This window comes from Paenibacillus chartarius (assembly GCF_042432825.1).
Lineage (GTDB): Bacteria > Bacillota > Bacilli > Paenibacillales > NBRC-103111 > Gordoniibacillus > Gordoniibacillus chartarius.
The window spans coordinates 1-57394 of record NZ_JBHLWN010000105.1 but is presented as its reverse complement, the minus strand read 5'-3'; the positions used below and the strand labels follow the sequence as shown (position 1 = coordinate 57394).

The following is a 57394-nucleotide window of genomic DNA, read 5'->3' as shown; positions in this document are numbered from 1 at the left end:
GCGCTTGTCGGCGATGTCAAATGGACGAACGATCGGGTCGACATTGGCATTCCGGCGGTCGGCGGCTTGATTCATGCGAAGATCGCTCAGGCGGAGTCGCTTCGCATCGCGTTCGAGCAGCATTTTTCCAATATGGAGCATTTGGAGTTCGGGGCGGTCAAGGCGACGGATTTGGTGAAAATATTGAGCAACTTGATCGACAATGCGTTTGACAGCACGAAGAAGCTGAAGGATCCCGGGGATAGGATGGTCAAAGTGACCGGTATCGTACTCGCCAACCAAGTTCAATTCAAGGTAATGAATACCGGCGAGCACATCGCTCCAGAGCTGCATCGGAAGCTGTTCGAAAGAGGTTATTCGACCAAAGAGAGAAACAAGCATGCCGGACTTGGCCTTCATATTGTCAAATCGTTGGTCGCCAGCTATAAGGGATCGATCCATATCGAGAATATCGACGGCGGCGTCGAGTTTACCGTGATGATACCCGTAGGACTGAGAGACCGAGGCGCGGCAGTCGGGTGAGGGGGAGGCAAAGACATGGAAGCGGACAAACTATCATGCATTATCGCAGAGGATCATGCCGAGCTGGCCAGTATGCTTGAACAGCTGGCAAAGAACGAGGAGCTGGAGGTCGTCGCCACCGTCAATTCCGGGCTATGCTTGGTCGAGTGCGTACGGGAGAACCGCCCCGATTTGCTGCTTGTCGATATTACGCTGGAACGTCTCGACGGATTATCGGCATGCCGCCAGCTATTGGACGAGGGCTTCAGCCCTCAGCTCATCATCGTGACCGGCTCGATTTCCTCGTATGATTTGCTGGCTGGCATTAAGCTTGGCACGATCGACTATTTGCATAAACCGGTCGACCCCGGGGATTTCAGCGCGGCTATTCGCAAAGCGAGACTGCGTATCCAGGAAGCGAAGCTGGCCAATATGGTGCGGAGAAACTCCGACCGGCTGATTCGCATAACGAAGAATTACCGGGATATCGAGCTGAAGGAGCAGGATGTGGTGTTCGTGGAGAAGACGGACAAGAGAGTGTTTGAAATTCACATGGCCGACGGTTCGATCCATGAATCCAGTACCAATCTGGACAAAATTAAAAGGCAATGCTCGGATGCGATTTTCTTCCCGCACAAGAGCTTCCTGGTCAATTTCCACTACATCCGCAGTGTGCTTCCGAATCTGGCCGTGGAAGGGAATTATGATATTTTACTCGCTCACCATCCGGATATCGTTCCGCTCACACGCCGGCATTATCGTGAATATGTAAAATTGAAATTACAGCTGCAAGCAGGGAAATAGCTTTCGAGGGCGAATAAGTGGAACTGAGCGGTTGGGAACCAAAATCAGGGAGGAATGGAATCGGATGAATACGGCGAGACAGCCTCGGCACGAACTTCTGTTGTTCAGTGAAGTGCCTTCCTTCAGCGGAACGTGGTCGATCTTGTATTCCGCTGACGCAAAGCGGACGATTTGTGTATATCAGCATATCCAGCTGATGGTTGAAGTAGAGACTGGGGATGCGTTTCACCAGTATCTGCTGCTTTCGGAGATAACGGATTGGATCCGGGAATATCCCGAATCCATGACTGCACAGCTGCTTCTCGAACTGTGCGGCGGCGACGCTAATCAAGCTCGACAAAAGTGATGATCGAAGAGGCTGCGTTCGGAAGCAGCTCGACGTTGGCCAATGTGAGTCTTAATTTATGCTTCACTTCTTGAACCGAACCGCCGATAATTTCCGCTTGAAGCTGAGGAACGTATCCGCGGAACAGATCGTCCCCGATTTGCGTAATCACGACGCATACGGCATTGTTCGATACTTTGTTGACCGCCCTAGTGCTCTTCATGAAATTCAGCTCCACCTGTATGTGTTGGTCAAGCATTACTCCCATAGTAACATCGCTATGGAAGCTTGAACAGGCTTCGTAACGAAGAGGCGGGAAGTTAGTCCGATCCGGCGGACGCTTCCCGCTTTTCCATGCGCTGGAACAGCCATTTGAGCATCGGCGGGACGGCAAAATAAATAAACAGCAGCCGAAAGGTTTGATAACTGGTCACAATCGATAAATCGGCACCGGTTTCATGGGCCATCAGGCCCATTTGATCCATGCCGCCGGGCGACAGGCTGAGAAACGACGTTATGGCCGCAGCGTTGTGAAGTCGGCTGTGCAGCCAGGTGAGTACGAGCGAGACGGCGATCAGCACCGAGCCTCCGGCAAGCGCAAGCGTGATCGTCCGCGCTTTGTGCGGCAGCTTGCCCGGCTGGAGCAGCAATCCGACATAGCAGCCGATGACAAGCTGAGAGAAGGCCAGCAGGGGCGACGGCAGCTCCGGGCCGTGGAAGCCGCACAGCGCCGCAGCTGCGGCGGCCAGCATCGGTCCGAGCATATGGGCGGTCGGCAGCTTGCACGCTTTGCCTAGAATGACGCCCAGCACACACACCGGCAGCAGGATCGGCAGGCCTGACAGAAGCGCCGGCCATTCGGCTGCTGCCGAACCGGCAGCAGCCGCTCCGCCGACATGCTCCCCGCCCAGCAGCGGACTGAACAGCAGCAGCGGAACGACGATGACGATCATCATCAGCCGGACCACTTGAAATAAAGTGACGATGGTGACGTCAATCCTCGGAAACTCCTCGGCCAGCGTGATCATTTGCGTGAGCCCGCCGGGAATGCTGCCGGTCATCAGCGTCGGGAAATTGATTCCAGTTAGCCTCGATATGATGACGGCCGTTCCTGCACACATCACGACCAACGTGACCGTCATCAGCAGCATGGAAGGGAGCTGGCGGCCGATTTCGACGAGAGCGTCGCGGGTGAGCGACAAGCCCATCGAATAGCCGGTGAGCACAAGACCGATATCGCGAACGTAGCGGGGCCATGCCAGCCGGAGCTTCGACGAGTTGTTCGCGATAAGCACGGCAATCATCGGTCCGAGGAGCCACGGTATCGGTATATGAAGAAGGTTGAATAGGGCGGCCCCGGCTAGGGCGATCAGCAGTGTAGTCAGGCTGGGGCGAATCATGAAAGGTCACATCCGTTCTTATTTGTTCGGCGCTTCGCAGAGAGCTTCCAAGGCCAAGCTGCGCAGGACGGCGTCGTCCATCGGCGGATTGCTGAGCCCCGCTCGTACGTCCCGGTAATACCGCTCCAGCGGCAGCGACCGGGAGAGCGCGCTGCCGCCGACGATCCGCATCGCCAGATCGACGACTTCAATCGCCGAATTCGTCGTCACGTATTTGGCGAGGCCGAGCTCCGTCTGCATGCCGCTGCGATGCTCCGGAGCGTCGTCCCAAGCGGCCGCAGCGGCGAACAACTGGGTGCGAGCCGTACGCAGCTTCGCTTCCATAAGCCCGATCTTGTGACGGATATGCTCCAGCTCGGCGATCGGTCCGGGCAGCGCTGCCGGACGGTACTCCTTGGCGAACTTCACCGCGAATTGCGCGGCGGCTTGGGCGATGCCGAGGTAGCAGGCCGGAATGTGCAGCAGCCAGCCGCCGGCGTCGAGCTGCTTCCGCTCCGGGTCCGACACAATCAGCGCGTTCTCGGGGACGGCAACCTGATCGAGCACGATATCGTGGCTTCCGGTCGCGCGCATGCCGATCGTGTCCCATGTTTCTTCGATTTGTATACCGGCGTTCTTCGGGATCAGAAATTCGCCGACCTGCTCCGTGCCTTGGATCGAGGCTTTTACAAGAAAGAAGTCGGCGGCCGGACTGAGCGTGCTGAACGTCTTGCGGCCGGTCAGGACCCATCCGTCCTCGGTGCGAACTGCTGTCGTACGGGGCATGCCGCCGCGGCTCGGACTGCCGGAGGCCGGCTCGGTGGCGAAGCTGTTCAGCAGGGCGCCCCTTTCCTGAACGGCCCGGCATAGCGCGTCGAACTGTTCAGGAGCCCAAGCCCGTGTCGTGCGAAGCTGCAGCAGCAGCCCCATGTGCCAGCCGATCGCCAGCGCCGTCGAGCCGTCGCCCCGTGCGAGCCGTTCCTGCACGAGCAGCAGCTCGTACAGCGTCAGCTCCTCGCCGCCGTATTCGCGGGGAAGCGGAAGCCTGACGAAGCCGGTTGAGCGAAGCTCGTCGTAGTTGTCGAAAGGAAACGTCCCGTTGCGGTCGTGCTCCGCCGCCCGCTGCGCGAAGGAAGCGGCAAGTCCGTCGGCCAGTCTGCACAGCTGCGCTTCCCGCTCCGTACGGGGATAGCCGGGAAAACGGATCGGTTCGTTCATTGTCGTTACCTCCCTCGATAAGCGCGTTGATGAAAGTCCGTTATGTAGGAGAACAGCGTTTCTCCGTCCAGCGGTACGCCTGCACCTTGCCGAAGCGGCAATACCATCGCCCGATACGGCTCCGGAACCCAAATATACGTGTGCACGTAGGACGTTAACTGAAACCCGCACCGCTGCCAGAAACGAATCCGTCCCCGATTATCCGGCGTATCCTCCGCTTCGACCTCGATCACGAGCATATCCAGCGGCTGTTCCTGCCCGACCTGCTGCTTTAACCGGCCGATAAGCTCCCGGCCGTAGCCTTCTTCCCGGCGCCGGGCAGCTACGGCCAAGTAATCGATCACGAGCGCACGCCTCTCATGCTTGCGGACGATGCCGGCAATGGCCATCGCGACCGGCTCCCCCTCCTCCGTCAGCACGTACAGGGAGCCGACGCCCCGCTCCAGCAGGCTGCGAATAACGCGCTCGGGCTTGCGCCCTTCCTTCGGAAACGCGTGGTCGTAGATCGGTTCCGCCTTGGCCCACCATGCCGCATCCCAGCCGTCGATTTGATGCAACTCCGCCATGCTCGGTCACCCCGTTCTTCAATATCCCCCTATTATACGCGAAAACTTCGGCTTTACGAAGCATCCGCTTCCTTCGCCAATGCGGCGGCGCTGCGGGAAACGAAATACGGAACCGAGCCGGCGCAAGCCAGCGCCGCCAGCAGCAGTGTGATAAACCACGGTCCGCTGAGGCTGGTTAGCGGCAGCACAAGTCCGAGCAGGATGATGCGGGTAACGTTGAGAAACATTTCGCGCCAGATGAAGATGCGGGCCTGCTCGATCGGCGTGTACTTCGTAATCATCGAGAATTGCTGCGTGTTCCACACCGTAGCGAAGTAAAACATGCCGACCGTCGTCAAGATGTTGGAGAGCACGAGAAACGGCGCATGCTGCAGCAGTGCGGCCAGGAAGCCGACGGAGACGGCGGCCATGCCGACCGCCAGCCATATTCCGGCGGACAGACGCGCTTTGCGGTACAAGATCATCGCTCCGATCGCCGATGTAGCGTACAGCACATTCAGCAGAGCGATAACGAGCTTATCTTGGGAAACGGAGAACGTAAAGATCAGTGCGAACAATCCTTGAAACTGCAGGAAAAAGCCTGCCGCAAGACAGGACGGCACCATCCAGCGCAGCGACGATGCGGCGTAAACCCGGCGCAGCGACAAGCCCCGAAAGAGCGGCTCGGGGGCGTCGGCGAGCGACACGCGGGGAATGAAGAACGACACCGCCATCAGTATCGTCACGAATACGAACATGAGCAGGAACGAGCCGGCGTAACCGATCCAACGGATGACGAGCGCGAACACGATCGGATTGACGATGGAGATCGCTTGCCCGTTAATGCTGGCGAGCGAAAAGTAGCTTTCAAAATCTTTGCCGCGGCCCAGCATGGATAACGTTATATTTTGCGCGATGGCATAGGAGCCCCACATTGCGCCGACCGGAACGGCGATGACGGCAATCCACAGCATGCGGTTGTCAAGCTCCAGTACGGAGAGAAGAGTGAATATCGCCGCACCGCAGAGGGCGATGCAGCGCAGCAGGATCCGGTTCGAATAGCGGGAGATCAAGCGGGCGCCGACGACGAAGCATACGGTCCACGAGACGAACATGACCAAATTGAACCAGGCGACGTCGAATATGCTCTTGTTCTTCTCCCACAAGTACAAATTTACGAATATGCCGATATAGTTGAAAATAATATTCGAGGAAGCGTTCATGATCAGCATTCGCTTCGTGTCTTTGGATACCATCTGCCGGGGACATCTCCTTTGCTTTGCGCGGTCTTGCGGTAAGGAAGAAAAACGCCCGCCGGCGCGAAGACCGGTGAGCGTCGAAATCAATCGAGGCGGCAGCGGCTTATACGCCGAAGCCGAAATATTCGTTTGCGTTATTGTAGCAAATATCTTGAACGATACCGCCGAGCAATTCCATGTCGTTCGGCGCTTCGCCCTGCTCCACCCACTCGCCGAGAATGTTGCACAGAATGCGGCGGAAGTACTCGTGGCGCGTGTACGACAGGAAGCTGCGGGAGTCGGTCAGCATGCCGACGAAACGGCTGAGCAGTCCGAAGTTGGCAAGCGTCTTCATCTGCGCGATCATGCCGTCTTTCGTATCGTTGAACCACCAGGCGGAGCCGTGCTGGATTTTGCCGGCGACGCCGCCGCCCTGGAAGCTGCCGATAATCGATGCGATCACATCGTTGTCGCGCGGATTCAGCGAGTAGAGGATCGTCTTCGCGAGCAGATCCTCGCCGGCCAGCGCGTCCAGCAGACGGACAAGCGGCTGCGCGATCAGGCTGTCGTTGATCGAGTCATAGCCGGTGTCGGGGCCAAGCTTGCCGAACATCCGGGTGTTGTTGTTGCGATGAGCGTTAATATGGAACTGCATCGCCCAGCCGCGCTGTGCGTACAGCTTGCCGAGGAAGACGAGCGTGTACGTCTTGTACTTCTTCTCTTCCTCCAGAGTAACGCCGCCGCCCTGCAGCGCCTTGGCATAGATCGCCGCCGCTTCTTCCTTCGTCGTGTCGGCATAAGCGACATAATCCAGAGCATGGTCGGAGACGAGGCAGCCGACTTCATGGAAGAAGTTGACCCGGCCTTCCAGTGCGGCTAACAGGTCGTCGTAGGTGGCAATCGCACTTCCATGCACCTGGCCCAGCTTCTCGATCCACGGCAGGAACGTTGCGCGGTTAATTTCCAGCGCGCGGTCCGGACGGAAGGAAGGGAGCACCTTGCAATCGAAGTCAGGGATTTGTTTGATTTTGATATGATACTCCAGCGAATCGGTCGGGTCGTCGGTCGTGCAGATCACCTTCACGCCGGACTTGACGATAAGGTCGCGAGCGGCGAAGCCGCCGGCGTTCAGCTGGGCGTTCACGTTCTCCCAGATGGCAGGCGCATTCTTCTCGTTGATGATGTCTTCGACGCCGAAGAAGCGCTGCAGCTCCAAGTGCGACCAGTGGTACAGCGGGTTGCCGATCGTCATCGGCACCGTGCGGGCGTAGGCAAGGAAGCGGTCGTAATCGGTGGCGCCGTCTCCGCCGGTAACATATTTCTCCTCCATGCCGGCGGCGCGCATCGCCCGCCACTTGTAGTGGTCGCCGTACAGCCAAGCTTCGGTCAAGTTTTTGAACGACTTATTTTCGTAAATTTCCTGCGGGCTGAGATGGCAGTGGTAGTCGATGATCGGCATCGCCTTGGCGAAATCGTGGTACAGCCGGATAGCGGTCTCGTTCTGCAGCAAAAAGTTTTCATCCATAAAGCGTCTCATGTAAGGGCATCCACCTTTACCTGTATTAGCATTGTTCACGTGAACAATTACTGCTTATTCACCATGTTACTCCACTGCGGCGATAATTACAACGAAAATGTTCACGTTAACAATTCCCGTAACTTTTATGATCGAGTAGTGACAATTCCGCTTGCCAGGAGTATCGTACAGGATAGACAGCATATGCCGGAGGAGAGTGAAGCAGGCGTGTTCCGCAAATATTACCGCAAGCATGGTTTCATGTTCGGCGTCGCCATCTTGTTCCTGACGATAGAGGCGGCGGCCGACCTGCTGCAGCCGACGATAATGGCGCACATCATCGATGAAGGCGTCGCGGAAGGACGCATGGATTATGTAGTAAAAATGGGGGCGTTCATGCTGCTCATAACGGCCTTGGGAGCGATCGGCGCCTCGGTTCGCAACATCGTATCCAGCCGCGTGTCCGGGCAGTTCGGCGCCGAGCTTCGCGCGGACTTGTTCCGGCATATCCAGAAGCTCGGTTTTGCCAAGCTGGACCGATTCGAGCGGGCGTCGCTGATCGTACGGATGACGAATGACGTGACGCAAGTCCAGAACTTCGCGAACGGGCTCATGCGCATCTTCGTCAAGGCGCCGCTCCTGTGTATCGGCAGCTTGATCATGGCGGTCCGTCTAAACCCGGAGCTGTCGCTCGTGCTTGTGGTCGTCGTGCCGCTCGCAGGCCTGTTCGTTGCCATGAACTTGCGTATCGGCGTCCCGTATTTTACCCGCATGCAGAAGGCGCTCGATCGGGTGAACGGCATTATCCGCGAGTATTTGGCGGGCGTTCGTGTTGTGAAAGCGTTTCACCGGTACGATGCGGAGACGCTCAAGTTTGACGGCGCTAATGGGGAATACAGGGACAGAGCGACGGATGCGGCGCGGATTGTCGCTTTCTTCAGCCCAACCGTCATGCTGACGATGAATATGGGGATCGTGGCGGTGCTGTGGTTCGGCGGTCATCGAGTAAGCGGCGGCGGGATGCAGGTCGGCCACATCGTCGCTTTCATCAACTACATGACGCAAATGCTGTATGCCTTCATGGTAGTGACGATGGTATTCACGATGTTCGTTCGTGCGAAGGGCTCCGCCGCCCGGATCGGCGAAGTGCTGGCCGAGCGGAACGATATGGCGTGGGTGGACGGGGCAGTATCTGCGGCGCGGGCATCCGAACGCGGTATGGTGGAGTTCGATGCCGTGACATGCCGATACGGGAAAGCGGACAGCGCTCCCGCGCTGCGCGACGTCAGCTTCGTATGCCGTCCGGGCGAGACGATCGGCATTATCGGTTCGACCGGTTCGGGAAAAAGCACGCTGGTCGGCCTCATCCCGAGATATTACGAGGCCGATTCAGGGACCGTGAAGGTGAACGGCATCGATGTGCGGCTTTGCGATCCGAAGGAGCTGCGTCGACGTATCGCCGTCGTACCGCAGAAGACGATGCTGTTCACCGGAACGGTGGCCGACAACATCCGCTGGGGCAACGAGGAAGCTACCAGGGAGCAAGTCGAGCAGGCGGCGCGGATGGCGGAAGCGCATGAATTTATCTCGAAGCTGCCGGAAGGCTATGATGCGCCGGTAGGACAAGGCGGGACGGGCTTCTCCGGAGGGCAAAAGCAGCGGCTGGCCATCGCCAGAGCGCTGGTGCGGCAGCCGGATATTCTTATTCTCGATGACTGCACGAGTGCGGTCGATGCAGCGACGGAAGCCCGCATCAAGTCCGCGCTGCGGACGTACGCCAAGGGGCTGACGTGCATATTGATCGCACAGCGGATTACGTCGGTCATCGATGCCGATCGGATCGTCGTTTTGGATCAAGGGGAACTTGCCGGCATCGGAAGTCATGCGGAGCTGATGGACAGCTGCCGTGTATATCGCGAAATTTACGAATCCCAACTCGGCAAGGAGGGGAACAGCCATGCAGCGTCCGTCTGACAGAGAAGCCGCCGATTCGCATGGACAACAGGCTGCCGCCGCAATGCTGCGGCCGGGTCCGGGAGGCTTCGGCGGTCCGGGTATGCGGGGACGGGGCGGTCCGGTAGTGAAGCCGAACGATTTCCGGGGGACGATGGGAAGGCTGTGGCGCTATTTCGGCAAAGAGCGCGCCCGGCTTGCCGTCGTGTTCGTCATCATTTTGATCAACTCGGCGATCATGCTGCTCGGACCGTATTTGATCGGGATGGCGATCGACGCGATGACGTCCGGAGCGGGCGGTACGGTCGATTTCAGCGTATTGAAGCTCGCGGTGATCGCCTTGGTCGGCGCTTATGCAGCCGACAGCGGCCTGTCGCTCGTTCAGGCGACGCTTGCCGCCGGCGCAGCCCAGCGCGTTGTCGCATCGCTGAGAAGAGCGCTGTTCGATAAGCTGCATACGCTGCCGGTCGGGTACTTTGATTCGAGGCGGCACGGCGAAGTGATGAGCCGGCTGTCGAACGATATCGATAATGTCAGCATGACGATATCCCAATCGATGACCCAGCTGATGGGCGGAGCGATCGCCATCGCCGGATCGCTGATCATGATGCTCATGCTCAGCCCCCTGCTGACGCTGGCCAGCCTGATCACGGTACCGCTTGTGTTCGGTCTGGCCCGCATCATAACGAAGCGAACCGGCGTATTGTTCAAGGAGCAGCAGGCCCAGCTCGGCAAGCTGAACGGGCATGTCGAAGAATCGATATCCGGCCTGGAGCTCGTGCAGGCGTTCGGACGCGAAGAGCGGGTCATTCGGGAGTTCGAAGAAGTAAATGAAAGGCTGTACCAGGTAGGACTCAAGGCGCAAATTTGGTCAGGCTTCATGATGCCGCTGTTAGCCGTCATCAACAACCTGGGTTTTGCTGCGGTTGCGATCGTCGGGGGGATTCTGGCGGTGAAAGGCATGATTACGGTCGGCGTCATCGCCGCCTTCCTCAGCTATTCGCGGCAATTCGTCAGACCGCTTAACGAGCTCGCCAACATTTACAACGTCTTCCAGTCGGGGGTTGCCGGTGCGGAGCGGGCCTTCGAGGTGCTGGACGAGCGCGAAGAGAAGTCAGACCCTCCGGGCGCCGTCGCGATCGCGAGCCCGCGAGGCGAAGTCGTCTTCGATAACGTCGGCTTTGGCTATCGGCCGGACGTACCCGTCTTAAGCGGCGTCAGCTTTCGGGCGGAGGCGGGAAGCCGGACGGCGTTCGTCGGACCTACGGGAGCGGGCAAGACGACCGTTGTCAATTTGCTGACGCGCTTCTATGACGTAACGGAAGGGCGCATTACCATCGACGGGCTCGACATTCGGGATTATACAAGGGACAGCCTGAGGCGCTGCTTCGGAATCGTGCTGCAGGACACGTATTTATTTTCGGGAACGATCAGAGACAACATCAAGTACGGCAAGCCGGATGCAACCGACGAAGAGATCATTGCGGCAGCCGTCATGGCCAATGCCGACCCGTTCATCAGAAGACTGCCGCAGGCGTACGATACCGTTCTGACGGAGAACGGCGGGAGTCTGAGCCAAGGTCAGCGGCAGCTGCTGGCCATTGCCCGCGTGTTTCTGGCCAAGCCGTCGATCCTCATTCTCGACGAGGCGACAAGCTCGATCGACACGCGCACGGAGCAGCATATCCAGGAAGCGCTGCTGCGCGTCATGCAAGGCCGAACGTCATTCATTATCGCACACCGGCTCAATACGATCCGAGACGCCGATCAAATTCTGGTTATCGATCAAGGCGGCGTGGCGGAACGCGGCTCCCATGAACAGCTGATGAGCGCCGGAGGCAAGTACGCGCACATGTTCGAGAATCAGTTCAAATCGGTACGGCGAAGCTTTATGTCGGAAGGCGAAGCGCAGCGATAGTGCGTGCGAACTATTTCCATAATTATAGTAAAATTGGTATTGACGGTAACGTTCGTAAGGTGATATAGTCGGTATCAATAAAACATACTAAACGAATCGGAATTAGGTGAATTCAACCGGGCCTCCGGAGACCAAGCCGCTTATTCAAGCGCCAGGTCTCCTTTTTTTGTTGTGCCCGTTACGATCCGACGGTTGCTTCTTGTCTTTGCTCCGAGATGAACGCGCGATAGTTTCGGGGTAGGGACATTTTTATAAGCATTGATTAACAATTAACGGGAGATGTGTAAAATGATGTTTTTGTTGGCCAGACAAAAAAAGCGAATCCGGCGAATATGGGGGGCTATCGGAATTGCACTTTGTCTTCTGTTCACGGCGCTGCTGTCCGGCTGTGCCGGCAGCTCCGCCGGAGCGGCCGCTTCCGGTCAGCCGGAGAAGCTCGAGCTCCGCTATCAGGGCTCGGTCGGCAACGTGACGTTTCCCGAGCTGGCCGAAGATCTCGGCTATCTCGCTCCGATCAAGCTGAAGTGGATCGGCAATACGATCAGCGGTCCGCAGGACATCCAGACGGCCGCGACCGGTGATGTCGACTTCGGCGGCGCCTTCAACGGGGCGATCGTGAAGCTGATTGCGGCGAAGGCGCCGATAACGGCCGTCATCGGCTACTATGGGGTCGACCAGCACACGTACAGCGGCTTCTTCGTGACAGAGGATTCGCCCATCAAGTCTCCTAAGGATCTCATCGGCAAGAAGGTAGGAATGAACACGTTAGGGGCGCACCATGAGTCGATGCTGAAGGAGTATTTGCACCGTAACGGCCTTACGAACGAGGAAATCAAGCAGGTTACGCTCGTCGTCGTCCCTCCGGTGAACACGGAGCAATCGCTGCGCCAGAAGCAGATCGACGTTGCCGTTCTCGGCGGCATTCTCCGCGACAAAGCGCTAGAGCGCGGAGGCATCCGGCCGCTGTTCACCGACTACGATTTGTTCGGCGAATTCACAGCCGGCAGCTACGTGCTGACGAACAAGTTCATCAAGCAATATCCGAATACGGCCAAAAAGTTCGTCGAGGCGACCGGCAAAGCGATCGAATGGGCCCGTACGAACCCGCCCGACGTCGTTAAAGCCCGCTTCGAAAAAATTATTAAAGAACGCGGCCGCAATGAGGACGCCTCGAATGTGCCGTACTGGAAGAGCACGGGCGTCGCCGGCAAAGGCGGCTGGATCGCGGAGAAGGAATTCGGCGTATGGGTCGACTGGCTTGTCAAGGACGGACAGCTGAAGGAAGGTCAGCTCAAGGCGGCAGAGCTGTATACGAACCGGTTCAGCGCTTATCCGGACGGGAAATAACGGGCGGGCAAACGCTTTGTAATAAGGAGGAAGCGGGATAATGACTGCAAAAATCAGCTTTCAGCACGTGGGCAAGACGTTTCGCACGAAGAGTGTGAAGGGCGCGGTTACCGAGTTCACGGCGCTGCAGGATATTCATTTTGACGTTCGGGAAGGAGAATTTATGGTCATCGTCGGTCCGAGCGGATGCGGCAAATCGACGCTGCTCGACCTGCTCGGAGGCCTCGCGAAGCCGACCTTCGGCTCGATTCTGCTGGACGGCAAGCCGATCACGGGGCCGGGGCTCGATCGGGGCATCGTATTTCAGCAATATGCGCTGTTCCCCTGGAAGACGGCTCAGGGCAACATAGAATTTTCGCTCGAGGCCAAGGGCGTAACGAAAGCCGAGCGAGTCGAGCGCGCACGCCATTACTTGGAGCTTGTCGGCTTGAAGGGCTTCGAGCAGCGTTACCCTCACGAGCTGTCGGGCGGCATGAAGCAGCGCGTCGCGATCGCCCGCAGCCTCGCCTACGATCCCGATGTGCTGCTCATGGATGAACCGTTCGCCGCGCTCGATGCGCAAACCCGGGAGACGCTGCAGGCCGAGCTGCTGCGCATTTGGCAGCAGACGCGCAAGACGATCGTGTTCATTACGCACGGCATCGACGAGGCGGTGTATCTCGGGGAGCGGGTGGCCGTCATGACGTCCCGTCCGGGCAGGCTCAAGCAGATCGTCGACATTCCGCAAGGGCTGAAATCCGCTGAGGACGACGTACGCTCGAACGCCGAGTTCGTCCAGCTTCGCCACGAGGTCTGGAGTCTGCTGCGGGATGAAGTGGCGAAGGCGCAGCAGCTCGAACATAGCGACAAATTGAAGGATAAGGAGGCGGTACGCCTTGGCTAGTGTCGGAGATTCCGCAGTATGGAGAGAGCAGCCGGTGCAGGTGCGCAGGCCGGCGGTGAGGCCGAGTCAAACGCTGCTCAAGTTCGGGCGCAGCGTGGCCGCGATTGCCGCCTTGCTGGCGGTATGGGAGCTTGCTCCCCGAATCGGGGCGGTGGACAGCACGTTCCTGCCGCCGTTCAGCGAAGTGCTCCAGGCATGGTGGCAGCTCGCCCTCTCCGGCGAGCTGGTCAGCCATTTCGGCTCGAGCATCGCCAGATCGCTAACCGGCTTTCTGCTGGCGAATGCGATATTCATTCCGCTCGGGCTTCTGGTCGGCTGGTATAAGCCGCTCGCTTCCCTGCTGAATCCGCTGCTCGAGCTGTTCCGCAATACGGCTGCGCTGGCGCTGCTGCCGGTGTTTATTTTGATTCTCGGCATCGGGGAAACGTCCAAAATCGCCATCGTCATGTACGCCTCCTCATGGCCGATTCTGCTCAATACGATATCGGGCGTACGCAACGTCGACCCGCTGCTGATCAAGTCGGCGCGCTCGATGGGATTGACGCCGAGGAAGCTGTTTCAGAAAGTGATTCTGCCCGCCTCGCTGCCCACGGTGTTTACCGGCGTACGTTTGGCGGGTGCGAGCTCGATTCTTGTTCTCGTTGCGGCGGAAATGGTCGGGGCGAAGGCGGGGCTCGGGTATTTGATCAACTATGCGCAGTTTAATTTTCAAATTCCGAACATGTATGCCGGCATCGTGACGATTTCGGGTCTCGGCCTGCTGTTTAACGGCGCTCTCGTCGCGCTGGAGAAAACATTCACGGCCTGGAAGCATACGCAGGCTGACTAGTGATAAGGAGGATACAAGGATGAGCGTACATGGCAAGCAAATGCGGCTCGGAGCCTTCTTTATGATCCCGGGGCATCATGTCGCGGCCTGGAGACACCCGGAGGCGGCGTCTGCCGACCTGATGAAGCTGGACTTCTACAAGAAGCTGGCGGCGACGGCGGAGCGCGGCAAGTTCGATATGATTTTCCTGGCGGACGGTTATGCGGTGTCGGAGAAGTTTCCGTCGGCGCTGCGGCATACGGTGCACACCCGGCCCGAGCCGTTTACGCTCCTGTCGGCGCTCGCTGCGGTGACGGAGCGCATCGGCCTGGCGGCAACGGTGTCGACCACGTATAACGAACCGTTCCATGTAGCCCGCAAGTTCGCTTCGCTCGACCATTTGAGCGGAGGGCGCGCGGCCTGGAACGTCGTCACCTCGAACAGCGAGGCGGAGGCGCTTAATTTCAGCAAGGACCGGCACTTGCAGCACGATCTTCGCTACGGCCGGGCCCGCGAATTCGTCGACGTCGTTACCGGTCTGTGGGACAGCTGGGAGGACGAAGCGCTTGTAGTCGATAAGGAAACGGGCATTTTTCTGGACAGCGACAAGGTGCATGCGCTCGATCATAAGGGCGAGTGGTTTGCCGTACGCGGCCCGCTCAACATCGCCCGCCCGCCGCAGGGCCACCCGGTCGTTATTCAGGCCGGTTCCTCCGAATCCGGCAAAGAGCTCGCCGCCGAGACGGCGGAGGTGATCTTCACCGCTTGGCAGACGCTGGCCGAAGCGCAGGCGTTCTACAGCGACGTGAAGGGAAGGCTGGCACGGTATGGCAGATCCCCCGACGATTTGAAAATTATGCCCGGCGTGTACCCCATTATCGGCCGTACGGAAGAGGAGGCGGAGGAGAAGCGGGAGCTGCTGAGAGAGCTTATTCCGGAGCCGGCCGGCGTTGCGCTGCTGTCCTCGCTCATTTCGTTCGATCTGTCCCCGTACCCGGTCGACGGTCCGCTGCCGGAGCTGCCGCAGCTGAAGGACGTGAACGGCGGCAAAAGCCGGTTCCAGCTGCTCAAGGATTTGGCCGAGCGCGAGGGGCTGACGATTCGCGGCTTGTACCGCCGCATTGCGGGCGCCCGCGGCCACCGCGAAATCCACGGAACGCCGGAGCGCATCGCCGATCAGCTGGAGGAGTGGTTCCGCTCCGGAGCGGCGGACGGCTTCAACATTATGCCGCCGTTTTTGCCCGGCGGACTGGACGACTTCGTTGAGCTCGTCGTACCGGAGCTGCAGCGGCGAGGCCTCTTCCGTACGGAATATGAAGGCACGACGCTGCGCGAGCATCTGGGGCTGCGGCGGCCGCTCAGCCGCTTCGGCAAGCAGGGGCAAGGCCAGGCGCTGGTATCATCCCAATAACCATTCATAGAGGAGGCGGGAAATATGGCTGTTCAACAAGAAACCGCAGTTTCGGTTCAGGAGCTCAAGATTGTCCCGGTTGCAGGTTTAATCGGTGCCGAGGTGCGCGGCGTGAAGCTGTCGGCGGATTTGGATCCGGCTATCGTGCGTGTGATCAGGGATGCCTGGCTGAATTATAAGGTGCTCTTCTTCCGCGAGCAGCATCATCTGGACGATGCCGGACAGGAGGCGCTGGCCACCTTGTTCGGTTCCCCGGTCGCCCATCCGACCGTGCCGATCAAGGACGGGACGACGTATGTGCTGGAGCTGAATTCCGCCGGTCACGGCGGCCGGGCGGACTCGTGGCATACCGACGTCACCTTCGTCGACGCTTATCCGCAAGCATCGATATTACGGGCGATTGTCGTACCGGCGGCCGGCGGGGACACGGTGTGGGCGAACACGGCGGCTGCTTACGAAAGCTTGCCCGCCGAGCTGAAGGAGCTAGCCGACCGGCTCTGGGCGCTCCACTCCAACGACTACGATTACGCAGCGAAGCGGCCGAAGGCGGCGGAGGGTGAGCTGCAGCGGCAGCGGGACGTCTTCACTTCCACCTTGTACGAGACCGAGCACCCGGTCGTGCATGTGCATCCGGAGACGGGAGAGCGGCATCTGCTGCTTGGCCATTTCGTCAAAAAAATATTGGGCGTCACCTCGTCGCAATCGGCGCAGCTGTTCTCGCTGCTGCAGGAGCATGTCATCCGCCTCGAACATACGGTACGCTGGCGCTGGCAGCCCGGCGATGTGGCGATCTGGGACAATCGGGCGACGCAGCATTATGCGATTAACGATTACGGCGATCAGCATCGGGTTGTGCGCAGGGTAACGGTGGACGGCGGGGTTCCCGTCGGGATCGACGGCCGCCGCAGCGTGACGCGCAAGAAGCAGAAGAAACAGTCCGCCGACTGACGGCTGTCCGGCTTCTATGGTATGATTGGATGAAATAGGGAAATTAGGTGATCTTCACCTTGCCTGTCGTTGTCCAATGAAGGAGTGGGAGCTGGAAAATGAGCCGTTATGAGATTCGCAGCTATGAAGCCGAATACGCGATGTTCGAACTGAAAGATACGGTGACCGATTCCGCGGTACGGGTATGTCCGCAGCGCGGCGGTATTGTGACGGGGTTCCGGTCGCACGGACAGGAGCTGCTGTACCTGGACCGGGAGACGTTTGCGAACCCGGCCGCTAACATCCGGGGCGGCATTCCCGTGCTGTTTCCGATCTGCGGCCAGCTTGCGGACGGCGCTTACGAATGGGAAGGGCAGCGCTACGAGATGCGCAATCACGGCGTCGCCCGGGTCATGCCGTGGTCGGTCGAAGACAGCGGGACGGATGCGGAGTCGGCCTGGATTCGGCTGAAGCTGAGGAGCAGCGCGGAGACGCTGGCTTCGTATCCGTTCGATTTCGAGCTGGAATTTACGTATACCCTTCAGGAAGGGAAGCTGACAATCGCCCAAAGCTACCGGAATGTATCCGATCGGGAGATGCCGATGTACGCCGGGTTTCATCCGTATTTCGCCGCGGACCGGAAGGCGCTTGCCTACGATACCGACGCGAAGACGATGTATGACTACAATGACCTGCAAACGAAGCCGTACGAAGGAACGGTCGATCTGGAGCATTTGACGGAATCCGTGGCGCTCGTCGATGCGGCGGCGCCGCGCATCGCGTTTCAGCCGCTGGAAGGCGTTCGGGTCGAGCTGACCTACAGCGGGCTGTTCCGGTACGTCGTGCTGTGGAGCGTGCCGGGCAAGCCGTTCGTCTGCGTAGAGCCCTGGATGGCGAAGAACGGGGCACTGCAAACCGGAGAAGGGCTGACGCTGGTCGGGCCGCACCGGGAGCTGCAGGCGGAGTTTACGATCGAGCGAAAATAAGAAGAGGCCGGCCGCTCCATCCGAAACTATCGGGTGGCGGCCGGCCTTTATGTTTTACTGCGGTACTTGATGGATCGTACTAGCTCTCCTGTCCCGTTCATATATATCAAGATAACGTATAGCGGGATGGGGGGACGCGTCGATGGAACAAGAACAAGGAGCTGCCGCCATCGTTGGCATGGGGACGGCATTACCTGCTTATAAGGTGGATCAAGAGGAGGCGGCCGAGCGGCTCGCCCGGGCTGCGGCCGGACAAGCCGAGGCGGATCGGTGGGTACGGCGGCTGTTTCGGCAAAGCGCCGTACGCACCAGATATACGTGCGAGCCCAGCTTTCTCCGCGATTCGGAGCGATGCGACTTTCTTCCGGGGACGCCGCAGCACCGGGTACCGACGACGGCGATGCGGGGACAGCTGTACCGTGAGCATGCGCTACCGCTGGCGGCTGCCGCGGCGAAGCGTGCGATGGACGATGCAGGGGTGAGGAGCGAGGACATTACCCATCTTCTGGCCGTCAGCTGTACGGGGCTGCACATACCCGGCATCGATGCCGAGCTGGTGCGGGCTTTGGAGCTGCGTCCCGATGTGGAGCGGCTGCCGCTGTATTTTCTCGGCTGCGCGGCCGGATTGAAGGCGATCGGGATCGCCGGCGAGCTTGTGCGGCACGATCCGGCCGCCAAGGCGTTAGTCGTCTGCGTGGAGCTGTGTACGCTCCATGTGCAGCCGGCCGGCGAGCGCCACGAGCTCGTAGCCGCGGCGATGTTCGGCGACGGGGCCGCAGCCTGCGTGGTCGGGGCGGCCGATGACGCTTTGCCGGCCGGCGGCACGTTTCGGCTGGGGGCGAAAAGGTCCGTGCTGCTCCCGGACGGGGCGGACGCGATGACCTGGACGGTCGGGAACACCGGCTTCGAGCTGTTTTTGTCGCCGCGCATTCCCGAGCTGCTGGGCTTGTACGCCGGCGCTGAGCTGGAGCGGCTCGGGGTGTACGCTCCGGGTGTGGACCTGTGGGCCGTTCACCCGGGCGGCAGAGCAATTCTCGATACCGTTCAGAGCTTGTGGGGGCTGTCCGGGGAGCAGCTTGCCGCCAGCCGGACCGTTTTGCGGAATTACGGCAATTTGTCCTCGGCGACGATATTGTTCGTTCTCGACCAGCTGCGGCGCGATCTGAGCGAAAATGGAGGCCTGCGGCACGGGGAAGCGGGAGTCGCCATGGCGTTCGGGCCGGGACTGACCGTTGAGCTGCTGCAAATCCGGTTCGAAGCGCCGAAAGGGGCGGTACGATGAGTGGCCGCTTTCTGCAGGAGAGGGAGCTGCGGCCGGAGCTCATGGACGATGAAGCAGCCGGGGGACCTGCGCTGGTGCAGGCGCACCGGCATTTGCGGCGCTTGAACCGGTTGTTCGCAGCGGCCCGTCCGTCCCTATACGGCGTCGAGAAGCTGTGGCTGGCGGCCGGCCGGCCGCGAGCGCTGACCGTAACGGACATCGGCTGCGGCTCGGGCGATGTGAACCGCCGTCTGCTGCGCTGGGCGGAGAAGAGGAATGTCGTGCTGCGCTTGATCCTGACGGATGTGGCGGAGGAAGCTTGCGCGGAAGCAAGGCGGTTGTTCGCAGGGGTTGCCCGCGTCGATGTGCGGCAGTGCGATGTGTTCGAGCTGCCGCAGGACTCGTCCGATATCGTCACGGCATCGCAGATGCTGCATCATTTCGGCTCCGGCAGTCTGGTTGCGGCCGTAGAGCGCATGCTGCAGGCGTCCCGGCTCGGTGTCGTCATCGCCGACATTCACCGGCATCCGGTCGCCTGGTCCGCGGTATGGCTCGTAACGAGACTGTCGCCGAACCGCTACATACGCCATGACGGCCCGTTGTCCGTCGCCAAAGGGTTCCGTGCTGCGGACTGGGACGATTTGCGGGACCGGCTGAACGAACAGCTGGGGGGCGAGCTCGAGCTCGAGTACCGCTGGATGCCGCTGTTTCGCTATGCCGTCACGTTGCGTCCGAACAGGCGGAAACTCGATGATTAGCGGACAACCGGAACGGTACGACGTCGTTATTGCCGGCGCGGGAATCGGCGGGACCGCCTTGGCCGGAGCGCTGGCTTCGCGGGGCTGGCGCGTCATTGCGATTGACCGTGACGACTTCCCGCGGCATAAGGTGTGCGGAGAATTCCTGTCGCCGGAAGCCGGCCGCATGCTGGCCAAGCTGGGGGTAGATTTGCCGCCGGACAGCGAGACTGCGCCGCGGAGGCTTACAGCAGCCCGGCTGCATGCGGAAGGAGGCGGAGGGCCGCTTGTCGTTCCGCTGCCGGGAACGGCTCTGGGCTGGAGCCGTCATGCGCTCGACACAGCGCTGCACGAGGCGGCGCGGCGCGCGGGGGCGATCGTGCAGACCGCAGCGACGGTAACGGCTGTCGAGCCGGAGGACGGCGGGGACGGCTGGCTGGTGAGAATCCGCAGCGGCGAGCAGTTAAACGTAATACGGGCTCGAATTGCGGTGGCGGCGTGGGGGCGGCATGCCCGTTCGGGACTGCCCGGCTCGCCTTCCGGAAGAGGAAGACGGCCGGGTGCCGCCAGCGCTTTCGTCGGCGTTAAGCTGCATATGGAAACCGCTAGGCGCGTCGCCGCTGCGGTCGACATGTTCTTCAGCCGCGACGGCTATATCGGCGTTGCCCCCGTTGAGGGAAACCGATTGAACGTCGCCGCGCTGATGAGCAGGGACGCCTTTCGCAGCTCCGGCGGCACCGTACAATCGGCCGTCGCGCATTATGCGAGCCGGCACCGTATGCTGGCGGAGCTGCTGGACGGCGGCGCCGTAGTTGCGGAGACGGTCACAGCCGTCTCCCCTGTAGCCGCGGCCCTTCTGCCGGCCGCAAAGGGCGCGCTGCCGCCGGTCGGCGACGCGGCGGCGCTCGTGCCGCCGCTGTGCGGCGACGGCATGGCGATGGCGCTCCGCTCGGCGCTGCTGTGCGCCGAGCTCGCCGACGCCTGCCTCGCCGGCCGCATGCCGGCGGCGGAATGGGAGCGCCGCTACCGCGAGGCGCTCCGCCGCGAGCTGGCCGCCCCGATCCGCTGGGGGCGGCTGCTGCACGCGGGCCTGCGGCAGCCGCGGCTGGCCCGGGCGCTGCTGGAGCTGGGCCGGCTCGTACCGGCCCTGCCGCAGAGCCTTATCCGCGCTACGCGTCTGCGCGGGTGAGACGCTTACGCGACCGAACAAGGGGGCGGACCGGATGCCGCATGTAAAGCTTGCCTTGCTGTGCTTCAGACATGCTTATGTCGTTCTCTTCCTCTGGGCCGCGCTGCTGACTGCGGCGTCGGCGCTCGCGCTGCAGCTGCCGGGGTCGCTTCGCGGACACGGACTTGAAATCCCGGACGGCAATTACCGGGAAGCGCATCGTCTTCTCGCCAAAGAGTTCCGGATACCGGAAGAACCGGTAATTGTATACGTGGAGCCAACAGGGAGCTCATCCCCAGCAGCTATTGAGCAATTCGTCCATGAGGCGGCGAATCGGATACGGACTGTCGGCGGCGTGGAGCGGGTTTCGGGCCCGGTGCTCGCGAAGAGCGGACTGGCGGCGTATGCGGCGGTCACGATTGCCGTTCAACCGTCCGGGCAGGAACGATTGATCGCCGAGCTGCGGAATCGCCTTCCCGCCAGTACGGCCTTCACCGCCGGGCTTGCCGGCAAGCCGGTCGTTCAGGCCGACGTCAATGCGGCGGCCCGCCGCGATCTGCTGCGCGCGGAGCTGATCGGACTGCCTGTCGCCTTTGTTATTTTGCGGATTGCGTTCGGCAGCTGGACGGCGGCGCTGCTGCCGATTGCGCTCGGCGTCAGCGCTGTAACCGGTGCAATGGGCATAGCTTCCGCCTGGAGCGGCCGCATTCCGTGGTCGGTGTTCGTCTTGAGCGTGATCCCGATGACCGGGCTCGCCATCGGACTCGATTTTGCCCTTATTCTGGTCGCCCGTTTCCGCGAGGAGCTGCGGCTGACGCCCTCGGCCGAAGCCGCCGCCAAGACGGCTATGCGGACAGCCGGCTGCGCCGTGATCGTTTCGTCCGCTTGCGTACTGCTCGGGTTGGGGGGCATTGCGGCGCTGCCGCTGCCGATGTTCTCCACGGTTGCGCTGGCCGCTATGCTGACCGTCACTTTGGCGCTGCTGCTGTCGTTTACGCTGCTGCCCGCCCTGCTCGCCGTCGCTGCTCCGCTGCTGCAATCGCTGCCGGCCCCAAGCGCCCGGCGGCGGACTTCGCTGACCGGGCGCTGGTGCGACGCCGTACTGCGCCGGCCCGTTGCTGCGGCGGTGTTCGCGGCTCTGCTCTTGTCCTTCTTCCTGCTTCCGCTTGGCGGCATGAAGCTGGCCGTCCCCGGACCGGATTCGCTTCCGGCCAGCTACGAATCGCGCCGGACGGCCGAAGCGTTTGCACGCGCCGGGTTCGAGCCGCCGGTCAGCACCCGGATTTGGATCGTGGCGGAGGCGGCTGGCGGCAGCCCGCTCAAGCTGCATAGCCGGCCCTGGAGCCCGGGTCAAGCGGAGGCGGCCGCCGCGCTCGCTGTCAGGCTGCAGAACGATCCGCTTGTCCTGGACGTCTCGTCGGCGGCTTCAGCAGCGGCGCTGCCCGCCGAACGGCTTCGTGAGCTGCTGCTTCAGCCGGGGCAAGCTGTCCGTTACGCTCCGGGCACCGCCGGCTATATCCAGCATAAATATACTTTGCTGTCGGTGACGCTAGCGGCCGAGCCGTCCTCCACCGAAGCCCGCGAATGGGTGGACCGCCTCTTGACGGAAACCAAATCCGCGGCCTTCTTTACGTCTATGTCCGATTCGTTCGTCACGAGCTTAAACTCTCCAATCCGGCTGTATGTCGGCGGGGAAGCCGCATACGAGCGCGAGCTGTTCGCCGTGCTTGCAAACCGGCTTCCGCTGGCGGCCGGATTTATCGCAGCCGCCAATTTGCTGATGCTGCTCGCCGCCTTCCGCGCCGCCATCATCGCCGTGAAGACCGTTCTCATGCATCTGGCGGGACTTGGCGCGGCTTTCGGCATAGTGACGCTCGTTTGTCAGGACGGCCGCTTCGGACTGGAGCCGACTAACATTGCGATAATGATCCCGGTTTTTATTTTCGGACTCGTATTCGGCATCAGCATGGATTACGGGGTGTTTTTACTGGCCCGTATCAGCGAGGCATACCGCCGTACCGGCAGCAATGCGGCGGCGATCCGCGAAGGCGTCGAAGCGACCGGACCGCTCATTACAGCCGCGGCTGCCATCATGATCGCCGTAACGATCCCGTTCGCCGCCGCAGATGTGGCCGGCGTGCGCCAGCTCGGCATCGGCATCGCCGCTGCAATCGCGCTTGACGCAACCGTCGTCAGACTGCTGCTCGTCCCGGCGCTGATGCAGCTGCTGGGCCGTTGCAATTGGTGGCCTGGCCGGACGGGAGCATAATCTTGCAGGATGAGGCGGAAGCTACATAGAGAGTAACTTCTACACTCTCCATGCGAAGGATGTGATCTCCAGTGCCGGATAACCGGGAAGAGCCGAACTATTTTGAGCATATGACCAACTATGGAATTCCGACCCCGCCGGAAAACGAGGACATCGGCCCGCTCGATTCGGTCAGCGAATGGGTCGAAGCCATGGTCGACGAAGTCGAGCACGATTTGGTCGGGGACGAGCATACGGCGCATGCGAAGGAACGGAAGACAGAGCGCGGCAAGTAATATGGCGCCGGGATACGAATAACGGCATGCTTCTCTTGGTCGGAGGCATGCCGTTTCCTTCTATTCGTCTATCTCTGCTTCGCCGCGCCCGTATCCAGCCATAGCCCCAAAATTTCCCGGTCGGCTTTGGGAAGCTTCGCCACAACAAGCCGATAAGACTCCTCCAGCATAGCCGTCACCACCTCGTCCGGAACTGTCCCGTCCAGAAGCACCGTATTCCAATGGCGCTTGTTCATATGCCAGCCCGGCAGAACGGAGCCCGGGTACGTTTCCCGCTGCAGCCACGCTTCCTCGGGATCCGCTTTCAAATTGACGCTTTCCACGCCGCCGCGTGTGCCGAACAAGGCAAACATTTTCTCGCGCACATACAGAACGGCCAAATCCGGGTCAAACGGATACCTCAGGCTTGTTGCGCGAAATTCAAGTCCGTACTCGATCAGCCGCTTATGATTCACCTTCCCATGTCCTCCTCTATGGATGTGCGATCTCGCCTGCACACTCGTACCTGCTCTCACATATGCTGGCTATAAGCTGGTCGGAGGAGGTGACAGTCATGTGCGCTTATTCGCTCTATCCAGTAATTGTAGACTGGATACCGGGTCTGCCGCAAATTCCTTACCGCGGCGGAGTCGGCCGCTGGGAGGGAGTCGTAATGCACCAGACGGCAAATCCGAACGATACGGCACGTTCCGAACGGGCCTATGAAGCGAGAACGTTCCAAAATGCATTCGTACATGAATTTATCGATCCGAACGAGATTATCCAGGTCGCCAATCCCGATTATTTGGCTTACGGTGCAGGTCCGAACGCCAACCCGCGGTTTATCCATCTGGAGCTGTGCTCGAACAAGACAGCCGAGCAATTCGCCAGATCTTTCGACGCTTGGTGCCAGCGTGCCGCATATTATTTGGCGCTGAGGGGGCTGGGGGTGACGACGGCGCGACCGGACGGAAGCGGTACGCTGTGGTCGCATTACGAAGTGACGCGCTATCTCGGAGGTACGACTCATTCCGATCCGATCGATTATATCAAAAGCTGGGGAAAAAGCTGGCAGGATGTCGTCAACACGGTTCAATATCATTATGACGCCATAATTGGAGGTGCCGATACGATGCCTGTAATGAGTGTGGAAGATGCGAACAAGCTGATCGCGTTTTTGTCCGCAGCCTATTTCGCAACGGACGTGCCGGCCGCACGGGAAGAATTTCACCGGCTGGCGAATGCGCTTCGCCGGGCTTCGGGACAGCCTGATGAATAAGGCAGCGTTGATTGAAGGCCGGGCAACGGTGCGCCTGGCCTTGCTTGCGCCCTTGCACAAGACAATCTTCCGGAACATAGCATACATACAGAACAAGATCGAATTTGAGGAGCGCGCCTTCATGACCAAAAACCAATTTCTATGGTTGGTACTCGTCTTATTTGTATTATTGTCCGCCATACTGGCTTTGTTTATGTAACCGGACAACAGGATTACCTTGCACCCGCCGGCGCCGCTGACCGCGCACCCGGCGGGTGTTTTTGGCGTTGTCTCTGTTTTCCAACGTTCAGTACAAATAGACCCGCCTCCATTTGCAAAATATAGACCTATGGAAGTCGAATCAAAGGGGGACCTTGTATGACCACGGCGGCCAAGCCGAAGGGCGGTTTCACGAAACAGCAGAAGCAGTATCAGGATTTAGCCAAGAAAATGGAGCCGAAACGCTCGGTCGGGCGCAATTGCACGCTGGCGTTTCTCGTCGGAGGTGCCATCTGCACATTTGGAGAAGCACTTATGAAGCTGTTCCAGACCTACTTCGGATTTACCGAGGAAACGGCCGGCAACCCGACCGTGGCAGTGCTCATCTTCATTTCGGTCGTCCTGACCAGCTTCGGGGTATACGATAAAATCGCGCAATGGGCGGGAGCCGGAACGGCCGTTCCCGTAACCGGGTTCGCGAATTCGATGAGCTCTGCGGCGCTTGAAGCCCGATCGGAAGGCTTCGTACTTGGAGTTGCCAGCCAAATGTTTAAATTGGCCGGAGCTGTCATCTCGTATGGGGTGGTCGCTGCATTTTTCATCGGCATCGTGTATTGGATCTTTGGTTTAGGAGGCTGAAACATGCTGCAGGGTCAACAGAGCTGGAGCTTTGAGCAAGCTCCCGTAATTATCGGCACCGGAACGGTTGTCGGTCCTGAGGAAGGAAAGGGCCCGATCGCGAACGATTTCGACCGCGTACATAGCGAGTCGCTGATCGGGGAGAGCAGCTGGGAGCGTGCGGAACGCAAGCTGCTAGGGGAAGCGACCGAGCTGGCAATGAAGCATGCCGGAAAGTCGAAGGACGAGATCAGCTTTTATGTCGGCGGCGATTTGATGAACCAGATCATCTCCAATACTTTCGCCATACGCGATTTGTCGATTCCGTATCTGGGCATCTTCGGCGCATGCTCGACGTCGATGGAAGGACTTGCGCTGGCGGCCCTTATGGTATCGACCAATCATGCCCGCTATGCGATGTGCGGCACGTGCAGCCATAACAGCTCCGTGGAAAAGCAATTTCGTTATCCGACGGAATACGGCGCCCAGAAAGCCCCTACCGCTCAATTTACGGTAACGGGAGCCGGTGCGGCGGTGCTTGCGCCATCGGGGGAAGGACCTGTCGTAACAGGGGCGACAATCGGCAAAGTCGTCGATATGGGGATAAAGGACCCCAACAATATGGGAGCCGCCATGGCGCCTGCCGCCGTCGATACGATCGCGGCCCATCTGCGCGATTTCAACAGGGAGCCCGGCTATTACGACTTGATCGTGACCGGCGACTTGGCGTCGGTCGGACATGCTATCGCGATCGAGCTGTTCAAGGAAAGGGGCATTCCGATCGGGCAGACGGATTATAAGGATTGCGCCATGTTAATTTACGATCTCGAGAAGCAGAAAACCGATGTTCAGGCCGGAGGCAGCGGCGCAGCCTGCTCGGCGACCGTTACCTACGGCCATTTGCTGAAACGGATGCGCCGCGGCGAGCTGAAGCGGATTCTGGTCGCAGCTACGGGATCGCTGCATTCTCCGCTGACCTATCAGCAGGGAGAGACGATTCCATGCATCGCTCATGCGGTTGCGATTGAAATGAAGGAGGAATAGCCGGTGTTTATGGATTATGTTTGGGCCTTCATCGTAGGCGGAGCCATCTGCGTCGTCGGCCAGTTGATGATGGATGTGGGCAGGCTGACCCCGGCGCATACGATGACGACGCTCGTTGTTATAGGGGCGCTGCTGGACGGCTTCGGATGGTACGAGCCGCTCGTCAAATTTGCCGGCGCAGGCGCCACCGTGCCGATCACAAGCTTCGGCAACGCGCTGACGCACGGGGCGATCCGGGAACTGAACAAGGACGGCCCGATCGGCATTATTACAGGCATCTTTCAGGTGACGAGCGCAGGCATATCGGCGGCGATCATTTTCTCGTTCTTGGCCGCCGTCGTTGCCAGACCTAGAGGATGAGCCGCTGCAACCTTTTGCGTCCGCTTTTCGTATAAGTAGGTCGGCCGGATTTTCCGGCGGGCCTTTTTGCGTTTTTTCCGTTCGCTAACGGATGTAATTAATACCAAGAAAATTTAGTATTTTTACAAGTATACGTCAGCGTCGGATTTCCTGTACAATTAAAATTATATCTACTTTCGTCTTTTTAGTTCACCTCAACTTGGGAGGATCTCCGATGGAAACCACAGTCGCGCACACGCAAGCGCTTGCTCAGATGCAGCGCAACCTCGAATCTTGCATTTTAGGGAAGAGCCATGAAATTCAATTGCTTCTCACAGCGTTGTTAGCCGGCGGTCACGTGCTTCTGGAGGATGTCCCGGGTACCGGCAAAACCGTATTGATTAAAGCGCTTGCCAAATCCATTCACGGCCAGTTCCGGCGTATTCAATGCAACCCGGATCTGCTGCCGACCGATATTACCGGCGTGTCGATCTACCACCCGAAGCAGGAGGAGTTTCTGTTCCGTCCGGGTCCGGTGCTGACCAATATTTTGCTCGTAGACGAAATCAACCGGGCCACGACGAAGACGCAATCCGCCCTGCTGGAGGCGATGGAGGAGCGCCATATTACGGTTGACGGCGAGCTGCATCCGCTGCCGACTCCATTCCTTCTGCTGGCGACGCAAAACCCGATTGATTTCGAAGGGACGTATACGCTGCCCGAAGCGCAGCTCGACCGGTTCATGTTCAAATTCAGCCTCGGCTACCCCGACGCCGAGACGGAGCAGAAGATGATCCTGTCGCAATCCAAGCAGCATCCGCTCGAAAGCATCGAAGCGGTGACGGACGCCGAACACGTCTATGCGATGCAAAAGCAAGCGCGTGATATCCATATCGACGATGCCGTCGTCGCTTATCTCGTCGCTATCGCGCGCGCCACCCGCGAGCACCCGTCCGTGTTCCTGGGAACGAGTCCGCGGGCAACGATCTCGCTTGTTCAGGCGTGTAAAGCGTACGCGTTCCTGCAGGGGCGCGGCTACGTCATCCCGGACGATGTCAAATTCCTGGCACCTTACGTACTCGGCCACCGGCTGATTCTGAAATCGGAAGCGATCATGGAAGGAGCCACTTCCGTTTCCGTGCTCGAAAAAGTGTTCCAATCCGTGCCGGTGCCGATCCGATTGGAGAAGTGATCGGATGAAAGGGCAGCCGGAACTGCGACCGCAAGAACCAAAGTGGACGATACCGTACTGGTACGTAACGATCACCTTCGTTTGCAGCCTTCTCTTTGTTGTTTTTCAGGGCGGGAAGCTGGCGACGCTGCTGTTTGTAACGGTTACGGTGCTATGCTTGTATTTGGTGCTGGGACGCTGGAGCGGCATTCGAAGCGCCTCCGGCGTGCGCAGCTTTCCCGAGCACGAACAGGAAGCCCGCCTGCGGGCGGGCCAGTCGCTTGCCGTACAAGTGCGGGTACAGGTTCCGGGACTGTGGCCGATTCCGTACATGCTGATCCGGGACCGGATCACCCGCCATGACGGGGACAGCCAGGCCTATGAAGGCACGCTGACGCTGGACTGGAAACGCCGCGGCGAGATCGAATATGTGACCGCCCCGCTCAAGAGAGGGATATACCGGTTCGGGCATACGGATTGCGTTACGGAAGACGTATTCGGCCTGTTCCAGCACAAAGGGACTCTAGATTTGTCGCGGATCGTAACGGTTACCCCGGAGACGGTGGCGATTCCGGAATGGAATCAATATCATTTGATGATTAAAGGCATGCAGATGCATGCGACGACAACGAGGGCGCTTCGCGAAACGACGCAGATCAACGGGGTCCGGGAGTATATTTACGGCGATAAGCTGTCCAGGGTTCACTGGAATGCGACGGCTAAGACCGGCACCTGGAAATCGAAAGAATTCGAACGGGAGTCACTGCCGAAAACGATCATCGTGCTGGACCGTCACGCCGACGCCTATTCGCACCCGGATCAGTTCGAGCTCGCCGTATCGATCGCCGCTTCGCTGTTTGAATACGCCGCTGCGAAGAAGCTGGCGATCGGCCTCCTGTCCGTCGGTTCGGACTATGTGATGATCGAGCCGAAGCTCGGGGTGCAGCATCTGCATCAGGTGATGAACCATTTGACTTCCGTCGACGCGGACGGCGAGCATTCCATCGGGCAGGTGCTGCAAAACCGGTCCCAGCACTGGACGCCGGGGACGTTCTTCGTGCTTGTGACGCCGGGCAAAGGGACGCCGATGATGAAGACGCTCGGCTGGCTCGAGCAGCGCCAGATGAATCCTTGCCATATGTGGATCAGTTCGGATCCTGTCGTGCCGGCGGCCGGGAGCAAGGCCGCCAAGACGTCCGGACGCAGCGCTGCCGCCGCCGAGCCGCAGGGCGATTGGATCAAGCAGCTGCAGGCCCGAGGTTATTTGGGATATGCCGTGACCCGCCTGCACGATCTGCCTGCCGTATTGGGAGGAGGGAAACAAAGTGGCTGATCGAATCCGTTCTTCGCTCGCCTCATCGTTCAATTGGTTCGGACGGGCCGTTCACATTGCTTTAGTCGGTCTCTTCCTGCTGCAATATGTTTTATGGGCCGGCAAAGAGGAAGCGATGTGGTGGCCGGAGACGGTCGTACACGTCGAGTGGACGCTTGCCGTAACGGCATTCGTGCTGATGATACCGAAGCTGTCATGGCGCTGGCGAACCGTTCTGATGATCGCCACATTCTTTGTGCATAATGCGTTATTGACGAATCTGGCGATTTCGCAGCTGCCGGATTCGTTCGCCGCGTTCGGCAGCTGGTTAGGTTATTTGCTCGCCCAAATGACCCCGTACGTTTGGTTCAGCTTCGGCGCCTGCATCGTTTATGTGTTCGCGAACTGGTATGCGAAGCAAAAGCGCAATATATACGTTTGGATGATCGCAACGATATTATTTTTCTGCATCCGCGATTCGTTCAGTACGCTTGTCTTATGGCCCCAGGTTGCGATGGTGTTGTTTTGCGGGCTGATGCTCCTGATCCTGCGGCACTTTGCCGAGTTTCAGCGCAAAGCGCCGAAAAGCTGGGAGCACATCGCTCAGTATCCTTCCGCCGTACTCATGCCGATCGTCATGATGATGGCCGCCGTCGTTTTGCTGGGGGTGTACACACCGACGATTCAACCGCTGCTGACGGACCCGTACACAGCCTGGAAGCATGCGAAAGGCGAAGCGGTGCTGCTGGCCAGCAAAGGAGAAATCAGCGACTGGGTAGCGCCGGCGCAGGATACGTCCTCCGGTTACGGCCGCAATGACCGGGATTTGGGGGGCGGCTTCCGATTCGATTATACTCCGGTGTTTACGGTCGATACGACGGAAAAAAGTTATTGGCGCGGAGAGACAAGATCGGTGTATAACGGAAGCGGCTGGGAGCTGGCGAACTCGGAACGGCGTGCGAGCGTGACCAATGCGCGGGTAGGCAGTGCCCTGCGGCCGGAATCGAGGATCGATACGTCGCTCGTCCAGACGAAGGAAGTCGTCCAAACGTTCAAATTTTACGACGGTCAATCGTTTCCCGTTCTGTTCGCGGCCAAAACGGCCCAGCAGCTGCAGGAAATTAACGGCGGCGCCGAGCCGGCCCCGGTGTTATGGGCGTCGGAGCAATCGGAGCTGCGGTTCCGCGGCGAGCGGACGACGTATCCGAAGCAGTACACGGTCGTTTCGCAGGTGCCGATCGTCGACGAGAAGCAGCTCAAGCAAGTGGTCATCGATTCGAGTCTGCGCGCAGCCCTGCCGGAATATTTCCAGCTGCCGCAAGGACTCCCGCAGCGGGTTCGCACGCTGGCCGAGCAAGTTACGCAGGATGCGGCGACGCCTTACGAGAAGGTCAAGAAGCTGGAGCAGTACTTAAACATGAACTTCAAGTATACGAACACGCCGGACGAATCCAAGGGCCGCAGCGAAGATTTTGTCGACCGGTTCCTGTTCGAATTGAAGGAAGGGTACTGCGATTACTATTCGAGCGCAATGGTCGTCATGACCCGCTCGCTGGGCATTCCGGCCCGGTGGGTGAAAGGCTATTCCTCCGGCACGACATCGCTGCAGGATGAGATCAGCCAAGGGCTGCTTGGAAACATTCTGCCCAGCATGATTGATGATTCCGGGACGTACACCGTCCGCAATTCGGATGCCCATTCTTGGGCGGAGGTTTATTTCCCGGGCTATGGCTGGATTCCGTTCGAGCCTACCTCCGGCTTCGCCATGCCGCTCATTCAGCCGGAAGTGGTCTCCGAGCCGCTTCCTGAGATCGAGCCCGAGCCGGTCGTTCCTGCTCCGGCGGCCGAACAAGAGCAAACCGGTACGCCGGTACTCGCGCTGAGCATCTCCGGCGGCATCACGGCCGTTCTGGCCGCGCTTGCTGCGGTATTGTGGAGAACCGGCTGGCTGAAGCGGCAGCTGCGCCGCAAGAAGCCGGAGCCCGTCGATTTCAGCCAGCGCGTCGTCATCGAATTCGAACGGCTGCTGCGCTACTGCAAGCGAAAGGGCTACCGCCGTCAGGAGCACGAAACGCTGCGCGAATCGTTTGCCCGCTGGATGGCGAAGAGCCGCTGGATTGCCGACGACCTCGAAGTGCTGCTCGGTTTGTTCGAACGGGCGAAGTACGGCAAAGGGACCGTCGGAGAGGAAGACTATCAGCTTGCCGTCCGAACGATGCAGCATTTGCGCATGCAGTTAAAGTAAGCTCACGACCGATGGTTTCGCGGGCCGCATGATGCGGTCCTTGCGGGACATCGGTTTTTTCGTTTGAAACTCATGCACGATATGCTTTTGCTCGCGCCACGCAACTGTGGTATCATTTTCCCATACAATGAGGAAGAGCTTGAGGTGAACGGACCTTGCTGAATAAGCTGACTCCCCGTCTGCAAGTGAAGACGATATACGATATCGACTTGAACGAGCTGTACAAGGCCGGCATTCGCGGCATTATTACGGATTTGGACAATACGCTTGTCGGGGCGAGAGACCCGCATGCGACGCCGGAGCTGATCGGCTGGCTGGAGCTTGTGAAGCAGAAGGGCTTTCAAGTCGTGATTGTGTCCAACAATCATCATGCCCGGGTCAGCACGTTTGCGGACCCGCTCGCCATTCCGTTCATTCCGAGCGCGCGCAAGCCGACGAACCAGGCGTTCCGCAAGGCGCTGCAGCTCATGAGCTTGAAGCCGGAGCAGGCGTGCGTGATCGGAGATCAAATGATGACCGATGTACTGGGCGGTAACCGGATGGGCCTGTTTACGATTTTGGTGAAGCCGATTTCGCTTGGGGACGAAGGCTTTTTTACGAAAGCGGTGAATCGCCGCCTGGAGAAGGTTGCACTCTATTGGATGAGAAAATAACGCTGGAGGCATAAACACGTCACTATGACCGATATCGCAACGAAGCAAGACCAAGAGCAGCTGAACTGCGCCGGATGCGGCGTCAAGCTGCAGCAGCAAGATCCGGCCAAGCTCGGCTACGTGCCGCAGAAGGCATTGGAGAAGGAGCCTGTCATTTGCCAGCGCTGCTTCCGCATTAAGCATTACAACGAAGCATCGGGGATTACGCTCGATCAGGACGATTTCCTGCGGCTGCTGGGCCATATCGGCAGCACGAAATCGCTGGTCGTCAATATCGTCGATATTTTTGACTTTGAGGGGAGCATGATATCCGGGCTGCCGCGCTTTGTCGGCGACAACCCGATCATTCTCGTCGTGAACAAAATCGATCTGCTGCCGAAGGTGACGAACCTGAACCGGATCGTGAATTGGGTGCAGCGGCAGGCGAAGCAGCTGGGCCTGAAGGTGGTCGACGTCGTGCTGTGCAGCGCGAAGAAGAACATGGGCTTCGACCGGGTGATCGCGTCGATCGGGGAGCACCGCGACGGACGCGACGTCTATGTCGTGGGGGCGACGAACGTCGGCAAATCGACGCTGATCAACCGGCTGATCTCCGATTTCAGCGATCTGGAATCGGAGCTTACGGTGTCGCAATACCCGGGGACGACGCTCGATATGGTGAAGATACCGCTGGATGACGGCCATTATGTGATCGATACGCCGGGGATCGTCTACAAGCATCGGCTGACGGAGCTTGTGGCCAAGCGGGATTTGGCGCGGATCATGCCGGACAAGCAGCTGAAGCCGCTTGTGTTTCAGCTCGACGAGAAGCAGACGCTCTTCTTCGGCGGGCTTGCGCGGTTCGACTTCGTGCGCGGGGCGCATCAGTCGTTCACGATCTATTTGGCGGGCGGGCTGACGGTGCACCGGACGAAGCTCGATCGCGCCGACGAGCTGTATGCCGGTCATCTCGGCGAGCTGCTGGCGCCGCCGAGTAAGGCGGATGCAGAGTCGCTGCCGCCTCTTGTGAAGCATGCGCTGCATATCCCGAAAGGCGTCAAGCAGGATGTTCTCATCTCCGGGCTCGGCTGGATTAAGCTGAACAGCGAGACGGGCGCGGAGCTGGTCGTCCATGCGCCGAAGGGCGTTAAGGTCATTGCCAGGGAAGCGCTGATCTAGGGGAATGCGCTTTGTCCATGCCGGGCAGGCGCGGCTAGCGATATTAGGGGAGAGATGAGAGGAGCGGAGCTGTATGGGAGAGCAGCTATTTGCGGTTGACAGCCACACGATCTTATACGGGGTGTTCGGCGATCCGGTGCGGCATTCCAAGTCGCCGATCATGCTGAACCGGGCGTTCCGCGAGAGCGGGATCAACGCCGTGTACGCGGCGTTTCACGTTGCGCCCGGCGCGCTCGGCGACGCCGTCCGCGGCATACGGGCTTTAGGGTATCGCGGGGTCAATGTGACGATCCCGCATAAGGTCGAGGTCATGCAATACCTCGACGAAGTGGACGAAGGCGCGCAGGTGATCGGCGCCGTCAACACGATCGTGAACGATAACGGCCGGCTCGTCGGCTACAATACCGACGGTATCGGCTACGTGCGTTCACTGAAGGAGGAGAACGGCCTCGAGCTGGCCGGTCGACGGGTCGTGCTGCTCGGCGCAGGCGGCGCCGCGCGCGGGGTAGGCTATGCGCTGGCTCGCGAGGGTGTGGCGAGCCTGCGCATCGTGAACCGCACGGCGGAGCGTGCGGTGGAGCTGGCGGCGGCGCTGTCGGCCTATGCCGATTGCGCCGGAGCCGGGATGGACGGCGCGGCAGCGGCCGTCCGGGACGCCGACATCGTCGTCAATACGACGTCGGCGGGGATGCATCCGAACGTGGACGACGTCCCGCTCGATCCGGAGCTGCTGCACGGCGGACTCGTGGCCAGCGATTTGATTTACAATCCGCTGAAGACGAAGTTTCTGGCGGAAGCCGAGCGGCGGGGTGCGAAGGTGCACGGCGGTCTCGGCATGTTTATTTACCAAGGGGCATATGCTTTCGAGTATTGGACCGGCCGTCCGGCGCCCGTAGCGGCGATGCGGCAAACGGTGCTTGAAGCTCTCGGCCATCAGGGGTAACGACTTTAGCAATCGAACGAGAGAAGGGGCCTTAATTTCATGTTAACAGGGAAACAGAAAAGATATTTGCGCTCGCTGGCGCATCACCTGGATCCGATCTTTCAGGTCGGCAAGGGCGGCGTCAACGAACATATCATTCGGCATATTGAGGAAGCGATCGAGAAGCGCGAGCTGATCAAAATATCGGTGCTGAACAACAACGACGACGACCGCGAGGATATCGCGGAAGAGCTCGCTAACGGCGCCGGCTGCGAGCTTGTGCAAGTGATCGGACGGACGATCGTTCTGTACAAGGAGTCCCGCGATCATAAGACGATTGAGCTGCCGCATTAACACGGCCCATGGGAGGGGCGGTTGATAGGATGGACTCGATAACGCCCGAAGGAGTGCGGGAGCAGGGAGAGCGCCCGCGGCGCGTCGGCATTATGGGAGGCACCTTCGATCCGATTCATACCGGTCATCTGCTTGCCGCGGAGGCGGCACGCGAAGGAGCGGGCTTGGACGAGGTTTGGCTGCTGCCCGCAAGCGTCCCGCCGCACAAGCAAGGGGCGGCTACGGATGGCGAGCACCGTTGGCGGATGACGGTGGCGGCGGCGGAAGGGAATGACTTCCTGCGCGGCTGCGATCTTGAACTGCGTAAGGGAGGCGTATCGTACACGATCGATACGGTGCTGCTGCTGCGCGAGCGCTTTCCCGACACGCAATTTTCCTTCATTATCGGCGGCGATATGGTCGCATACCTGCCGAATTGGCATCGAATCGATGAAATCGTTGAACAGATTCGGTTTGTCGGGTTACAGCGTCCGGGCTATCCGAATGCTGCGGAAGGCTTGCCGGATCCGCTGCGGCGGGCGCTGACGATGGTGCCGATGCCGCTTGTCGATATTTCATCCACGGATATCCGGGAACGGAGGCGGCAAGGACGCTCGATCCGCTATCTTGTGCCGGATGCCGTATATCGTTACATAGAGGGGAACGGGTTGTATGAACCGGAGTCGTGAAGCGATTATGGAGGCCGTGCAGGCCCAAATGCCGGATAAGCGCTGGCGGCATACGCTGGGAGTCATGGAGACGTCGGTTATTCTTGCACGGAGGTTTGGGGCGGATCCGGTCAAAGCGGAGCTGGCCGCCATTCTTCACGATGTGTGTAAGTACTGGCCGGTCGACAAGCAGGCGGAGACGGTTCGAAGCGATCCGGAACTGCCCCAGGATATGCTGGAGTACGAGAAGGAGCTGTGGCACGCCCCGGCGGCCGTCGTCGTAGCCCGTGAACAGTTCGGCGTCAACGATCGTGAGGTGCTGGATGCGATTTTGTATCATACATCGGGACGCGAAAAGATGACACTGCTGGACAAAATCGTTTGCTTGGCCGATTATATCGAGCCCGGCCGCGATTTTCCAGCTGTGCATAAGATCCGGGAAATCGCCGAACATAATGTTGAGAAAGCGCTTGTGGCAGGCTTCGATTCGACGATTTCGTTCCTGCTGGAGCAAGGCAAACGGATTTATCCTTTGACCGTATCGGCGCGTAACGGATTATTAATGGAAATTAAACAAGCTGGAGGCTGATCGAATGAACCAAACCCCGGAGCATGTATTGTCCCTGGTGGTGGACGCAGCGGAAGATAAGAAAGCATATGACGTAGTGGCGCTGGATTTGAAGGGAGTCTCCCTCATTGCCGACTATTTCGTTATTTGCCATGGCAACTCGGAGACGCAGGTGCAGGCGATCGTGAATGAAGCGCGCAAGCGCGCAGAGGAGACGGGAGCACGCGTACGCGGTATCGAAGGTCTCGATACGGCTCGCTGGGTACTCGTCGATATCGGCGACGTCGTCATGCATGTGTTCCACAGGGACGACCGGGAGTATTACAACATTGAGCGTCTTTGGTCGGACGCGAAGGTTGTGGAGCGGGTATGACGGACGGCGGCACACGCAGCGGCGGCGGGCGCTGGGAAGGTCGTCAGGACCGCGGCGCCAGCAAATTTGTCAGAACGAACGAGCGGATGAACAAGGACGTGCCGCGTTCGTCCGCACCGGATCGCGGCCGTCAAAATTTCCGGGACAATGTCAGCCGCGGTCCGCAGCGAGCGGAGGGCAGCCGCGGCGCCGATTCGCGCGGCCGTCCGGGAGCCGCCCGGCCAAACGCACCTGCACGCGGGGTACCGAGACTGCGCGCCGGTGATGTCGTATCGCTGGATGTGGCGCGGGAAGTTTCGCCGAACGGCTATTTTCTGACCGACGGACATCAGGATGTTCTGCTGCACTATAGCGAAGTGACAAGACCGATTGAAATCGGCGAGCCGCTGGACGTCTTTCTTTACTATGATACGGAAGACCGGCTTACGGCGACGATGCGCCGGCCGAAGCTGCTGCGCGGCGATGTCGGCCTGCTGGAAGTCGTCGACATTCATCCGCGCTACGGCGTATTTCTGGAGATGGGTCTCGGCCGCAATTTGCTGCTGCCGTATTCGGAGCTTCCCGAGCTGGAGGAGCTGCGCCCGCAGGTCGGCGATTCGGTGTTCGTAACTCTCGACAATGACAAACAGGGCCGTCTCGTAGCCAAGCTGGCGGGCGAAGCGGAGCTTGTGCCGAAATGCTTCCCGGCGCCAAGCGCGTGGCGGGGGCGCTGGGTCGAGGCCCGCGTATACAAGCCGCTGCAAATGGGAACGTTCGTCGTCTGCGACGGAGGCGTCGTCGGCTTCGGCGTGATCGGGTTCATCCCGGCACCGGAGCGTTCCCGGCTGCTGCGGCTCGGGGAAGTCGTGAAAGTCCGGGTGACGTTCGTCCGCGAGGACGGTCGGGTCAATCTGTCATTGCGGCAGCAGAAAGAGCTCGGCCGCGATGAAGATGCGGACAAGCTGCTCGCGTTTTTGCGGGCCCGGCCGAACGGGGCGATGCCGTATTCGGACGAGACGCCGGCCGACGTCATCTCAGCCAAGTTCGGCATCAGCAAATCGGCGTTCAAGAGGGCGCTGGGCAAGCTGCTGCGGGACCGGGTCGTTTATCAAAAAGGCAATTGGACCCATTTGGCTGCGGCGGATGAGGTCACAGACAGCAGCACGCAGCAGCCGTAACGCGAAGAACCCGGACTCGATTCCGGGTTCTTCTCCGCTGCTCCGATGCCTGTAAGTTTCTCGCTATACTTTGGCTGGCAGCTTCTACGAAGGAGTGGGTTCTCCCGCTATGTCTTACGAGCAATTCGCATCTGTATATGACCGTTTAATGGCCGACATGCCTTATCCCGATTGGCTGCATTTTGCGGAAAGCGCCTGGGCTTCTTATGGGATACGCCCGCGGCGGGTCGTCGATCTCGGCTGCGGTACAGGCACATTAACCATTCCGCTGGCAGCCAAAGGCTACCGGATGACCGGCATCGACCTGTCGGAGCAAATGCTGGCCGTGGCGCAGAGCAAGCTGGAGGCGGCCCAGTCCGGTTCTGCGGCCGTCTTCGTGGATTGGCAGCAGCAGGACATGCGGGACTGGGCGGCCGCCGAGCCGGTTGACGCCGTCATTTCGTTCTGCGATTGCTTAAATTATTTGACGGAGGAAGCCGACATCGTCGCGACGATTCGTACAGCCTACCGCAATCTTGCACCCGGCGGAGTGCTTGCATTCGATGTGCATACGCCCCGGCAGCTGGAGGAATACGCGGCCGCGCAGCCGTTCACGCTGGACGAAGACGACATCGCTTATATCTGGACTTGCGTATTCGAGGAGGAGCGGTGTCAGATCGAGCACAGCATTACGTTTTTCCATGAGCAGGCTTCCGGGTTGTTCCGCCGCTTCGAGGAGACGCATGTGCAGCGGGCCTATCCGCTCGATTGGATTGCGGAGGAGCTGGAGCGTGCCGGCTTTCGGGACATACGGCTAACGGCGGACTTCACCGGCCGTGCGCCGACGGAGGAATCGGAGAGGGCGTTTTTTACGGCGGTCAAATAACGACAGGCGGGCGGCTCTTGACAGAGCTGCGGCATTTTACATATAATACTGACAAAACATGGCGTTGAAGAGGAGCAGTAGCTCACGAACGTATCGCAGAGAGCCGGCGGATCAGGTGCAAGCCGGTATACGAGCGTTGGCGAACTCGCCTTGGAGCCGTTAGGTGAACCTGCTGCGTGCAGCTGAGCCGAACCGTTTCGCCTGCGTTAAGGGCAGCTGGAGTGAACGATCCTCATCGCAAGCGTGCAAGCTTCGCGTGTCGGTCGTTAAGCAGGGTGGTACCACGGGAAGGAAGAACCTCTCGTCCCTAGCGTTTATTGACGCTGGTGATGCGAGGTTTTTTGTTGTTTTTCAGACCTAATCGGGAGGATTCGTCGTCATGACTCAAGATCAGCAGGAAATCAAAGAAGGGCAAGGCTACAACCCGCTCTCCATCGAGCCGAAGTGGCAAAAGTATTGGGACGACAAGAAGACGTTCCGTACGCTCGACAGCTCGGACAAACCGAAATTTTACGCGCTCGACATGTTCCCGTACCCGTCCGGTGCAGGGCTTCACGTCGGCCATCCGGAAGGCTACACGGCAACCGATATCGTCTCCCGCTACAAGCGGATGCGCGGCTACAACGTGCTTCATCCGATGGGCTGGGACGCCTTCGGCTTGCCGGCGGAGCAGTATGCGCTCCAGACAGGCCGCCACCCGCGCGATATTACGAAGGAAAACATCGATAATTTCCGCCGCCAAATCAAGTCGCTCGGCTTCTCGTACGACTGGGACCGGGAAATTTCCACAACCGATCCGGAGTATTACAAGTGGACGCAGTGGATTTTCATCCAGCTCTACAAGAAGGGACTCGCCTATGTGGACGAGGTGCCGGTGAACTGGTGTCCGGAGCTCGGCACCGTGCTGGCGAACGAAGAAGTCATCGACGGCAAGAGCGAGCGCGGCGGCTTCCCGGTCATCCGGATGCCGATGCGCCAGTGGGTGCTGAAGATTACGGAGTATGCGGAGCGCTTGCTCGAAGACCTCGAAGAGCTCGATTGGTCCGAGAGCATTAAAGATATGCAGCGCAACTGGATCGGCAAGTCGAAGGGGGCCGAGGTGCGGTTCGACATCGACGGGCACGCCGGCAAGCAGCTGACGGTGTTTACGACACGTCCGGACACCTTGTTCGGTGCGACGTACTGCGTGCTTGCACCGGAGCATGAGCTGGTCGACGTCATTACGACGGCGGAGCAGAAGCAAGCTGTCGTCGACTACCGCGAGGCTGCAGCCCGCAAGAGCGATCTGGAGCGCACGGATCTCGCCAAGGATAAGACCGGCGTGTTCACCGGTGCTTATGCCATCAATCCGGTCAGCGGCGCGAAGGTTCCGGTCTGGATCGCCGACTATGTGCTCGGCGGTTATGGCACGGGCGCTATTATGGCGGTACCTGGTCACGACGAGCGAGACTGGGAGTTCGCGTCGAAGTTCGGCCTGCCGATCGTGGAGGTCGTCCAGGGCGGCGACGTGAGCAAGGAAGCGTTCACCGGCGACGGCCCGCATGTGAATTCCGAGTTCCTGAACGGCCTCACGAACGAAGCTGCAATCGCCAAGATGATCGAGCATCTCGAAGCGGAAGGCCGCGGTCAAGGCAAAATTACGTACCGTCTGCGCGACTGGCTGTTCTCCCGCCAGCGCTACTGGGGCGAGCCGATTCCGATTTTGCATCTTGAGGACGGCACGATGAAGCCGGTGCCGGAGAGCGAGCTGCCGCTGCTGCTGCCTGAGGTCGACGAAATCAAGCCGTCCGGAACCGGCGAGTCGCCGCTCGCCAACGTGGCGGAGTGGGTCAATACGGTCGATCCGGAAACCGGCATGAAGGCGCGCCGCGAGACGAATACGATGCCGCAATGGGCGGGCTCCTGCTGGTATTACTTGCGCTTCATCGATCCGCACAACAACGATGCGCTGTGCTCGCCGGAGAAGCAGAAAGAGTGGCTGCCGGTCGATTTGTACATCGGTGGCGCCGAGCACGCCGTGCTTCACCTGCTGTATGCGCGCTTCTGGCATAAGGTGCTGTACGATATCGGTGTCGTAGCGACGAAGGAGCCGTTTCATAAGCTCGTCAACCAGGGCATGATTCTTGGCGAAAACATGGAGAAGATGAGCAAATCGCGCGGCAACGTCGTGAACCCTGACGATATCGTCGGCAAATACGGCGCGGATACGCTTCGGCTGTACGAAATGTTCATGGGCCCGCTCGAAGCGACGAAGCCGTGGAACACGAACGGCGTCGAAGGGGCTTACCGCTTCCTCGCCCGTGTTTGGCGCTTGTTTGTCGGTGAAGACGGGCAGCTCTCGCCGCGCATATCGGCTGAGGAGACGATGGGCAGCGAGGCGTTCAAGCGCACGTGGCATCGATCCGTGAAGAAAATTACGGAGGACTATGAGGCGCTGCGATTCAATACGGCGATCTCGCAGCTCATGATTTTCGTCAATGAAGCGTACAAAACCGAAGTGCTCCCGCTGGAAGCGATGAAGCAGTTCGTGCAGATGCTGTCTCCGATCGCTCCGCACCTTGCGGAAGAGCTGTGGGAGAAGCTCGGCGGTACGGAGTCGATTACGTACGTGCCTTGGCCGCAATACGATGAAGCTTGGACCGTCGATAACGAGATCGAGATCGTCGTGCAGGTGAACGGCAAAATCGCCGACCGTGTCAAGATCGCTGCCGATCTCGACGAAGCGGCGATGCAAGAGCTTGCGCTCGGACTCGACCGGGTAAAGGAGCTCAGCGCCGGCAAGACGGTTCGGAAAGTGATTACGGTTAAAGGCAAGCTCGTCAATATTGTTGTAGGATAACGAATTGCAGCAGCGCTCTCGGAAGCACCGAAAGCGGCCGAACCACCCTCTACTGAGGGAAGGTACGGCCGCTTTGCGTTTTGTCGGGCTGTTGCGGCCGGCTAGGCCCGTTCTTTCGCTGCGGCGAATTGCGCTTCGATTTTTTCCACATCTTCGTCGTATTTCGCATGGGTCGCTTTGACGAGACGATCGAACATGCCGTCCAGCTCGGAGTCCATCAGCCGCAGTCCGGCTTCGGTAATGCCGCCGGGGACGGTGACGCGCTTCTGAAGCGAGACCGGGTCGAAGCCGCCGGTCGTCAGCAGCTTGCCGGTGCCGAGCACCATTTCGCTGGCCAGCTGCGTTGCGACGCCGCGCGGAATGCCGGTTTTCTCAACCGCCGCATCGATGAACTGCTGGACGAAATACGAAAGGAACGCGGGACCGACGGATGACAAGTCCGAGCAAATGCGGGTGTATTCCTCCGTTACGGCGATCGGAGCCGAAATATGGGCCAGCATGTTCTCGAGCATCACTTTATCGCTGTCGCTGAGCCTTTCGCCGAAAATCATCAGCGTGGCACCGCTAAGCGCATAGTTCGTAATGCTCGGAATCATTTTCATCACTTTGCAGGTTAGCTGGGACTCCAGATGTCGGATCAATACGGGGCTTGTTATCGAAACCACGATTTGTCCGGGCTGTGCTACATCCTTGATTTCGTCGATAACGCACTTATATTCGGACGGCTTAATGCACAGAAATACGAGGTCGCTCTCTTCCACAAGCTCCGCATTTGATACCGCTACACGCATTCCGGGATATGCTTCGGCGAGCCGCTCAGCCTTGGCAGCCGTTCGGTTGCCCACGATGATTTGCTCCGGATTCAGCACCCCGGATTGGATGAAGGCTTCGATCAAGATGCTACCCATGCTCCCCGTTCCTATGAATCCTGCTTTCACCTAGAACCCCTCCCGTTACCAGGCACATAGTATTCGGGTAAACTCCGCCTGACAGACGTCATGAGAGCAGTTCCCTACTGATCACCATGTATATGTAAGTGGCCGATCAAATATGAAGGTTTATGGAAGGAGATGCTTATGCTGAGCAAAAAAACGATTGTCGCAGCCGCATTTCTGCTCGCCGTCGGTGGAACGGGTTTGTACGGCGTTCTTCAAGCGACGCCGCCGGAGCCGCCGCGGGAAGCCTATAATGAAGAAATGGAGGCGCTGCTGCAGCAAGAGGAAACCCCCTCTCCGCTGCCTGTGGAGGCTCTTCCTAAAGCGGTCGGCGATTCGGAGGACGACGGGAAGAAGGAGGCCCCGGCAGCCGCAGCGGACGGTATGCTCGATCTCAACACAGCTACGTTGGAGCAGCTGCTTACACTGCCTGGTATCGGCGAAAGCAAAGGGAAAGCGATTCTGGAGCTGCGCAGCAAGCTCGGTGCGTTTCAAAGCGTCGAACAGCTGAAGGATGTGAAAGGGATCGGCGATAAGGTCTTCGAAAAGCTGAGACCTTTCGTCAAGGCCGGAAGCTCGTAATATCGCTTTTCAATTGTTGGCAATTGTGAGAAAATAATAGAGTCTTTATCCAGGGCCTGCCCTAAGAGGAGGAATGAATGCATGACAGAGGAACGCAAGCTATCGATTGAAACACTGGCTATTCACGCCGGCCAGGAAATCGACCCGACCACGGGAGCCCGCGCTGTCCCGCTCTACCAGACTACTTCCTACGGATTCCGCGATTCCGAGCACGCGGCGAATTTGTTCGCCCTTAAGGAGTTCGGAAACATTTATTCCCGGATTATGAACCCGACAACGGATGTTTTCGAGAAACGGATCGCAGCTTTGGAAGGTGCGCCTGCAGCCCTTGCTACAGCTTCCGGACAAGCTGCGATCACGTATTCGATTCTTAATATCGCCGGTGCGGGAGATGAGATCGTCGCTTCCTCCTCGCTGTACGGCGGTACATACAACTTGTTTTCGACGACGCTTCCGAAGCTCGGTGTGCACGTCAAGTTTGTCGATTCCAGCGAACCGGCGAATTTCCGGGCCGCCATCACCGACAAGACGAAGGCGCTCTACGCCGAAACGATCGGTAACCCGCGAGGCGACGTTCTCGACATCGAGGCGGTTGCGGCAATCGCTCATGAGCACGGTATCCCGCTGATCGTCGACAACACGTTCCCAAGTCCGTACCTGCTGCGTCCAATCGAACACGGAGCCGACATCGTCGTCCATTCCGCGACCAAGTTCATCGGCGGTCACGGCACCTCCATCGGCGGCGTCATCGTTGATGGCGGCAGGTTTGACTGGAAGGGGAGCGGCAAATTCCCAGGCTTGACGGAGCCGGATCCGAGCTATCATGGAGTCGTGTATACCGACGCTGTCGGACCGATCGCCTACATCATCAAAGCGCGTGTTCAGCTATTGCGCGATATGGGGGCGTCCATTTCTCCGTTCAATTCGTTTCTGCTGCTGCAGGGCTTGGAGACGCTTCATCTGCGAATGGAACGGCACAGCTCCAACGCGCTCCGGGTTGCCCGATTTTTGGAGGAGCACGAAGCGGTCGATTGGGTGAGCTATGCCGGCTTGCCAAGTCACCCGTCGTACGAGCTTGCGCGCAAATATTTGCCTAAAGGGCAGGGCGCGATACTCACCTTCGGCATTAAGGGCGGGGTGGACGCAGGCCGCAAAGTCATCGATGCCGTCAAGCTGTTCTCTCACTTGGCCAATGTCGGCGATTCGAAGTCGCTGATCATCCACCCGGCCAGCACGACTCATCAGCAGCTTGCCGAAGAAGAGCAGCTGAACGCGGGCGTCAGCCCGGGTATGATTCGGTTGTCGATCGGCACGGAAGCGATTGACGACATTTTGTATGATCTCGATCAGGCTATACGGGCAAGTCAAAGTTAATAACTGCACTTAGTAAAGGACGGGGATCGGCGTGGGAATTCAGCGTAAAGATTGGGACACTTATTTTATGGACATCGCCTTTATGGCTTCTACGCGCTCCCAGTGCGGTCGCCGTCACGTCGGCGCAGTACTCGTACAAGGCAAGAAGCTGCTGGGCACCGCCTATAACGGGGCCCCAATGGGCGTGCCCGACTGCTCGGAAGCGGGCTGCATGCTCGTTGAAGAGTATGAAGTGAAAAAGACAGATGTTGGCGAAGAGCTGGTGAAAAAGCAGCGGTGCGTGCGGACGATCCATGCCGAGCAAAATTTGCTGCTTTTTACGGACCGGGAAGATCGGGAAGGGTCTACGGTCTACGTCACCGATCAGCCGTGCTGGACATGCGCCAATATGCTGGCCAACAGCGGCGTTACGGAGATCGTCTTTCACCGGGCCTATCCGAAGGACAGCGAGAAGGTTGAAGCGCTCATGAAGGCAAGAGGCATTTCGTTCCGGCGTATCGGCGCTTACGAACCGCCGCCGGGAACCATTACCGAAGTGACGCAATAAATCGAATAGAAGCACATCGAGGAAGCACCTCGATCCGGGTTTTTCAAGCGCCGGGTCGAGGTGTTTTTTTATTTTGCGCGGAGATGGAGTGAGTTGGATGAACAGGCCGCTGACTTGGTTTGTCGTTAGTTGGATTGCGGGCAGTGCAGCTTCATTTCAATGGCCTCAGCTGCACGTTCCCGTTTGGCTGACTGTAATTGCCGGAATTTCGGCGTTGTTCGTGTGGCTGCTGAGGCTGCCCGGCGGTTGGTTAGGTGCGGCTTTATTGCTGCTGTTCGCATCTTGCGGCTATACCGATTGGCGGGATAGCCGCAACGTCACCGGCCTTTCTTCTTTAGCCGAGCATATGGACGAACTTTCCGGGAGCGAAGTGAAAGCGGAAGGCCGCATTGCATCTGCAGTCGACGTCGACGGGGATCGAGCCGTATTCGTCCTGCAGGCTGCTTCGCTAACCTTGGGCGAGACACGGATCGCACCGATGGAGGAACGAATGCGGGTCAGCGTTCGGTTGCTGGAAAAAGAAGATCAACAGCTTGCCAAGCAATGGGAGCGGGGAGATCATGTGGAGCTTGATGGAGGCGTGCTGCTTCGCCCCGAGCCGAGCCGCAATTTCGGAGGCTTCGATTATCGCCGGTATTTACGTCATCAGCATATCCATTGGCTCATCAGCAGCAAGGGGATGGAGCAAGTGAACGTTACGAAGGGGGAGCAGCTCCAGCTCGCTCCGTCTACGCTGCTGCTCTGGAACGATAGACTGCGTGCTGGGCTGGCTGAACGCATGGACACGATCTTTCCGTCGGATCAGTCGGGCCTGATGAAGAGTATGCTGATCGGCTGGCAGGAGGATATGAATCCGGAGCAATATTCACAGTTTTCCAAGCTGGGCTTAACGCATATTTTGGCGATATCGGGAATGAATGTGGCGATCTTCCTCGGGCTTGTGTTCGGTCTGCTGAAGCTGCTCCGAGTGACGAAGGAGACGTCGCTTTGGGTCGGCATCGCGCTAATGCCGGGTTATATCGTGCTCACCGGCGCATCGCCATCGATCGTGAGGGCGGGGCTTGTAGCGATGCTGGCGCTCTATGCAGCCAGACGCGGCTGGCTCAAGGACGGGCTGAATTTGACCGCTTTGGCGGCGTGGGCGATGCTCGCCTGGGAGCCTTACTATTTGTTTGATGTCGGCTTTCAGCTATCTTTTCTTATTACGGCGGCGCTGCTCATCGGCGTATCGCGGGTATCGCGCCTGCTGCCCTTCCGGCATGAACGGGTGAAACAGGCAGCAGCCATCACCATTGTATCGCAAATCGTTTCATTTCCGGTAACCGTAACGTACTTTAACGGCTTTTCCATGCTGTCCTGGCTGGCCAATACGATGTTTGTCCCGATATTCAGCCTGCTGTTGTTCCCGTCAGCGCTTATTGCGCTTTTCGTCGGCTTATTAGTTCCTCCTGCCGGCCAGCCGTTCGGCAGCTTGAGCGGACTGCTGAGCCGGGCAACGGTATGGGCGATCGAGAAGATGGCCGACATCGACGGATTTCAGCTTATATGGCCGACGCCGTCACCGGTGTGGACGGTATTGTATTTTGCCGGTTTCGTTATGCTGTATCGGGCATTGGCAGCGCGAGTCGATGCGCAGGCGGTCGACGCTGAGCGCAGGCCAATATGGCCGATTTCGGCGGCGACGGCAGGACTTGTGCTGCTTCTCTATTACGGATATACGCCGGATCGCTTTAACCGCACGGGCTGGGTGGAGTTCCTCGATGTCGGGCAGGGCGATTCCGCATTAATTCGTACGCCTGCAGGGAAGTACATGTTAGTGGACGGCGGCGGTACGCTGACGTTCCGGAAGCCGGGCGAGGAATGGAAAGAACGGCGCAAGCCGTTCGAGGTCGGGCGAAGCGTCGTCGTGCCTCTATTGAAGCATCGCGGCGTACACAAGCTGGATTACGTTATTTCGACGCATGAGGATATCGATCATCTGGGCGGGTTGCAAGCGGTAGCCGAGGAAATCCCTATTGGAAAATTCGTCTTCAACGGGACGCTAAAGTCGGAGGCAAAGGTTGAACAATTGTTTCGAACTCTCCTCGATAAAAAAGTTCCGCTCATCTCTTCGACAACGCTGCGGAGCATCGAGCTTGACAGGCACTCCAAGCTGTCGATCCTGCCGGGCCGGGCGGGCGAACCAGATCCGGCACTGCGGCTGGCAGCCAAGCAAAACAACGAGTCGATCGTGTTTCTGCTTCAGATGTCCGGGTATCGTTGGCTGTTTACCGGGGACATGGAGAAATCCCAGGAGGTATCCGTGCTTTCAGCATTGCGGAGCCATCCCGACTATTCCCGCGGCGAGGGCGCGCCCGTCGATGTGATGAAAGTTGCCCATCATGGCAGCAAGACGTCGACAACGGATATGTGGCTGCAGCGCTGGCAGCCGAAGCTCGCCGTTATTTCCGTTGGGGCGCGCAACAGCTATGGCCATCCTTCGCCTGACGTCGTTGAGCGGCTTGAGGCGGGAGGAGCGGACCTACTGCGAACCGATCTCAACGGAGCTGTAAGGATGGCGGCAAAGCCGAACGGGCTGCGGATCGAGACGAAGCTTTCGGCTTTCGGGAGCGAATGATACTTTTATTAGCATAGAAGCTACCGCCCAAAGAGTTTTGCCTTGAAAAGATAAAATGGCTCTGTACATGCAGGTTCCTGTGGCCGGGTAGTCTAGCGATGTCAGTGAAAGTTAAGTTCAGCCTTGCAACTATAAAATTTGTAATATCTGCAGATATGCGGTTCCATAAGAAGTATTAGCTGTTGGTGAAATTGGAATTACTTCTACAAGGTCACCTGAGCTTAACTGGAATATTAATGAAAGATTCGTCGGGATTGTGTGGCTGACATCGAATCCAGGATCTGTCGTTTCCAACGTCAATCTAGGAAAAAACTGAATTCCGGGTATGGTAGCTCCATTAAGTCTTATTGCTAAAGTCAATAATGCATCGTTGCCATCAATGCTTGTTTGAAAGCAGCTTGCAGCAAATTGTATATGATACGTACCATTACGTTGGACTTGTAATCCTGTTCCAGTAAAGAGAACATCATTAATGGGACCGTTATTCGAATACTCAACAGGCGTATTGATAACAAAATTACTCAGCGCCGTTGAAGTTTTAACTGCATAACCAAATGCCGGTGTTAGAGTAGGTCCTGTCGGCCCTAAAGGCCCTTGAGGCCCAGGTGGTCCCGGTGGCCCTTGTATTCCAGGTGGCCCTTGTGGCCCTCGAGGCCCAGGTGGCCCCTGTATATTTTTAACAATACCCAAAGTAGCGAACACCTCCCAAATAACGTGCACTATATATTAACGTTTTGGGACTCAAGTGGATTGGATGATGGCCCTGATTCGAAAATATGGGCAACTCGGCAACATGTAGCTTGACATAACTCGACTTAATGAACAACGCTGAATATCGAACAACATAGGGGTTAAACGGACACGAAAAGGAACTGCGGAGGAAACGCTTGGACGGATTGCAATAATAACATGTAACAGTTGTAACAGTCATTTTCGGCGATAGATTAGTAACAGGATGGATAATTCGGGGATAAAAGCAGTCGGACACTTTTGTTTTGAGCTCGGTATGATGAAATTTGAGCATCGAGATAATACTCGATGCTCAACGGAAATTGTGGATCAACTAATGTATGAGACTAGCCCCGTTTGGCAAAAGCGCATCCTTATCGACCGCTATTACGCCCACCCCCGGGATGTATACTACCCTCGTATCTTCATTAACATTTATATAAATGCCAGGAACATAAATACCATGGACATAGGTGTGGGTTATCCCGTTTTTCATTATGTAGGTTGGGGGATCTCCAGTGTCTGTTGCGGCGCTTATGGCGCTCGGGGCCATCAAGCTGGAACACGCAAGAAGCATAGCAATCTTTGTTTTCATGGATCTCAAACCGGATCACGCTCCCTACAGTAAGAATTGATGTAGCTATAAAGATCTTATGTTAAGATTTGCTTAAGTATTATGCCGGACATCAAGAATTTTGAAGTTACGCAGTGGCGGAAACGTAGAGCGGCTTCAGGATGAGGAGCAAAAGGGTAAAGCTTTTGTTAGTGGAATCAGCTGGGACACGTTCAATTAGTCCAATTCCCGGAAGCCCGCAGCTGCGGACTTTTCCGTTGGCGCAATTAGGCAGTTCAGTTGTTCTTTTGGATATGTACCGACCGGTCATTTTTTGCTATGCTTATAGAGATAATTTTTTCAGGAACCTGGTGCAACTTTTTTTAGCGGTTCGCCGTTTATAAGGTTGCAAGAGAGGGGGATCCCGGTGGTAGCTCCCGAGCTCGTAAAAGCGGCTCAATCGGGTGATCGTGAAGCGCTTCTGACTCTTTTGCGGGAAATAGAAACGCACGTTTATCGTACGGCTTACTATATGCTGAACAATGAGCAGGACGCTAGAGATGCTTCCCAAGAGGCGCTCATCCGCATTTATACGAAGATTCAATCATATGAAGAGAAAGCGCAATTCAAAACCTGGGTTCAGCGGATCGTTACGAATATCTGCATCGACAAATTTCGGAAGACGAAGCCGACGGTTTCTATCGACGAGCATGAAATGACGTTTATTGCTCCGAAAAATGTCGAAGATGAAGTGATGCTCGGTGATATGTCGCAGGCGGTTCGCGAAGCGATCGATCTGCTTCCGGAGAATCATCGCTCTGTCATTATTTTACGTTACTTGCATGATTTTTCTTACAATGAAATTGCCGAATCGTTACAGCTCCCGCTAAATACCGTCAAATCGTATTTGTTTCGGGCCCGCGGACAGCTTCAAACTTTACTGCGCGATTATGAGAAAGGAGGTGTTCGGGGATGACCTGCCAAGAACGGGTTGAACTGATGCAGCGATATTTGGATCACGATGTAAACGAGACCGAGGAGAACGAGCTGCTTCAGCATTTGCAGACATGCGAACAGTGCGCAGGCTTGTTCGATCGGCTTAAGCGTCTGGACGAAGAGCTGTCGCAGCTGCCGAGAGTGTCGCCGCCTTTCAGTCTCGTCGATGCTATTTTACCGCAGCTGGCGGAGCTCGATCGGCTGCCGGCGACGCTGGAGGAAACTGCAGCCAAGGAATCTATGACCGTTATTCCGAGTGGGGGCATCCCGCGGACACGGCGTCCTTTGCTGTCTTGGAAAATCGCGAGCGGTGCTGCGGTAGCGGCAGCGGTCATCGGTGCTTTAGTGCTGAAAGACCAGGGCTTCTCCCCAGTAAATTTAAACGGATCCGCAACGATGTCGCAAGAAGCGAAGGGAGCGGCCGATCAAGCCTCGGCGGGAAGCGCAAGCACTAATAGCAATGCGCCTAAAGCGGAAAGTGCCGGCCAAGCGGCCAAAACTGCACCTACGAGCGATCCGAAGCAAAACGAGAAGGCAGCGCCGTCGGCTCCGTCACCCGAACCGGCGGCCGCTTCAGCTCCCCGGTCAGCGCCGGCAGCTGTACCAGCACCGGCAGCCGGGCCGGAGTCTCAACCGGCTGCCAGACAGCAGGATCCGGATGATCAGCAAGTAGCGATCGCATCGACGCGGGAGACGGCTGCGCCTCCTCCGGCGCCGGAGGAGGCGGCTCCCGCTGCGGACAACAGCGCGGATGCAGCGGCTGCCCCTTCAAGGGGAATTCAGCCGCCGGAAGAAGTCGTTACGCAGGGCTCGGAACAAGCCGATGTTCAGAGCAAAGCTCTAGTTCCGCCGGCTCCTCAGGTGCGCCCGGGAATCGCGTCGGCATTAAAAGCGCCCGATGCCCCTGCACCGGTGACGATGAAGTCGCCTGACAGCAAGCATATCGCTTCCGTCGAAGAGCTGAAGGTTGTCGTCCGTCAAACGGACACCGGAGCCACCGTCCGTTCCTCGACATACGGATGGAAGGCGGAAGACGTGATTTCGTTTATTAGCTTCACTGAGGACGGAAAGCTGACCTATCGTGTCCAGCATCCGAACGGAGCCGAGGAATGGCTATTCGATGTCGAGACCGGTGCGGAGACGAAGCTATCGCAGCAGCCGAAATAATTGCCTATATCCGACGCACACCAATGCGGGCTATTGCGTATAATGTACTATCCAATGACGAAGCGCACGCCGCTTTGTCACTCGGGAAGACGGTTTCTAGAGCCGCCTCCCGGTGTTGAAATAGATGAGCTCCAACCTACGCCGCCGGAGCGCTTCTACCTGTACAGGGCAAGGGGACTGCTGAAAGGCCGAAAGGCTTTGACGCGGTCCCTTTGTGCTTGGTAAGATGAGAGGACGAGGTGGGGGAAACATGGAGCTGCGCAAAGCGATCAAGGCGGCGTCTACCGGGACGATCGCCCCTATATATGTGTGCTATGGACCGGAAAGTTATTTTATGAAGCAGTTGATTGACACGATAACGGAGCAGGCGATCGAACCGGAGCATCGGGAATTCGCCGTTAGCAAATTTGACCTGCAAGAAACGCCCGTGGAGCAAGTGATCGAAGATGCCGAGACGCTGCCGTTCATGGTGCCGCGGAAAATCGTCATCGCCAAAAACGCCGTCTTGTTCACCGGTGCCAAGGACAGCGGGAAAGTCGATCACGATGTCGATAGGTTGGCGGCATATCTCAAGTCGCCGGTCGATTATTCCGTGTTGATCTTTACCGTTAACGCGGACAAGCTGGATGAACGCAAAAAAATCGTCAAAGCTCTCAAAGATCAAGACGCGCTGGTGCCGTGTCTCCCGCTTTTGGGGGACGATTTGACCCGCTGGGTGCAGGACCGGGCTGCGCGGCTGCGGTTTACGCTGCTCCCGGGAGCGGCGGAGCAGCTCGTTCTCAACACTGGGGGCCACCTGCAGGCGCTGCATAGCGAGCTGGAGAAGCTGGCCTTGTTTGCAGGCGACGGCGGTCAAGTATCCGCACAGCTGGTTGATGAGCTCGTTGCGCGCAGCGCCGAACAGAACGTGTTCCTTCTGATTGAAGACATCGTACAGCTTCGTCTGGACAAGGCGCTGACGACGCTGCACGAGCTGCTGAAGATGAAGGAGGAGCCCATCAAGATCGTGAATTTGCTTGCCCGCCAATTCCGTATCATGCTGCAGGTGAAGGAGCTCGTCCAGCAAGGCTATTCCCACCAGCAGATCGCCTCGCAAATCGGTCTCCATCCCTATGCGGTCAAGCTGGCGGACGGCCAGACCCGTAAATACGATACGGCGAAGCTGAGCGGCATATTGTCGCAGCTGGCCGATTTGGATTACCGGATGAAGAGCGGAAGGATCGACAAAGTGCTTGGCCTCGAGCTGTTCTTGCTTGGTCTGGCTGCAGCATAAAAAAAGAAGTCCAGTACCCGATCCCGGGACTGGACTTCTTCGGTTTGCAGCCATTACGCTTTCGCGAGGGCGTTGAGCTTCTTGGCCAAACGGGACTTCTTGCGGTTCGCTGCATTTTTATGGATTAATCCTTTGGAGACCGCCTTGTCCAGCTTCTTCGTAGCCAGGACAAGCGTCTCTTGAGCGGATTCTGCGTTTCCGGAAATGGCTACTTCAGCAGCTTTCACGGCCGTGCGGAGTGCGGACTTCTGCGATGCATTGCGCAGGCGGCGCTTCTCGCTCACTTTCACGCGTTTGATGGCGGATTTAATGTTCGGCATTACGTTCACCTCCTACTTGACTAGCACGTTCATTCGCCCCGCTAACAGGGCAAGTTGACAACTTTAGATATTCTATCACGCGCTTGATGAAAATGCAATACCGGACCCCGTTGTCCACAACGACATCGTATGGCGAATAACGGTCCGCCTGTTGCCGCACAATAAAATGCACGCAACAGCCGAAAGGAGAGCAGCGATGGACATCGATTTGAACGATTTTTCCCCACGCACCGACTTGGCGCTGGAAGCCCGCGAGCTTGCCGGCGGAGCGAATGCCCAAGCCATTCCAGGGGTTGAATCCGAAAGCTATAATGACGCAGGAATTCGGATTACCAAAATCGACATCACCACCGAGGAGGGAGCCCGGGCAATCGGCAAAGTTCCCGGCCATTACATAACGCTGGAAGTTCCTGCGCTCCGCAACAAGGACAGCGATCTGCAGGATCGGGTAGCAACGAAATTCGCCAAAGAGTTTGCCGCTTTTCTGGAGAAGCTCGGCATCGGCCCCAACGCCAAAGTGCTGGTGATCGGTCTCGGCAACTGGAACGTTACGCCGGATGCGCTGGGGCCGCTTGTCGTCGAGAACATTATGGTGACGAGGCATTATTTTGAGCTTATGCCCGACCAAGTGAGCCCCGGCTATCGTCCGGTCAGCGCCGTCGCTCCCGGCGTACTTGGAACGACCGGCATCGAAAGCAGTGAAATCGTTCAGGGCATCGTGGAAAAATCCCGCCCGGACCTCGTCATCGCTATCGACGCCTTGGCTTCCCGTTCGCTCGACCGGGTGAATACGACGATTCAGATCGCCGATACGGGCATTCATCCCGGCTCGGGCATCGGCAACAAGCGCAAAGGAATTACGAAGCAAATTCTCGGCATCCCCGTCGTGGCGATCGGCGTTCCGACCGTTGTGTACGCGTCGACGATTATCAATAGCGCGTTCGATCTGATGCACAAGCACTTTGAGCAGCAGAAGGGGAATACGACGCAAATTCTCGGGCTGCTCGACAACCTGCAGGAGAATGAGCGCCTGCAGCTCGTGCGCGAGGTGCTGAACCCGCTCGGGCACGATCTTCTCGTGACGCCGAAGGAAATCGACCAGTTCATAGAAGATATCGCGAACATTATCGCCAGCGGCTTGAATTCGGCGCTGCACGAAGCGATCAGTACCGACAACGTTGCAGCCTATACGCATTAAGGGCCATGCCTTCGGATGTCTGAATCCCGGACATACGGAGGCATTTTTACGATTCTAGCGACTTCTGGTTCTATCGTTCGGATTCCGCTCATAGAGTCTAGTAATAGTTTCGTTACTGATCCGATGAGGAGGAATACCTGAATGAAATGGCCGGCATTCGTCGTTAATCTCGCCCGTATTCGCAGAACCTTGCAAAACGTCGGTCTTATGAGCCGTGTGCTCGCACTGCTGCTGTTCTTATCCGTATTTTTCTTCGTTCTTCTGGGTATCGGCACATCGCTGAAGGCGCGCTACGACACTTCGTCTCCGGTCACGTCCATGAAAGGGCTGGCCGCGGCGGTTACGAGCGGCTTCTTCGCCGATATGGTCGGTATGGAAGTGCCGCATTTCCGCAACGAAGAAGAGTCATTCTCTTTCTCGCAGCGCAACGTGTTCAGCTTCGTCTTCCGGATGCTGACCGATCTGAACCCGAACGATCCGAAGACGCTGATCGCACGTGAAGTGCCGGGTCTTTCGGCGAATAAAACCGTGCTGCTTCGTTCCAGCCAAGCGACGAACGGCTCGGCCCCGGAGGACGACTACGGGCCGTCAGCCAGCGTGATCGATAAGCTGGGCCAGCAGGCGCAGGCCGAGCCTCAGCCAGAGCCGCCGGCGGAACCCGCAGCCAAACCGCCCGTCACTGCCGGCAAGAACGTGGTTTTCGTCTACCAGTCCCACAGCACCGAGTCGTATTTGCCGGAGCTGAAAGGTGTTAAAGAACCCGACGAGGCTTATGACGACAAAATCAACGTCACGCTGGTCGGAGCACGGCTCGCCGCCAATCTGGAGAAGAACGGCATCGGAGCCGTCCACTCCAACAAAGTGTACACGGCGGCTACGATTAAAGATTTCCGGTACCCGTTCTCCTATAAGTATTCGCTTAAGACGCTGCAGGAAGCTTCGGTAACACATCCCGATTTGAACTATTACTTCGACATTCACCGTGACTCTCAGAACCGCGACAAGACGACCGTGAATATCGGCGGCAAAGATTACGCCCAAGTGTATTTCATTATCGGCGCGAAAAATCCGAACTGGAAGCAAAACGAGCAGTTTGCAAACCAGATCCATGAAGTGCTTGAGGCCAAGTATCCCGGGCTGTCCAAAGGCATTCATGCCAAGACGGCCAATGAGGGCAACGGGGAATATAATCAGTCGTTCTCCCCGAACAGCATTCTGATCGAAGTCGGAGGTCCATACAACTCGTTGGAGGAGTGCTACCGTACGACGGACGCGCTTTCCGAGGCGGTTTCCCAGATCATCTTAAATGCGCAGAAGGTCGATAAGCCGGCCAATAACGAGAAGAAGACGTCGTAAGCGGGAAGCGGGAGGCTCGAGCGTTCATGTCCAAATTTTATGTGAAAATCGTTCTGCTTCTGCTTCTCGTTATGTTCAGCATCTTCATCGGTGTCGATATCGCCAATAAAGGGATGGAGCGGATCCAGAGCCCGGCGGCGGCCGCCGGCGCTGCAGCCGGACAAGTAAAACCGCCGTCGTCGGCTGCAACCGGCACGGTGAAGCCTGCGGCTGCCGCTCCGGCTAAGCCGCAGGCCGAGGCTCCCAAGCCGGTGCCGCAGCAGCAGCAGCAGCAGCGCATCGAACAAGATGAAGCGATGAACTATGTCGGCAACAAAATCGGCGATTTGCTGCAGATCGGTGCGCATCATGCGATTCAAACCGTAGTGTCCTTATTCGGCGGTTTATTCGGCTGAGTTTACGTGCACCCCTACAACTGGTATACTAGATTAGATACATTCAAACGCTTGTGGGGGTTATCATGACGGACGCGAAAGCAAGACAGAAGAAAATCCGCAACTTCTCCATTATCGCTCATATCGACCACGGAAAATCGACGCTGGCGGATCGTATTCTGGAGTATACCGGTGCTTTATCGTCGCGCGAAATGCAAGAGCAGGTGCTGGACCAGATGGATCTGGAACGCGAACGCGGCATTACGATCAAGCTGCAGGCTGTTCGGCTCAATTACCGTGCGGACGACGGCGAAGAATATATTTTGAACTTGATCGACACGCCGGGACACGTCGATTTCACGTATGAGGTGTCGCGAAGCTTGGCGGCGTGCGAAGGCGCGCTGCTCGTCGTTGACGCGGCTCAGGGCATTGAGGCTCAGACGCTGGCCAACGTGTATTTGGCGCTGGACAACAACCTTGAGATTTTGCCGGTTATCAACAAGATCGACTTGCCTAGCGCGGACCCGGAGAAAGTCAAGAACGAGATTGAAGAAGTGATCGGTCTCGACGCAAGCGAAGCGGTGCTGGCGTCGGCGAAAGCCGGGATCGGCATCAAGGAGATTATTGAGCAAATATGCCAGAAGGTGCCTGCGCCTGCCGGGGATCCGGAACAGCCGCTCAAGGCGCTTATTTTCGACTCCCATTACGACGCATACAAAGGCGTTATTGTGTATGTGCGGGTAGTGGACGGCGCGATCCGTGCCGGCTCCAAAATTAAAATGATGGCGACCGGCAAAACGTTCGAGGTTATCGAAGTAGGCGCTTTTAAGCCGCGCATGTCGATTGTAGATGAGCTTAGTGTCGGTGACGTAGGCTTTATCGTGGCTGGCATTAAGAATGTCGGCGATACGCGGGTGGGCGATACCGTAACCGATGCGAAATCGCCTGCCACGGAGCCGCTTCCGGGTTACCGCCGCATCAATCCGATGGTGTTCTGCGGTCTGTATCCGATCGAGACGTCGGACTATAACGACTTGCGTGAAGCGCTGGAAAAGCTGGAATTGAACGACGCCTCGCTGCGCTTCGAGCCGGAGACGTCTTCGGCTCTCGGCTTCGGCTTCCGCTGCGGCTTCTTGGGGCTGCTGCACATGGAAATTATTCAGGAGCGAATCGAACGCGAGTTCAACATTCCGCTTATCACGACGGCGCCAAGCGTTATTTACCGCGTGACGCTGACGAACGGCGAAGTGCTGGAAATCGACAACCCGTCGAACTACCCGGAGCAGGGCAAAATCGAATTTGTCGAAGAGCCTTTCGTGAAAGCGAAGATCATCGTTCCAAACGATTATGTTGGGGCGATTATGGAGCTGTGCCAAGGCAAGCGCGGCGAATTCATCAACATGGAATATCTCGATACGACAAGGGTTACGTTAACTTACGATATGCCGCTCTCGGAGATCGTTTACGATTTCTTTGACCAGCTGAAGTCGTCTACGAAGGGCTATGCCTCTTTCGACTACGAGCTGTCGGGCTACAAGCAATCCAATCTTGTCAAGATGGACATCCTGTTGAACGGCGAGCAGGTTGACGCTCTGTCCTTCATCGTGCATCGAGACCGTGCATATAACCGCGGCAAAATCATTTGCGACAAGCTCAAGGATTTGATCCCGCGCCAAATGTTCGAGGTGCCGATTCAAGCGGCTATCGGGCAGAAGATCGTCGCTCGCGAGACGATTAAGGCGATGCGGAAAAACGTACTCGCAAAATGTTACGGCGGCGACATCTCGCGTAAGCGTAAGCTGCTCGAGAAGCAAAAGGAAGGCAAGAAGCGGATGAAGCAGGTCGGCTCCGTCGAAGTGCCGCAAGAAGCGTTCATGGCGGTACTGCGCATTGACGAATAGTCTGAAGAGGTTGAGGTGGCGCGGGCTTCGGCCCGCGTTTTTTCTTGCGGAAAAATTTTGTTTCAATCCGCACTTGCACTCGGCTAATCATCGTGGTATAGTAATCAACGTCGCTTCTGACACCGACAAGATTCGCGGTCGGGAACAAGAATTTGCCACTTGCAATGACTGTGGCCGACATGATAAGATATAGTTCCTGTTATTGCGACAGCGCAATAACGAAGCAAGAGATTGCTCCTTGAAAACTGAATGACGAGTGAGAGGTTTTCGCAAGAAAACAAC

Annotated in this window: 54 protein-coding genes and 1 other annotated feature (1 of these 55 cut by a window edge); of the genes, 44 read left to right on the top strand and 10 right to left on the bottom strand. The window is 58.1% G+C overall.

Features of this window, described 5'->3' with window-relative positions; translation table 11 throughout:
• The 3 genes from ACFFK0_RS26175 to ACFFK0_RS26165 all read left to right on the top strand — a co-directional run.
• Positions 1 to 522, top strand: the end of a protein-coding gene (locus ACFFK0_RS26175) for a sensor histidine kinase (protein ID WP_377473508.1). The gene continues 1242 nt to the left of window position 1, outside the view; the window shows 522 of its 1764 coding nt (coding positions 1243-1764); its start codon lies off the left edge, out of view; it ends in the stop codon at positions 520 to 522.
• A gap of 15 nt (positions 523 to 537) precedes the next feature.
• Entirely contained in the window at positions 538 to 1305 is a 768-nt protein-coding gene (locus ACFFK0_RS26170; RefSeq protein WP_377473506.1) for a LytR/AlgR family response regulator transcription factor, read from the top strand.
• Between the two features lie 64 nt (positions 1306 to 1369).
• Positions 1370 to 1651, top strand: a complete 282-nt coding sequence (locus ACFFK0_RS26165; protein WP_377473503.1) for a hypothetical protein — start codon at positions 1370 to 1372, stop codon at positions 1649 to 1651.
• On the opposite strand, the gene ACFFK0_RS26160 is transcribed toward ACFFK0_RS26165, so the two are convergent.
• The 6 genes from ACFFK0_RS26160 to uxaC form a co-directional block, all read right to left on the bottom strand.
• Positions 1629 to 1853 (bottom strand): hypothetical protein, encoded by a 225-nt coding sequence (locus ACFFK0_RS26160; protein WP_377473501.1) that lies wholly within the window; start codon positions 1851 to 1853, stop codon positions 1629 to 1631. The two genes, ACFFK0_RS26165 and ACFFK0_RS26160, sit on opposite strands and share 23 nt — an antisense overlap.
• 97 nt (positions 1854 to 1950) lie before the next feature.
• The gene (locus ACFFK0_RS26155) at positions 1951 to 3030 is read right to left on the bottom strand and encodes an AbrB family protein (RefSeq protein ID WP_377473499.1); all 1080 of its coding nucleotides are present in this window, start codon (positions 3028 to 3030) and stop codon (positions 1951 to 1953) included.
• A gap of 18 nt (positions 3031 to 3048) precedes the next feature.
• Positions 3049 to 4227: an acyl-CoA dehydrogenase family protein gene (locus tag ACFFK0_RS26150; RefSeq protein WP_377473497.1), complete on the bottom strand. Its 1179-nt coding sequence runs from the start codon at positions 4225 to 4227 to the stop codon at positions 3049 to 3051.
• A 5-nt stretch (positions 4228 to 4232) separates the two neighbouring features.
• A complete protein-coding gene (locus ACFFK0_RS26145) occupies positions 4233 to 4793 on the bottom strand; it encodes a GNAT family N-acetyltransferase (protein ID WP_377473495.1) in 561 nt (186 codons plus the stop codon).
• Positions 4794 to 4846: 53 nt separating this feature from the next.
• The gene (locus ACFFK0_RS26140; RefSeq protein WP_377473493.1) at positions 4847 to 6028 is read right to left on the bottom strand and encodes an MFS transporter; all 1182 of its coding nucleotides are present in this window, start codon (positions 6026 to 6028) and stop codon (positions 4847 to 4849) included.
• A gap of 106 nt (positions 6029 to 6134) precedes the next feature.
• Positions 6135 to 7547, bottom strand: coding sequence for a glucuronate isomerase (gene uxaC, locus ACFFK0_RS26135; RefSeq protein WP_377473491.1), 1413 nt, complete (start codon positions 7545 to 7547; stop codon positions 6135 to 6137).
• A 183-nt stretch (positions 7548 to 7730) separates the two neighbouring features.
• Between uxaC and ACFFK0_RS26130 the strand changes: the two genes are divergently transcribed.
• The 13 genes from ACFFK0_RS26130 (at position 7731) to ACFFK0_RS26070 (ending at position 23469) form a co-directional block, all read left to right on the top strand.
• Positions 7731 to 9500, top strand: a complete 1770-nt coding sequence (locus ACFFK0_RS26130) for an ABC transporter ATP-binding protein (RefSeq protein WP_377473489.1) — start codon at positions 7731 to 7733, stop codon at positions 9498 to 9500.
• Positions 9484 to 11397 carry an ABC transporter ATP-binding protein gene (locus ACFFK0_RS26125; RefSeq protein ID WP_377473487.1) on the top strand — a complete coding sequence of 638 codons (1914 nt, stop codon included), beginning with the start codon at positions 9484 to 9486 and terminating at the stop codon, positions 11395 to 11397. Before ACFFK0_RS26130 ends, ACFFK0_RS26125 begins: the two co-directional genes overlap by 17 nt.
• A 288-nt stretch (positions 11398 to 11685) precedes the next feature.
• Positions 11686 to 12744, top strand: a complete 1059-nt coding sequence (locus ACFFK0_RS26120; protein WP_377473485.1) for an ABC transporter substrate-binding protein — start codon at positions 11686 to 11688, stop codon at positions 12742 to 12744.
• 40 nt (positions 12745 to 12784) lie between these two features.
• Positions 12785 to 13627, top strand: coding sequence for an ABC transporter ATP-binding protein (locus ACFFK0_RS26115; RefSeq protein ID WP_377473483.1), 843 nt, complete (start codon positions 12785 to 12787; stop codon positions 13625 to 13627).
• Entirely contained in the window at positions 13620 to 14456 is an 837-nt protein-coding gene (locus tag ACFFK0_RS26110; protein ID WP_377473481.1) for an ABC transporter permease, read from the top strand. Before ACFFK0_RS26115 ends, ACFFK0_RS26110 begins: the two co-directional genes overlap by 8 nt.
• A gap of 19 nt (positions 14457 to 14475) precedes the next feature.
• Positions 14476 to 15846 (top strand): LLM class flavin-dependent oxidoreductase, encoded by a 1371-nt coding sequence (locus ACFFK0_RS26105; protein WP_377473479.1) that lies wholly within the window; start codon positions 14476 to 14478, stop codon positions 15844 to 15846.
• 24 nt (positions 15847 to 15870) lie between these two features.
• A complete protein-coding gene (locus ACFFK0_RS26100; protein WP_377473477.1) occupies positions 15871 to 16794 on the top strand; it encodes a TauD/TfdA dioxygenase family protein in 924 nt (307 codons plus the stop codon).
• Between the two features lie 98 nt (positions 16795 to 16892).
• Positions 16893 to 17759, top strand: coding sequence for an aldose epimerase family protein (locus ACFFK0_RS26095; RefSeq protein WP_377473475.1), 867 nt, complete (start codon positions 16893 to 16895; stop codon positions 17757 to 17759).
• A gap of 142 nt (positions 17760 to 17901) precedes the next feature.
• Positions 17902 to 19041, top strand: a complete 1140-nt coding sequence (locus ACFFK0_RS26090; RefSeq protein WP_377473473.1) for a type III polyketide synthase — start codon at positions 17902 to 17904, stop codon at positions 19039 to 19041.
• Positions 19038 to 19778: a methyltransferase domain-containing protein gene (locus ACFFK0_RS26085; RefSeq protein WP_377473471.1), complete on the top strand. Its 741-nt coding sequence runs from the start codon at positions 19038 to 19040 to the stop codon at positions 19776 to 19778. The genes ACFFK0_RS26090 and ACFFK0_RS26085 overlap by 4 nt, the downstream gene beginning before the upstream one ends.
• Positions 19771 to 20946, top strand: a complete 1176-nt coding sequence (locus ACFFK0_RS26080; RefSeq protein WP_377473469.1) for an NAD(P)/FAD-dependent oxidoreductase — start codon at positions 19771 to 19773, stop codon at positions 20944 to 20946. The genes ACFFK0_RS26085 and ACFFK0_RS26080 overlap by 8 nt, the downstream gene beginning before the upstream one ends.
• 34 nt (positions 20947 to 20980) lie before the next feature.
• Entirely contained in the window at positions 20981 to 23194 is a 2214-nt protein-coding gene (locus tag ACFFK0_RS26075) for an MMPL family transporter (RefSeq protein WP_377473467.1), read from the top strand.
• A 71-nt stretch (positions 23195 to 23265) separates the two neighbouring features.
• Positions 23266 to 23469, top strand: coding sequence for a hypothetical protein (locus ACFFK0_RS26070; RefSeq protein ID WP_377473465.1), 204 nt, complete (start codon positions 23266 to 23268; stop codon positions 23467 to 23469).
• 68 nt (positions 23470 to 23537) lie between these two features.
• On the opposite strand, the gene ACFFK0_RS26065 is transcribed toward ACFFK0_RS26070, so the two are convergent.
• Positions 23538 to 23924 carry an MmcQ/YjbR family DNA-binding protein gene (locus ACFFK0_RS26065; protein WP_377473463.1) on the bottom strand — a complete coding sequence of 129 codons (387 nt, stop codon included), beginning with the start codon at positions 23922 to 23924 and terminating at the stop codon, positions 23538 to 23540.
• A 98-nt stretch (positions 23925 to 24022) separates the two neighbouring features.
• Between ACFFK0_RS26065 and ACFFK0_RS26060 the strand changes: the two genes are divergently transcribed.
• The 17 genes from ACFFK0_RS26060 to leuS all read left to right on the top strand — a co-directional run bounded on the left by ACFFK0_RS26060 (position 24023) and on the right by leuS (position 41190).
• On the top strand, positions 24023 to 24727 hold the full coding sequence (locus ACFFK0_RS26060) for a peptidoglycan recognition protein family protein (protein ID WP_377473461.1): 705 nt from the start codon (positions 24023 to 24025) through the stop codon (positions 24725 to 24727).
• 357 nt (positions 24728 to 25084) lie between these two features.
• Complete coding sequence (spoVAC, locus tag ACFFK0_RS26055; RefSeq protein ID WP_377473459.1) at positions 25085 to 25564, top strand: stage V sporulation protein AC; 480 nt, start codon at positions 25085 to 25087, stop codon at positions 25562 to 25564.
• A gap of 3 nt (positions 25565 to 25567) precedes the next feature.
• On the top strand, positions 25568 to 26587 hold the full coding sequence (gene spoVAD, locus ACFFK0_RS26050; RefSeq protein WP_377473458.1) for a stage V sporulation protein AD: 1020 nt from the start codon (positions 25568 to 25570) through the stop codon (positions 26585 to 26587).
• 9 nt (positions 26588 to 26596) lie between these two features.
• Complete coding sequence (gene spoVAE, locus ACFFK0_RS26045) at positions 26597 to 26947, top strand: stage V sporulation protein AE (protein ID WP_377473615.1); 351 nt, start codon at positions 26597 to 26599, stop codon at positions 26945 to 26947.
• 214 nt (positions 26948 to 27161) lie between these two features.
• Positions 27162 to 28118 (top strand): AAA family ATPase, encoded by a 957-nt coding sequence (locus ACFFK0_RS26040; RefSeq protein WP_377473456.1) that lies wholly within the window; start codon positions 27162 to 27164, stop codon positions 28116 to 28118.
• A gap of 4 nt (positions 28119 to 28122) precedes the next feature.
• Positions 28123 to 29430, top strand: a complete 1308-nt coding sequence (locus ACFFK0_RS26035) for a DUF58 domain-containing protein (RefSeq protein WP_377473454.1) — start codon at positions 28123 to 28125, stop codon at positions 29428 to 29430.
• Positions 29423 to 31654 carry a transglutaminase TgpA family protein gene (locus ACFFK0_RS26030; protein WP_377473452.1) on the top strand — a complete coding sequence of 744 codons (2232 nt, stop codon included), beginning with the start codon at positions 29423 to 29425 and terminating at the stop codon, positions 31652 to 31654. The genes ACFFK0_RS26035 and ACFFK0_RS26030 overlap by 8 nt, the downstream gene beginning before the upstream one ends.
• 155 nt (positions 31655 to 31809) lie before the next feature.
• Positions 31810 to 32307 carry a YqeG family HAD IIIA-type phosphatase gene (locus ACFFK0_RS26025; protein WP_377473450.1) on the top strand — a complete coding sequence of 166 codons (498 nt, stop codon included), beginning with the start codon at positions 31810 to 31812 and terminating at the stop codon, positions 32305 to 32307.
• 24 nt (positions 32308 to 32331) lie between these two features.
• Positions 32332 to 33465, top strand: coding sequence for a ribosome biogenesis GTPase YqeH (gene yqeH, locus ACFFK0_RS26020; RefSeq protein WP_377473448.1), 1134 nt, complete (start codon positions 32332 to 32334; stop codon positions 33463 to 33465).
• A 73-nt stretch (positions 33466 to 33538) separates the two neighbouring features.
• Complete coding sequence (locus tag ACFFK0_RS26015) at positions 33539 to 34408, top strand: shikimate dehydrogenase (RefSeq protein WP_377473445.1); 870 nt, start codon at positions 33539 to 33541, stop codon at positions 34406 to 34408.
• A gap of 39 nt (positions 34409 to 34447) precedes the next feature.
• Entirely contained in the window at positions 34448 to 34741 is a 294-nt protein-coding gene (yhbY, locus tag ACFFK0_RS26010; RefSeq protein WP_377473443.1) for a ribosome assembly RNA-binding protein YhbY, read from the top strand.
• Between the two features lie 29 nt (positions 34742 to 34770).
• Positions 34771 to 35409, top strand: coding sequence for a nicotinate-nucleotide adenylyltransferase (locus tag ACFFK0_RS26005; RefSeq protein ID WP_377473441.1), 639 nt, complete (start codon positions 34771 to 34773; stop codon positions 35407 to 35409).
• Entirely contained in the window at positions 35393 to 35977 is a 585-nt protein-coding gene (yqeK, locus tag ACFFK0_RS26000; RefSeq protein ID WP_377473439.1) for a bis(5'-nucleosyl)-tetraphosphatase (symmetrical) YqeK, read from the top strand. Before ACFFK0_RS26005 ends, yqeK begins: the two co-directional genes overlap by 17 nt.
• A gap of 4 nt (positions 35978 to 35981) precedes the next feature.
• Complete coding sequence (gene rsfS / locus ACFFK0_RS25995) at positions 35982 to 36329, top strand: ribosome silencing factor (RefSeq protein WP_377473437.1); 348 nt, start codon at positions 35982 to 35984, stop codon at positions 36327 to 36329.
• 251 nt (positions 36330 to 36580) lie between these two features.
• A complete protein-coding gene (locus ACFFK0_RS25990) occupies positions 36581 to 37486 on the top strand; it encodes a CvfB family protein (RefSeq protein WP_377473613.1) in 906 nt (301 codons plus the stop codon).
• Between the two features lie 109 nt (positions 37487 to 37595).
• The gene (locus ACFFK0_RS25985; RefSeq protein WP_377473434.1) at positions 37596 to 38351 is read left to right on the top strand and encodes a class I SAM-dependent DNA methyltransferase; all 756 of its coding nucleotides are present in this window, start codon (positions 37596 to 37598) and stop codon (positions 38349 to 38351) included.
• A gap of 55 nt (positions 38352 to 38406) precedes the next feature.
• Positions 38407 to 38663: a binding site (T-box leader), on the top strand.
• A gap of 67 nt (positions 38664 to 38730) precedes the next feature.
• The gene (leuS, locus tag ACFFK0_RS25980; RefSeq protein WP_377473432.1) at positions 38731 to 41190 is read left to right on the top strand and encodes a leucine--tRNA ligase; all 2460 of its coding nucleotides are present in this window, start codon (positions 38731 to 38733) and stop codon (positions 41188 to 41190) included.
• A gap of 101 nt (positions 41191 to 41291) precedes the next feature.
• Here leuS and comER read toward each other — a convergent pair whose 3' ends face one another.
• Positions 41292 to 42128: a late competence protein ComER gene (gene comER, locus ACFFK0_RS25975; RefSeq protein ID WP_377473430.1), complete on the bottom strand. Its 837-nt coding sequence runs from the start codon at positions 42126 to 42128 to the stop codon at positions 41292 to 41294.
• 138 nt (positions 42129 to 42266) lie between these two features.
• Here comER and ACFFK0_RS25970 point away from each other — a divergent pair, with 138 nt between their 5' ends.
• The 4 genes from ACFFK0_RS25970 to ACFFK0_RS25955 all read left to right on the top strand — a co-directional run bounded on the left by ACFFK0_RS25970 (position 42267) and on the right by ACFFK0_RS25955 (position 47245).
• Complete coding sequence (locus ACFFK0_RS25970) at positions 42267 to 42707, top strand: ComEA family DNA-binding protein (protein WP_377473428.1); 441 nt, start codon at positions 42267 to 42269, stop codon at positions 42705 to 42707.
• 81 nt (positions 42708 to 42788) lie between these two features.
• Entirely contained in the window at positions 42789 to 44081 is a 1293-nt protein-coding gene (locus ACFFK0_RS25965; RefSeq protein WP_377473426.1) for a homocysteine synthase, read from the top strand.
• Between the two features lie 37 nt (positions 44082 to 44118).
• Positions 44119 to 44628, top strand: a complete 510-nt coding sequence (locus tag ACFFK0_RS25960; protein WP_377473611.1) for a deoxycytidylate deaminase — start codon at positions 44119 to 44121, stop codon at positions 44626 to 44628.
• Positions 44629 to 44725: 97 nt separating this feature from the next.
• On the top strand, positions 44726 to 47245 hold the full coding sequence (locus ACFFK0_RS25955; RefSeq protein WP_377473425.1) for a DNA internalization-related competence protein ComEC/Rec2: 2520 nt from the start codon (positions 44726 to 44728) through the stop codon (positions 47243 to 47245).
• A 129-nt stretch (positions 47246 to 47374) separates the two neighbouring features.
• On the opposite strand, the gene ACFFK0_RS25950 is transcribed toward ACFFK0_RS25955, so the two are convergent.
• Complete coding sequence (locus ACFFK0_RS25950) at positions 47375 to 47935, bottom strand: hypothetical protein (RefSeq protein WP_377473423.1); 561 nt, start codon at positions 47933 to 47935, stop codon at positions 47375 to 47377.
• 1019 nt (positions 47936 to 48954) lie between these two features.
• Here ACFFK0_RS25950 and ACFFK0_RS25945 point away from each other — a divergent pair.
• From ACFFK0_RS25945 to holA, 3 genes are all read left to right on the top strand, one after another.
• The gene (locus tag ACFFK0_RS25945; protein WP_377473421.1) at positions 48955 to 49503 is read left to right on the top strand and encodes an RNA polymerase sigma factor; all 549 of its coding nucleotides are present in this window, start codon (positions 48955 to 48957) and stop codon (positions 49501 to 49503) included.
• A complete protein-coding gene (locus ACFFK0_RS25940; RefSeq protein ID WP_377473419.1) occupies positions 49500 to 50690 on the top strand; it encodes an anti-sigma factor family protein in 1191 nt (396 codons plus the stop codon). The genes ACFFK0_RS25945 and ACFFK0_RS25940 overlap by 4 nt, the downstream gene beginning before the upstream one ends.
• A gap of 250 nt (positions 50691 to 50940) precedes the next feature.
• Positions 50941 to 51963 (top strand): DNA polymerase III subunit delta, encoded by a 1023-nt coding sequence (gene holA, locus ACFFK0_RS25935; protein WP_377473417.1) that lies wholly within the window; start codon positions 50941 to 50943, stop codon positions 51961 to 51963.
• 53 nt (positions 51964 to 52016) lie between these two features.
• On the opposite strand, the gene rpsT is transcribed toward holA, so the two are convergent.
• Positions 52017 to 52283 (bottom strand): 30S ribosomal protein S20, encoded by a 267-nt coding sequence (gene rpsT, locus ACFFK0_RS25930; protein WP_377473415.1) that lies wholly within the window; start codon positions 52281 to 52283, stop codon positions 52017 to 52019.
• 196 nt (positions 52284 to 52479) lie between these two features.
• Here rpsT and gpr point away from each other — a divergent pair, with 196 nt between their 5' ends.
• The 4 genes from gpr (at position 52480) to lepA (ending at position 57112) form a co-directional block, all read left to right on the top strand.
• Positions 52480 to 53481, top strand: coding sequence for a GPR endopeptidase (gene gpr / locus ACFFK0_RS25925; protein ID WP_377473413.1), 1002 nt, complete (start codon positions 52480 to 52482; stop codon positions 53479 to 53481).
• Positions 53482 to 53622: 141 nt separating this feature from the next.
• Complete coding sequence (spoIIP, locus tag ACFFK0_RS25920) at positions 53623 to 54837, top strand: stage II sporulation protein P (RefSeq protein ID WP_377473411.1); 1215 nt, start codon at positions 53623 to 53625, stop codon at positions 54835 to 54837.
• A gap of 26 nt (positions 54838 to 54863) precedes the next feature.
• A complete protein-coding gene (locus ACFFK0_RS25915) occupies positions 54864 to 55232 on the top strand; it encodes a DUF3679 domain-containing protein (protein WP_377473410.1) in 369 nt (122 codons plus the stop codon).
• Positions 55233 to 55297: 65 nt separating this feature from the next.
• A complete protein-coding gene (gene lepA / locus ACFFK0_RS25910) occupies positions 55298 to 57112 on the top strand; it encodes a translation elongation factor 4 (protein WP_377473408.1) in 1815 nt (604 codons plus the stop codon).
• Positions 57113 to 57394 lie beyond the last annotated feature (282 nt).

Coding starts and splice junctions, on each gene's coding strand:
- spoIIP (WP_377473411.1), top strand. CDS start 53,623: ATGAAATGGCCGGCATTCGTCGTTAATCTCGCCCGTATTCGCAGAACC.
- ACFFK0_RS26015 (WP_377473445.1), top strand. CDS start 33,539: ATGGGAGAGCAGCTATTTGCGGTTGACAGCCACACGATCTTATACGGG.
- ACFFK0_RS25955 (WP_377473425.1), top strand. CDS start 44,726: ATGAACAGGCCGCTGACTTGGTTTGTCGTTAGTTGGATTGCGGGCAGT.
- spoVAD (WP_377473458.1), top strand. CDS start 25,568: ATGCTGCAGGGTCAACAGAGCTGGAGCTTTGAGCAAGCTCCCGTAATT.
- ACFFK0_RS25970 (WP_377473428.1), top strand. CDS start 42,267: ATGCTGAGCAAAAAAACGATTGTCGCAGCCGCATTTCTGCTCGCCGTC.
- ACFFK0_RS26155 (WP_377473499.1), bottom strand. CDS start 3,030: ATGATTCGCCCCAGCCTGACTACACTGCTGATCGCCCTAGCCGGGGCC.
- ACFFK0_RS26115 (WP_377473483.1), top strand. CDS start 12,785: ATGACTGCAAAAATCAGCTTTCAGCACGTGGGCAAGACGTTTCGCACG.
- ACFFK0_RS26170 (WP_377473506.1), top strand. CDS start 538: ATGGAAGCGGACAAACTATCATGCATTATCGCAGAGGATCATGCCGAG.
- ACFFK0_RS26120 (WP_377473485.1), top strand. CDS start 11,686: ATGATGTTTTTGTTGGCCAGACAAAAAAAGCGAATCCGGCGAATATGG.
- ACFFK0_RS26130 (WP_377473489.1), top strand. CDS start 7,731: ATGCCGGAGGAGAGTGAAGCAGGCGTGTTCCGCAAATATTACCGCAAG.
- ACFFK0_RS26100 (WP_377473477.1), top strand. CDS start 15,871: ATGGCTGTTCAACAAGAAACCGCAGTTTCGGTTCAGGAGCTCAAGATT.
- ACFFK0_RS26160 (WP_377473501.1), bottom strand. CDS start 1,853: ATGAAGAGCACTAGGGCGGTCAACAAAGTATCGAACAATGCCGTATGC.
- ACFFK0_RS26150 (WP_377473497.1), bottom strand. CDS start 4,227: ATGAACGAACCGATCCGTTTTCCCGGCTATCCCCGTACGGAGCGGGAA.
- ACFFK0_RS26005 (WP_377473441.1), top strand. CDS start 34,771: ATGGACTCGATAACGCCCGAAGGAGTGCGGGAGCAGGGAGAGCGCCCG.
- ACFFK0_RS25915 (WP_377473410.1), top strand. CDS start 54,864: ATGTCCAAATTTTATGTGAAAATCGTTCTGCTTCTGCTTCTCGTTATG.
- ACFFK0_RS26090 (WP_377473473.1), top strand. CDS start 17,902: ATGGAACAAGAACAAGGAGCTGCCGCCATCGTTGGCATGGGGACGGCA.
- yqeK (WP_377473439.1), top strand. CDS start 35,393: ATGAACCGGAGTCGTGAAGCGATTATGGAGGCCGTGCAGGCCCAAATG.
- ACFFK0_RS26165 (WP_377473503.1), top strand. CDS start 1,370: ATGAATACGGCGAGACAGCCTCGGCACGAACTTCTGTTGTTCAGTGAA.
- ACFFK0_RS25965 (WP_377473426.1), top strand. CDS start 42,789: ATGACAGAGGAACGCAAGCTATCGATTGAAACACTGGCTATTCACGCC.
- ACFFK0_RS26140 (WP_377473493.1), bottom strand. CDS start 6,028: ATGGTATCCAAAGACACGAAGCGAATGCTGATCATGAACGCTTCCTCG.
- yqeH (WP_377473448.1), top strand. CDS start 32,332: ATGACCGATATCGCAACGAAGCAAGACCAAGAGCAGCTGAACTGCGCC.
- rpsT (WP_377473415.1), bottom strand. CDS start 52,283: ATGCCGAACATTAAATCCGCCATCAAACGCGTGAAAGTGAGCGAGAAG.
- gpr (WP_377473413.1), top strand. CDS start 52,480: ATGGACATCGATTTGAACGATTTTTCCCCACGCACCGACTTGGCGCTG.
- ACFFK0_RS26060 (WP_377473461.1), top strand. CDS start 24,023: ATGTGCGCTTATTCGCTCTATCCAGTAATTGTAGACTGGATACCGGGT.
- spoVAE (WP_377473615.1), top strand. CDS start 26,597: ATGGATTATGTTTGGGCCTTCATCGTAGGCGGAGCCATCTGCGTCGTC.
- uxaC (WP_377473491.1), bottom strand. CDS start 7,547: ATGAGACGCTTTATGGATGAAAACTTTTTGCTGCAGAACGAGACCGCT.
- holA (WP_377473417.1), top strand. CDS start 50,941: ATGGAGCTGCGCAAAGCGATCAAGGCGGCGTCTACCGGGACGATCGCC.
- ACFFK0_RS26075 (WP_377473467.1), top strand. CDS start 20,981: ATGCCGCATGTAAAGCTTGCCTTGCTGTGCTTCAGACATGCTTATGTC.
- spoVAC (WP_377473459.1), top strand. CDS start 25,085: ATGACCACGGCGGCCAAGCCGAAGGGCGGTTTCACGAAACAGCAGAAG.
- ACFFK0_RS25940 (WP_377473419.1), top strand. CDS start 49,500: ATGACCTGCCAAGAACGGGTTGAACTGATGCAGCGATATTTGGATCAC.
- ACFFK0_RS26080 (WP_377473469.1), top strand. CDS start 19,771: ATGATTAGCGGACAACCGGAACGGTACGACGTCGTTATTGCCGGCGCG.
- ACFFK0_RS25985 (WP_377473434.1), top strand. CDS start 37,596: ATGTCTTACGAGCAATTCGCATCTGTATATGACCGTTTAATGGCCGAC.
- ACFFK0_RS26145 (WP_377473495.1), bottom strand. CDS start 4,793: ATGGCGGAGTTGCATCAAATCGACGGCTGGGATGCGGCATGGTGGGCC.
- ACFFK0_RS26040 (WP_377473456.1), top strand. CDS start 27,162: ATGGAAACCACAGTCGCGCACACGCAAGCGCTTGCTCAGATGCAGCGC.
- rsfS (WP_377473437.1), top strand. CDS start 35,982: ATGAACCAAACCCCGGAGCATGTATTGTCCCTGGTGGTGGACGCAGCG.
- ACFFK0_RS26125 (WP_377473487.1), top strand. CDS start 9,484: ATGCAGCGTCCGTCTGACAGAGAAGCCGCCGATTCGCATGGACAACAG.
- ACFFK0_RS26095 (WP_377473475.1), top strand. CDS start 16,893: ATGAGCCGTTATGAGATTCGCAGCTATGAAGCCGAATACGCGATGTTC.
- yhbY (WP_377473443.1), top strand. CDS start 34,448: ATGTTAACAGGGAAACAGAAAAGATATTTGCGCTCGCTGGCGCATCAC.
- lepA (WP_377473408.1), top strand. CDS start 55,298: ATGACGGACGCGAAAGCAAGACAGAAGAAAATCCGCAACTTCTCCATT.
- ACFFK0_RS26085 (WP_377473471.1), top strand. CDS start 19,038: ATGAGTGGCCGCTTTCTGCAGGAGAGGGAGCTGCGGCCGGAGCTCATG.
- leuS (WP_377473432.1), top strand. CDS start 38,731: ATGACTCAAGATCAGCAGGAAATCAAAGAAGGGCAAGGCTACAACCCG.
- ACFFK0_RS26105 (WP_377473479.1), top strand. CDS start 14,476: ATGAGCGTACATGGCAAGCAAATGCGGCTCGGAGCCTTCTTTATGATC.
- ACFFK0_RS26035 (WP_377473454.1), top strand. CDS start 28,123: ATGAAAGGGCAGCCGGAACTGCGACCGCAAGAACCAAAGTGGACGATA.